Origin of the sequence: Humibacillus xanthopallidus, from assembly GCF_044793955.1 — a bacterium.
Lineage (GTDB): Bacteria > Actinomycetota > Actinomycetes > Actinomycetales > Dermatophilaceae > Humibacillus > Humibacillus xanthopallidus_C.
On record NZ_CP084995.1, the window covers coordinates 455,373 to 512,900 of the forward strand.

47 protein-coding genes (2 of these 47 running past the window's edge) are annotated in these 57,528 nt (G+C 73.1%); 19 read left to right on the forward strand and 28 right to left on the reverse strand.

The genetic code is table 11. The features are described 5' to 3' along the window. Positions 1-4,794: the 5' portion of a carboxyl transferase domain-containing protein gene (locus LG278_RS02130; protein WP_404390460.1), read on the reverse strand. Its footprint begins 744 nt before the window's first position; 4,794 of the gene's 5,538 nt are visible here — the first part of the coding sequence; the start codon lies at positions 4,792-4,794; its stop codon lies off the left edge, out of view. 198 nt (positions 4,795-4,992) lie between these two features. Here LG278_RS02130 and LG278_RS02135 point away from each other — a divergent pair, with 198 nt between their 5' ends. Beyond that, positions 4,993-5,610: a thymidine kinase gene (locus LG278_RS02135; RefSeq protein ID WP_404390462.1), complete on the forward strand. Its 618-nt coding sequence runs from the start codon at positions 4,993-4,995 to the stop codon at positions 5,608-5,610. 5 nt (positions 5,611-5,615) lie between these two features. On the opposite strand, the gene LG278_RS02140 is transcribed toward LG278_RS02135, so the two are convergent. Then, the gene (locus LG278_RS02140; RefSeq protein WP_404390464.1) at positions 5,616-6,275 is read right to left on the reverse strand and encodes a uridine kinase; all 660 of its coding nucleotides are present in this window, start codon (positions 6,273-6,275) and stop codon (positions 5,616-5,618) included. A gap of 74 nt (positions 6,276-6,349) precedes the next feature. Here LG278_RS02140 and LG278_RS02145 point away from each other — a divergent pair, with 74 nt between their 5' ends. The 3 genes from LG278_RS02145 to LG278_RS02155 all read left to right on the forward strand — a co-directional run bounded on the left by LG278_RS02145 (position 6,350) and on the right by LG278_RS02155 (position 9,061). Then, complete coding sequence (locus tag LG278_RS02145; protein WP_404390466.1) at positions 6,350-6,763, forward strand: RidA family protein; 414 nt, start codon at positions 6,350-6,352, stop codon at positions 6,761-6,763. A 161-nt stretch (positions 6,764-6,924) separates the two neighbouring features. Beyond that, a complete protein-coding gene (locus LG278_RS02150) occupies positions 6,925-8,247 on the forward strand; it encodes an LVIVD repeat-containing protein (protein ID WP_404390468.1) in 1,323 nt (440 codons plus the stop codon). A 103-nt stretch (positions 8,248-8,350) separates the two neighbouring features. Then, complete coding sequence (locus LG278_RS02155; protein WP_404390470.1) at positions 8,351-9,061, forward strand: SDR family NAD(P)-dependent oxidoreductase; 711 nt, start codon at positions 8,351-8,353, stop codon at positions 9,059-9,061. Here the strand turns inward: LG278_RS02155 and LG278_RS02160 are convergent. Then, complete coding sequence (locus LG278_RS02160) at positions 9,033-11,297, reverse strand: acyltransferase family protein (RefSeq protein WP_404390472.1); 2,265 nt, start codon at positions 11,295-11,297, stop codon at positions 9,033-9,035. The two genes, LG278_RS02155 and LG278_RS02160, sit on opposite strands and share 29 nt — an antisense overlap. A 206-nt stretch (positions 11,298-11,503) precedes the next feature. Between LG278_RS02160 and LG278_RS02165 the strand changes: the two genes are divergently transcribed. Continuing rightward, positions 11,504-12,184 (forward strand): B12-binding domain-containing protein, encoded by a 681-nt coding sequence (locus LG278_RS02165; protein ID WP_404390474.1) that lies wholly within the window; start codon positions 11,504-11,506, stop codon positions 12,182-12,184. Between the two features lie 25 nt (positions 12,185-12,209). Here LG278_RS02165 and LG278_RS02170 read toward each other — a convergent pair whose 3' ends face one another. From LG278_RS02170 to LG278_RS02185, 4 genes are all read right to left on the reverse strand, one after another. Next, the gene (locus LG278_RS02170; protein ID WP_404390476.1) at positions 12,210-13,214 is read right to left on the reverse strand and encodes a hypothetical protein; all 1,005 of its coding nucleotides are present in this window, start codon (positions 13,212-13,214) and stop codon (positions 12,210-12,212) included. 417 nt (positions 13,215-13,631) lie between these two features. Next, positions 13,632-16,634: an AAA family ATPase gene (locus LG278_RS02175; RefSeq protein WP_404390478.1), complete on the reverse strand. Its 3,003-nt coding sequence runs from the start codon at positions 16,632-16,634 to the stop codon at positions 13,632-13,634. Between the two features lie 68 nt (positions 16,635-16,702). After that, complete coding sequence (locus LG278_RS02180) at positions 16,703-16,861, reverse strand: hypothetical protein (RefSeq protein WP_404390480.1); 159 nt, start codon at positions 16,859-16,861, stop codon at positions 16,703-16,705. Between the two features lie 124 nt (positions 16,862-16,985). Further along, positions 16,986-17,582 carry a LysE/ArgO family amino acid transporter gene (locus LG278_RS02185; RefSeq protein ID WP_404390482.1) on the reverse strand — a complete coding sequence of 199 codons (597 nt, stop codon included), beginning with the start codon at positions 17,580-17,582 and terminating at the stop codon, positions 16,986-16,988. A gap of 70 nt (positions 17,583-17,652) precedes the next feature. Here LG278_RS02185 and LG278_RS02190 point away from each other — a divergent pair, with 70 nt between their 5' ends. The 4 genes from LG278_RS02190 to LG278_RS02205 all read left to right on the forward strand — a co-directional run bounded on the left by LG278_RS02190 (position 17,653) and on the right by LG278_RS02205 (position 22,151). Beyond that, on the forward strand, positions 17,653-18,558 hold the full coding sequence (locus tag LG278_RS02190; RefSeq protein WP_404390484.1) for a LysR family transcriptional regulator ArgP: 906 nt from the start codon (positions 17,653-17,655) through the stop codon (positions 18,556-18,558). Positions 18,559-18,693: 135 nt separating this feature from the next. Further along, positions 18,694-20,031, forward strand: a complete 1,338-nt coding sequence (locus LG278_RS02195) for a chloride channel protein (protein WP_404390486.1) — start codon at positions 18,694-18,696, stop codon at positions 20,029-20,031. 9 nt (positions 20,032-20,040) lie between these two features. After that, positions 20,041-20,742: a hypothetical protein gene (locus LG278_RS02200; protein ID WP_404390488.1), complete on the forward strand. Its 702-nt coding sequence runs from the start codon at positions 20,041-20,043 to the stop codon at positions 20,740-20,742. 32 nt (positions 20,743-20,774) lie between these two features. Next, entirely contained in the window at positions 20,775-22,151 is a 1,377-nt protein-coding gene (locus LG278_RS02205) for a glutamate decarboxylase (protein WP_404390490.1), read from the forward strand. A gap of 5 nt (positions 22,152-22,156) precedes the next feature. Here the strand turns inward: LG278_RS02205 and LG278_RS02210 are convergent, their stop codons facing one another. From LG278_RS02210 to LG278_RS02225, 4 genes are all read right to left on the reverse strand, one after another. Then, positions 22,157-22,891 (reverse strand): class I SAM-dependent DNA methyltransferase, encoded by a 735-nt coding sequence (locus LG278_RS02210; protein WP_404390492.1) that lies wholly within the window; start codon positions 22,889-22,891, stop codon positions 22,157-22,159. Between the two features lie 61 nt (positions 22,892-22,952). After that, complete coding sequence (locus LG278_RS02215) at positions 22,953-23,369, reverse strand: rhodanese-like domain-containing protein (protein ID WP_404390494.1); 417 nt, start codon at positions 23,367-23,369, stop codon at positions 22,953-22,955. Then, complete coding sequence (locus LG278_RS02220; protein WP_404390496.1) at positions 23,366-23,863, reverse strand: cysteine dioxygenase; 498 nt, start codon at positions 23,861-23,863, stop codon at positions 23,366-23,368. Before LG278_RS02220 ends, LG278_RS02215 begins: the two co-directional genes overlap by 4 nt. Positions 23,864-24,039: 176 nt before the next feature. Beyond that, positions 24,040-24,213 carry a hypothetical protein gene (locus tag LG278_RS02225; RefSeq protein ID WP_404390498.1) on the reverse strand — a complete coding sequence of 58 codons (174 nt, stop codon included), beginning with the start codon at positions 24,211-24,213 and terminating at the stop codon, positions 24,040-24,042. Between the two features lie 93 nt (positions 24,214-24,306). Here LG278_RS02225 and LG278_RS02230 point away from each other — a divergent pair, with 93 nt between their 5' ends. Continuing rightward, positions 24,307-25,269, forward strand: a complete 963-nt coding sequence (locus LG278_RS02230) for a GlxA family transcriptional regulator (RefSeq protein WP_404390500.1) — start codon at positions 24,307-24,309, stop codon at positions 25,267-25,269. Positions 25,270-25,577: 308 nt separating this feature from the next. Here the strand turns inward: LG278_RS02230 and LG278_RS02235 are convergent, their stop codons facing one another. The 6 genes from LG278_RS02235 to LG278_RS02260 are packed head-to-tail and all read right to left on the reverse strand — an operon-like array spanning position 25,578 to position 32,548. After that, complete coding sequence (locus LG278_RS02235; RefSeq protein WP_404390502.1) at positions 25,578-27,008, reverse strand: tryptophan-rich sensory protein; 1,431 nt, start codon at positions 27,006-27,008, stop codon at positions 25,578-25,580. 4 nt (positions 27,009-27,012) lie between these two features. Then, positions 27,013-27,735, reverse strand: a complete 723-nt coding sequence (locus tag LG278_RS02240; protein WP_404390504.1) for a CPBP family intramembrane glutamic endopeptidase — start codon at positions 27,733-27,735, stop codon at positions 27,013-27,015. A 58-nt stretch (positions 27,736-27,793) separates the two neighbouring features. Further along, on the reverse strand, positions 27,794-29,188 hold the full coding sequence (locus tag LG278_RS02245; protein ID WP_404390506.1) for a cryptochrome/photolyase family protein: 1,395 nt from the start codon (positions 29,186-29,188) through the stop codon (positions 27,794-27,796). Then, on the reverse strand, positions 29,188-30,468 hold the full coding sequence (locus tag LG278_RS02250) for a class I SAM-dependent methyltransferase (protein WP_404390508.1): 1,281 nt from the start codon (positions 30,466-30,468) through the stop codon (positions 29,188-29,190). The genes LG278_RS02245 and LG278_RS02250 overlap by 1 nt, the downstream gene beginning before the upstream one ends. After that, positions 30,465-31,220 carry a DUF1365 domain-containing protein gene (locus tag LG278_RS02255; protein ID WP_404390510.1) on the reverse strand — a complete coding sequence of 252 codons (756 nt, stop codon included), beginning with the start codon at positions 31,218-31,220 and terminating at the stop codon, positions 30,465-30,467. The genes LG278_RS02250 and LG278_RS02255 overlap by 4 nt, the downstream gene beginning before the upstream one ends. Beyond that, entirely contained in the window at positions 31,217-32,548 is a 1,332-nt protein-coding gene (locus LG278_RS02260; RefSeq protein WP_404390512.1) for an NAD(P)/FAD-dependent oxidoreductase, read from the reverse strand. Before LG278_RS02260 ends, LG278_RS02255 begins: the two co-directional genes overlap by 4 nt. A 209-nt stretch (positions 32,549-32,757) precedes the next feature. Here LG278_RS02260 and LG278_RS02265 point away from each other — a divergent pair, with 209 nt between their 5' ends. Both LG278_RS02265 and LG278_RS02270 read left to right on the forward strand, forming a co-directional pair. Continuing rightward, positions 32,758-33,216: an SRPBCC family protein gene (locus LG278_RS02265; protein WP_404390514.1), complete on the forward strand. Its 459-nt coding sequence runs from the start codon at positions 32,758-32,760 to the stop codon at positions 33,214-33,216. A gap of 7 nt (positions 33,217-33,223) precedes the next feature. Beyond that, positions 33,224-34,141, forward strand: coding sequence for a MerR family transcriptional regulator (locus LG278_RS02270; protein WP_404390516.1), 918 nt, complete (start codon positions 33,224-33,226; stop codon positions 34,139-34,141). A gap of 370 nt (positions 34,142-34,511) precedes the next feature. Here LG278_RS02270 and LG278_RS02275 read toward each other — a convergent pair whose 3' ends face one another. Further along, positions 34,512-34,913 (reverse strand): hypothetical protein, encoded by a 402-nt coding sequence (locus LG278_RS02275; RefSeq protein WP_404390518.1) that lies wholly within the window; start codon positions 34,911-34,913, stop codon positions 34,512-34,514. Positions 34,914-35,135: 222 nt separating this feature from the next. Between LG278_RS02275 and LG278_RS02280 the strand changes: the two genes are divergently transcribed. From LG278_RS02280 to LG278_RS02310, 7 genes are all read left to right on the forward strand, one after another. Next, positions 35,136-36,680 carry a phage tail sheath family protein gene (locus LG278_RS02280; RefSeq protein WP_404390520.1) on the forward strand — a complete coding sequence of 515 codons (1,545 nt, stop codon included), beginning with the start codon at positions 35,136-35,138 and terminating at the stop codon, positions 36,678-36,680. 11 nt (positions 36,681-36,691) lie between these two features. Further along, entirely contained in the window at positions 36,692-37,213 is a 522-nt protein-coding gene (locus tag LG278_RS02285) for a phage tail protein (RefSeq protein ID WP_404390522.1), read from the forward strand. Continuing rightward, complete coding sequence (locus tag LG278_RS02290) at positions 37,213-37,926, forward strand: hypothetical protein (RefSeq protein WP_404390524.1); 714 nt, start codon at positions 37,213-37,215, stop codon at positions 37,924-37,926. Before LG278_RS02285 ends, LG278_RS02290 begins: the two co-directional genes overlap by 1 nt. Before the next feature lie 659 nt (positions 37,927-38,585). Then, positions 38,586-38,930 carry a hypothetical protein gene (locus LG278_RS02295; protein WP_404390526.1) on the forward strand — a complete coding sequence of 115 codons (345 nt, stop codon included), beginning with the start codon at positions 38,586-38,588 and terminating at the stop codon, positions 38,928-38,930. Between the two features lie 3 nt (positions 38,931-38,933). After that, positions 38,934-40,184, forward strand: coding sequence for a DUF4255 domain-containing protein (locus LG278_RS02300; protein ID WP_404390528.1), 1,251 nt, complete (start codon positions 38,934-38,936; stop codon positions 40,182-40,184). 167 nt (positions 40,185-40,351) lie between these two features. Further along, positions 40,352-42,259, forward strand: a complete 1,908-nt coding sequence (locus LG278_RS02305; RefSeq protein ID WP_404390530.1) for an ATP-binding protein — start codon at positions 40,352-40,354, stop codon at positions 42,257-42,259. Further along, on the forward strand, positions 42,256-43,365 hold the full coding sequence (locus LG278_RS02310) for a DUF4157 domain-containing protein (protein WP_404390532.1): 1,110 nt from the start codon (positions 42,256-42,258) through the stop codon (positions 43,363-43,365). The genes LG278_RS02305 and LG278_RS02310 overlap by 4 nt, the downstream gene beginning before the upstream one ends. Here LG278_RS02310 and LG278_RS02315 read toward each other — a convergent pair. The 10 genes in view from LG278_RS02315 to LG278_RS02360 are tightly spaced (at most 42 nt apart) and all read right to left on the reverse strand, a layout consistent with a single transcriptional unit that may run on beyond the window. Then, a complete protein-coding gene (locus LG278_RS02315; protein ID WP_404390534.1) occupies positions 43,344-43,823 on the reverse strand; it encodes a hypothetical protein in 480 nt (159 codons plus the stop codon). The two genes, LG278_RS02310 and LG278_RS02315, sit on opposite strands and share 22 nt — an antisense overlap. Before the next feature lie 42 nt (positions 43,824-43,865). Further along, positions 43,866-45,062, reverse strand: a complete 1,197-nt coding sequence (locus LG278_RS02320) for a DUF4157 domain-containing protein (protein ID WP_404390536.1) — start codon at positions 45,060-45,062, stop codon at positions 43,866-43,868. Between the two features lie 19 nt (positions 45,063-45,081). Beyond that, positions 45,082-48,012 (reverse strand): DUF6519 domain-containing protein, encoded by a 2,931-nt coding sequence (locus tag LG278_RS02325; RefSeq protein ID WP_404390538.1) that lies wholly within the window; start codon positions 48,010-48,012, stop codon positions 45,082-45,084. A gap of 2 nt (positions 48,013-48,014) precedes the next feature. After that, positions 48,015-50,204 (reverse strand): phage tail protein, encoded by a 2,190-nt coding sequence (locus LG278_RS02330; RefSeq protein WP_404390540.1) that lies wholly within the window; start codon positions 50,202-50,204, stop codon positions 48,015-48,017. Next, on the reverse strand, positions 50,201-52,717 hold the full coding sequence (locus LG278_RS02335; RefSeq protein WP_404390542.1) for a hypothetical protein: 2,517 nt from the start codon (positions 52,715-52,717) through the stop codon (positions 50,201-50,203). Before LG278_RS02335 ends, LG278_RS02330 begins: the two co-directional genes overlap by 4 nt. Next, a complete protein-coding gene (locus LG278_RS02340; protein WP_404390544.1) occupies positions 52,714-55,254 on the reverse strand; it encodes a putative baseplate assembly protein in 2,541 nt (846 codons plus the stop codon). The genes LG278_RS02335 and LG278_RS02340 overlap by 4 nt, the downstream gene beginning before the upstream one ends. Further along, a complete protein-coding gene (locus tag LG278_RS02345; RefSeq protein WP_404390546.1) occupies positions 55,251-55,682 on the reverse strand; it encodes a GPW/gp25 family protein in 432 nt (143 codons plus the stop codon). The genes LG278_RS02340 and LG278_RS02345 overlap by 4 nt, the downstream gene beginning before the upstream one ends. Beyond that, positions 55,679-56,002, reverse strand: coding sequence for a hypothetical protein (locus tag LG278_RS02350; protein ID WP_404390548.1), 324 nt, complete (start codon positions 56,000-56,002; stop codon positions 55,679-55,681). Before LG278_RS02350 ends, LG278_RS02345 begins: the two co-directional genes overlap by 4 nt. Beyond that, entirely contained in the window at positions 56,002-56,535 is a 534-nt protein-coding gene (locus LG278_RS02355; RefSeq protein ID WP_404390550.1) for a phage baseplate assembly protein V, read from the reverse strand. Before LG278_RS02355 ends, LG278_RS02350 begins: the two co-directional genes overlap by 1 nt. A gap of 1 nt (position 56,536) precedes the next feature. Further along, positions 56,537-57,528, reverse strand: partial view of a hypothetical protein gene (locus LG278_RS02360; RefSeq protein ID WP_404390552.1) — the 3' portion only. 151 nt of this gene lie beyond the right edge of the window; only the last 992 of its 1,143 coding nucleotides appear in the window; its start codon lies off the right edge, out of view; it ends in the stop codon at positions 56,537-56,539.

A 57,528-nucleotide genomic window follows, 5' to 3' on the forward strand; every position in this document is an offset into this window, starting at 1 on the left:
GCCGGCCCACCGCTCGAGGGGCTCGTGGTCGGCGTCGCTGACAGCCCGCATCACCGTGCGGATGTCGAAGGGCTTCTTGCGGTCGGGGTTGGTCGCGCTCGAGAAGATCTCACCGACCGTCGTGAAGTCCGAGCCGGGGGCGGAGTGCGGCGACAGCGTGACGTCTCGGTCAGCCGGGTCGCTCGTGCTCACCCGACGCGGGCCTGACTCGCCGGGGGCCACGTAGGTGTGCTCGTAGTGCGCCATGAGGATGTCGCGGGCGCCGGCGAGGTCCTTGGCCCAGTACTGCGCCTGGCCGTTCGGCCCCATGACCCGGTCGTAGCCACCGATGCCGAAGTTGTCCTCGGCCGAGACGCCGCCGGAGAAGTCGAGCGACTGCTTGCCCGTGAGCACCATGGCGCTGTCGGGAGTCATGACGAGGATGCCCTTGGTGTGCATGAGCATCGTCGCCTCGGCGTTCCAGTAGGGCTGGGCGCCGACGTTGATCCCGGCCACGACGATGTTGATCTCGCCGCCCGCCTGGGTGAACTCGATGATGCGCTTGAGGGCACGGGCCACCCAGTCCATGTTCTCGGTGCCGGAGTCCATCGAGATGCGCGCGCCGGCGGAGAGGGAGTACCACTCCAGCGGCACCTGCATCCGCTCCGCGAGGTCGATCGCCGCGATGACCCGCGCGCACTCGGCCTCGGCGACAGAGCCGAGCGAGCGCAGGGGGTCACCGCTCAGGACGACCCGGGTGACGCCCTGCGGGTGGCGCACGGTCGGTGAGCTGACGACGGCCACGATGATGCCGGCCTTGTTGAGGCCGAAGGGACGGTCGACGGGCACGAGGGCACCGGTGTCGTCGAGGTCGTGCTCGACGACCGTGCCGCCGTCGCCGGCGATCATCGCCTGCAGCTCGTAGGGGTATACGAGGCCGCGCCGGCGAGCCCGCACGACCTTCGAGGCGTAGTCGTCGAGGGGCTTGAGCCGCTCGGTCGGCGGGGCGCCGACGGTGCCGACCACCCCGGAGCCGGGCTGGTAGTAGAAGCGGCCGGCGATCGGCAGCGGAGCCTGGTCGGCGGCGGTCGCCACGTTGGCCTGCACGAGCACCTCCTCGATGCCGGCGCCGGCGGTGAGCGGGGCGATGCGGGTCTGCAGCGCCGTGAGCTGCCCGAGGTCGGCCTCGATCGTGGGCCAGATCTGCACCCACACGTGGTTCATGTCGAGCTTGGACGCGCGGGCGCCGCGGCTGGACCGCACCCGGCGGACCGCCTCGAGGCAGTTGGCGATGGCCCGTTCGACGTGCGGCAGGCCGGTGACGTGCCCCTCGTCGTCGCGCACGACGACGACCTGGCGCACCTGGGCCAGGGCGACGAGGCGCCGGTCCTCGGGGTTGTCGCGGGCGACGCACTCGTAGAGCAGCACGTCCTCGGGCGCCTCGAGCCGGGTCACGTCGAACGCCGTCAGGCGCCAGAGGTTCAGCCGGCGGCCGACCATCGGGTGCACCCCGCGCACGAGGCGGTCCTCGACGAGGCTCCCCTCACTGGGACGGAAGGTGAAGTAGGAGATCGGACGACCCCCGCCGGGGCTCGTCGCGACCGCCACGCGGCGGGTCTCGTGGGTGAAGGGCAGGGCCTGCAGCAGTCCGGCGAGCTGCTCGCTCGCCTCGTCGGGCGACTCGGGCTCCTCGGGCCAGCTGAGATAGAGGTCGACGACGGAGTGGTGCCCCTCGGGCCGGGCCCAGACGTCGGCCGAGACGGCCGTGTCGAGGACGCTGCCGGGCGCGAGCTCCGAGGTCGCGCCTATCGTCGACGTGAGGTGGGTGGGCCGGTCATCGAGGGTGTAGTCGGCCGTGGCGAAGGGCCGGCCGCCCGCGATGAAGGTGTGCAGCCCGTGCAGCTCGTGCTCGCGGTAGTGCCGCCGGATGAGCACCTCGAGCATCGGCTCGTGCTCGGGGAGGCCGCCGTCGGGCTCCCCGTGCAGACGGTCGGCGAGGAAGCGCACGATCTGCTCGGGGATCGAGGCGAGCTCGTCGACCCGCTGGGCGTGGTCGGGTGCGTCGGGCTCGGCGGCCAGGGCGGCCAGGCGGTCGCTCACGCCGTCGAGGACGCTCGCGCGCTCCTGGTCGACGAGCGGCTGGTCGAACCAGCGGAAGCGCACGCCGCGGGCGAGGTCGCCCACGACGGGGAAGCGCAGCTGCGTGGCGACCACGAGACGGTCGAGCGCGTCGCGTGCGGCGGCCGCCTCCTCCTCGCCCGGCGCGGGCTCGCCGAGCCAGCGCTGCAGGATCGAGGTGGCGAGCTTGATCTCGGGGGCCGAGCGCTGCTGGGCGAGGAAGATCCGGAAGACGGCCTCCTCGAGCTGCGGCGTGCGCTCGAAGTCGGTCACGCCGTAGTGCCGCAGGACGCGGGCGAGCTTGTCGCGGAACTCGTCGGGGAGCCCGGCCCGCTCCGCGTCGAGGCTCTGGAGGTAGCTGTGGAAGTGCTCCTTGGGGCTGTGCACGAGCAGCTCGGTGTGCCGCTCCTGGTCGACCGGCCGGTTGCGGCTCAGCTCGGCGAAGTCGGCGACGAGCTCGAGGACGGAGATCTCCTCACCGATCGGCACCTGGTCCTGCGCGGCGAGCTCGTCGCGCGCGGAGAGGTAGGACGAGAGCAGGCGCCGCTCGTCGGCGGGATCGCCGTCGAAGCCGAGCACGGCCGCCGACAGGTCTCCGATGCCGCGGTCGGCCCGCTCACGGGGCGTCGCGGTGTGCGCCCCGGAGTCGGGCAGGTCGAGGTCGACCGTCTCCGAGGCAGCCGTCTCGGCGGCCTCGTCCTCGTCGCCCGTCGGCTCGAGCCGCACGAGGGGGGCGCCGGTCTCGACCTGGCTGCCGACCGCCACGAGCAGCTCGCGCACCCGCGCGGCGAAGGGAGACGGGAGCACCGTCTCCATCTTCATCGACTCGAGGACGAGCACGGGTGCGCCGGCCGCGACCTCCGCCCCGACCTGCGCCGGGGTCGCCACGACGAGGGCCGGGGCGGGCGAGCGCACGACGCCACCCTCGTCGCGCGAGACGCGGTGGGTGATGCCGTCGACCTCGACGAGGTGCACGGGGCCGTGGGTGGCGGTGATGAGGCGGTGGGTGCGGCCCTCCACGGTGATCCGCCCCGCGTGGTCGTCGATGCGGTCGAGGGAGGCGTCGACGACGTGGGCGTCGCCGCCGTTCTGGATCGACACGCGGTAGCGGTCGGACGCCGTGCGCAGCACCATGACCTTGTATGCCGTGCCGCGCAGCTTGAGGTCGATGGCGCGGCCCACGGCGTGCTGCACCTGGGGACGCCCGCCGCGGGCGGACTCGAAGAGGCGAGCGCGCTCGATGGCCTCGGCGTCCTCGTAGGCCTCGATGCCGGCGGCGACGAGGGCGATGCCGGAGTGCCGAGCCGAGACGAGCCGGCCCTCGGAGCGCACACGGTCGATCCAGCCGGTGTCGGCCGAGCCGTCGATGATCTCCGGCTGGTCGAGCAGGTCGAGGATGAAGCTCTTGTTGGTGGAGCCGCCGTCGATGACGACCGTCGTCTCGGAGAGCGCGCGGCGCAGCCGGGCCAGGGCCTCGTCGCGGTCGCGACCGTGGGCGATGATCTTGGCGATCATCGAGTCGAAGTCGGCGGGGATCGTGTCACCCTCTCCCACGCCGGTGTCGACCCGGATGCCGGGGCCGGAGGGGAAGTTCAGCAGCTCGATGCGGCCGGGTGACGGCGCGAAGTCGCGGTCGGGGTCCTCGGCGTTGAGCCGCGCCTCGACGGCGTGGCCGCGCTCGGTGGGCCGGCCGTCGGGGAGGTCGTCGAGGCGGCCACCGTCGGCGACGTGGATCTGGAGCTTGACGAGGTCGGTGTCGGTGACGACCTCGGTGATCGGGTGCTCGACCTGCAGGCGGGTGTTGACCTCGAGGAAGGCGAAGAACTTCTCGCCGGGGTGGTAGAGGAACTCGACGGTGCCGGCACCGGCGTAGCCGACGGCGATGGCGAGGCGCTCGGCGCTCGTGCGCACCTCCTGCTCCTGCTCCGGGCCGAGCACGGGCGAGGCGGACTCCTCGATGACCTTCTGGTTGCGGCGCTGCACGGAGCAGTCGCGCACCCCGACCGCCCAGGCGCTGCCCTGCCCGTCGGCGATGACCTGCACCTCGATGTGCCGCGCCCCGGTGACGAGCTTCTCGAGGAAGACGACGCCGGAGCCGAAGGCGCGCTGCGCCTCGTCTCGAGTGCGCTCGTAGGCATCGGTGAGGTCGGCGTCGGAGTCGACCCGGCGGATGCCGCGCCCGCCCCCGCCGGCGGTCGCCTTGAGCATGAGGGGGTAGCCGATGCGTGCGGCCGCGGCCTTCGCGTCCTCGAGGGTGTCGACGCCGCCGCGGCTCCACGGCGCGACCGGGACGCCGACCTCCTCGGCGATGAGCTTGCTGCCGATCTTGTCACCGAGCTGGCGCATCGCCTCTGGGCTCGGGCCGATGAAGGTGACGCCGATCCGCCCGCAGAGCTCGGCGAAGGCGGGGTCCTCGGCGACGAAGCCCCAGCCGACCCAGGCCGCGTCGGCACCGGACTCGCGCAGGGCGCGCTCGAGCACGGCGTGGTCGAGGTAGGGGCGGGCCGACGCGGGACCGAGGTCGTACGCGTGGTCGCTCTCGCGCACGAACATCGCCCGCCGCTCGCCCTCGGTGTGCAGGGCGATCGTCTCGATGCGCCGCCCGTCGGGGCCGGCGGCAGCGTTGAGGTCTCGTACGGCGTGGATGAGGCGCATGGCGGCCTCACCGCGGTTGACGATCGCGATCCGCGAGATCATCGGCAGGTCTCCTTCGTCGTGCCACCGCCCGTGGGCGAGTGGCGCTCGTCACGCCACACCCGCAGCCTTCCACCCCGAGGCGCTGACCCGCGAGTAGACATGGGGGCGGATTCTGCGGGAGCGCTCCGACGGCGTCCTCGGCAGGTCAGGAAGGGGTCGCCGCGTGGGGCTGTCGGCGCAGGTCGATACGGTCGTGTGGTGACCACGATCGACGAGCTCAGCCACGGCGCCCGCACCTCGACCGGGGTGTCAGGGGTGTCGCTCGACGTCGTCCTCGGGCCGATGAAGTCGGGCAAGAGCCTCGCGCTCATCTCGATGCTGTCGCCCCTGCAGTTCACCCGCGTGCGTCACCGGGTCTACCAGTCGGAGCGTCACGTGCGTGACTCCGGCGTCACCTCCCGCAGCGGAGGGGTGCTCGCGACGACCAAGGTCGCCTCCCTGCACGCCGCCCTCGAGGAGCAGCTCGACGTCGTGGCGGTCGACGAGGTGCACATGTTCGACCTCGACGACATCGCCGTCGTGGGCCGGCTCCTGCGGCGCGGCACCCGCGTCGTCGTGGCCGGCATCGACCTCGACCACCGCGGCGAGCTCTTCGCCCCGGTGCGGGCCCTGCTCGAGCTCGGCCCCGACACCGTGAGCTACCGCCGCGCCGTGTGCGACCAGTGCCGCGACTTCAGCGCCACCCACACCCAGGTGCTGCGCTCGGGTGAGCCGTTCCTCGACAACCTCGGGGGCTCCGAGGCGCTCCCCGACGACGGCACCTTCACCTACGAGGCCCGCTGCCGCTCCTGCTTCGTCGGGCCCGCCCGAGCCTGAGACGCTCAGCGGGGCAGGTCGCTCGACCGCGGCCCCGGCGCCAGCGTCGTGCGGTCCGCCGCCCACTCGGCCGCGCTTGCGTTGACGAGGAGGACGGCGCGGTCCCACGGTCGGTCGTGGGCGAGAAAGGGTTCCTCGGCCGACATCCACTCGTCCCAGAAGCGCTCGGCCTCCTCGCGGGTGCGACCCAGCTCGACGTCTCGGCGCAGGCCTCGCTCGCGGGCCTCGTCACGGTCTGACTGCACCCAGACCACCGCGTCCGCGTGGGCCGCGAGCGACGCGCGACCCGCACCGACTCCTTCGAGGACGATCACGCCGACGTCGGCCGGCACCGTCACCGAGCCGTCGCGGCCACGCGCGACCCAGCCGGGCGGACGGTAGTCGACCTCCTTCCCACGGCGCCACGGCTCGATGACGTGGTCCACCGCGAGACCGTCCCAGGCCACGGGGTCGTGGTGCCAGGCGAGGTCGTCGCTGTGCACGACCACGCCCGAGAGGAGCGCAGCCGCGCGCTCGGCGAAGGTGGACTTGCCGCCGCCCGACCTGCCGTCGACGAGCAGCACCCCGCGCCCCGGTGTGAGCAGTCGCGTGAGGAGCGCCCTGAGCTCGTGGTCGTCGACACGGCGCCACGGGCCAGCCTCGGTCTCCTCAGGGTGCAGTCGCATGTCGCGAGTATGCCGCCGGGCGGGTCGGGCCGGTCCGGCTTGCTCCGGCCTGGCGGCGCACTACCGTCCTGACCATGAGCCGACCCACCAGCGCCGTCCGTCTCATCCGGTCCGCAGCGCTCACCGACACCGCGCCCTATGCCTACGCAGCGACCGTGGACGCCGCCGCCCAGCTCGTCTTCGCGGCCGGAGCCTGCCCCCTCGACGAGGCCGGCGAGACCGTCGCCCCGGGTGACGTCACGGCGCAGGCGCGGCAGTGCGTCGCCAACCTCGTGACCGCGCTCGCGGCAGCCGGTGCGACCCTCGAGGACGTCGCCTACACCCGCGTCCTCGTGGCGACGACCGCTCGCGAGGACCTCGTGGCGGCGTGGACCGTCGTGCACGAGGGCTTCGGGGCGCACGAGGTGCCCAGCACCCTGCACGGCGTCACCGTGCTCGGCTACCCCGATCAGCTCGTCGAGATCGAGGCCGTGGCCGCCTTGGCCTAGTCTCCTCACCTCGAGGGTCGAGGCGATGTCGCCGGTCGACATCTCAGCGCGCCGGTATGTCCGATTCTTGCCAGCATGACGAGGCCGGAGCCGACTGGCGCCGGGGCATCGTCGATCGCTCCCGACTCGGGGGAGAGCGGTCCTTCACAGGAGGCTCACCCATGCGTCAACTCCGTGCACTCGTCGCGGTCGCCGCCGCGTCCGTCGCCATGGCCACGGCTCTGCCCGCCGCAGCCCACGAACCCTGGGACGACGGTAGCATCCCGCCCCCGCCGCCCGCGAGCGCGGCGGACGGCTACAGCAAGGACATGCACCTGCTCAGCACGTCCGCCCACACGGGCGGGGTCAACTCCGACCTGGCCTTCAAGGGCTCCCTCGTGTTCGCCGGCCACTACGGCGGCTTCCGCGTCATCGACCTCGCCGAGCCCGGATCGCCGGTCGAGCTCGCCGACGTGCACTGCAACGGACCCCAGGGCGACGTCACGATCCACGGCGACCTCCTCTTCCTCTCGGTGGACACGCCGCAGAGCACCGAGGCCTGCGAGGGGTCGCGCAACGTCACGGCATCCACCCCCGGCGCCTTCGAAGGCATCCGGGTCTTCGACATCAGCGACCCTGCCGACCCGACGTTCGTCAAGGCCGTGCGCACCGACTGCGGTTCGCACACGAACACGCTTGTGCCGGGTGAAGGCGACACGGCCTACGTCTACGTCGCCTCCTACCCGCTGTCGGCCAGCAACATCGGGCCGGACTGCCAAGCTCCCTTCGAGCGCATCTCCGTGATCCAGGTGGACGGTGACGATGCCGCGGCCGGGGCAGGAGCCCGAGTGGTGGCCGAGCCCACGATCAAGGGTGTCGACTACTTCGGGGCCGCCTACGGCGTCACGCCGTTCTACGCCTGCCACGACATCACGGTGTTGTCCCCGAAGAAGATCGCGGCTGCCGCCTGCCTCTCGCAGGGACAGCTGTGGGACATCTCCAACCCGCTCCAGCCCGTCGTCACCGCCGACATCGACACCACCGGCGTCGACATCTGGCACTCGGCCGCCTTCACTCCGGACGGGAAGTACGTCACCTTCGGCGACGAGTACTTCGGGCCCGCCAAGGAGCCCTTCGGTGCGCTGTGGACCTACGCGGTCGCCGATCCGTCGACGGCGATCAGCCACTACCGGATCCCTCGATCCGAGCCGAACACGTACCACAACTTCAACTACGTGCCGTTGGCCGATCGCTACGTCCTCGTCTCCTCGGCCTACGGCTCGGGCACCTCGGTCGTCGATCTGACCGATCCGGCCGCGCCGAAGGAGATCGCCTTCTACGACATGCGGTCCAACCAGTGGTCGACCTACTTCTACAACGGCTTGATCGTCGCCAACGACATCTCGCGTGGGGTCGACACGCTCCGCCTCAGCAACAAGGCGGTGGCAGGTGCCAAGAAGCTGCCGATGCTCAACCCGCAGACGCAGGAGTACCTGATCGGCTGAGCGGGTCCGGGGAGCCTCCTGCCGCTCTGCGCTGAGTCGTGTCGTGGCTCAGCGCAGAGCGGCTGCCCTGTCGCCCTGGCGCGCCGCGGGTGAGGATGGTGGCGTGACCGACCTCGGCTCTGCCCACGTCCTCGTCCTCGGCGCCACGGGCGGCCTCGGTGGCCCGATCGCGCGGGAGCTCGCCGCCGTCGGAGCGAAGGTCACCCTCTCGGGCCGGGACCCGGGCCGCCTCGAGGCGCTCGCGGCAGAGCTCGGCACCTCCGTCGTCACGACGGTGACAGCCGACCTGACGCGCCCCGACGGCCCCGCCTCGGTCGTGCGCGCCGCCGCAGACGCCGCGCCCCTGACCGGCGTCGTCAACGCGGCAGGCGTCGTCGCCTTCGGGTCGGTCGAGCAGCTCGACGACGACACCCTCGATGAGGTGCTCCTGCTCGACCTCGTCGCACCGATCCGCCTCGCGCGTGCGGTGCTCGAGGTGCTCCCGGAGGGCGGGTTCCTCGTGCAGGTCAGCGCGGTCGTGGCCGAGAAGCCGATGCCCGGCATGGCGGCCTACAGCGCAGCCAAGGCGGGGCTCACGGCCTTCGACGCGGCCCTCGCGACAGAGCTGCGGCGGCGCCGCATCCGCGTGCTCGACGTGCGGCCGCCCCACACCGAGACCGGGCTCGCGACCCGGCCCGTGGCCGGCGAGGCGCCCAAGCTGCCCCAAGGGCTGGCACCGGACGCCGTGGCCGACCGACTCGTGCGGGCCCTCACGGACGACGAGCGGGACCTGCCGTCGTCGGCCTTCACGGGAGCACGCCCGACGCCTTCATGAGGTAGGTGAAGTCGGGCGCCAGCTGCCGCGCGTACTGCACCGAGGTGTGCAGGTAGTCGCCCTTGAGCACCGTGTCGGTGGTGCGCGTGTAGATCGGGCAGCGGCCGTCGACGCAGTACCAGTGCGTCGTGTCGATGAAGGTCGCGCCCACGACCTTCTTCTCCGCATCGCGGGTGCGAGCCCACCAGCTCGGTATGCCGGTGACGCACCGTCGCGGGGATCCGCCCGGTCGGTAGCAGTCGAGGAACGCCACCCCGGGCATCGACGGCGCGACGATGACGACCGAGCCGACGCTCGCCCGCACCGCGTCGACGAACGCCTGGTCGGCGGCGAGCCACTCCCGGGCGGATGCCGCGCCCTTGGCACCCGACTTCAGACGGACCGCCCACGAGTAGCTCTCGGTCATGATCAGCACCTCGGGCTTCACCCGCCGCACGTAGTCGAGCACCATCTGCCGGTGGTTGACGCACGGCACCGCCCACTCGTCCTTGCCGTAGTCGGCGTCGACGCCGTTGACCGCGCAGGCGATCTTGGTCATGCCGCGCACCTTGAACTCCGAGCCGTAGGCCTTCTCGACGGTGGCGAGCAGCGGGAAGCCGATCGAGTCGCCGAAGACGATGATCTCGGGGCCCTTGCGGTTGCCGAAGGTGCACGAGTCGGGGTCGTCGGCATCGGTGGCGGTGCAGGCACTCATCGCCTTGCGCTGGTCGGCGGTGGTCTGCCACTCGTCGGGTGACGGGTTGAGCCCCGCCGGCCACGAGGTCGAGGCGAGCGCACGACGCAGGCCGTCCTGCACCCGGGTGCCGGTGGCGCCCAAAGGGGTCGGCGTCCATCCGGGCGGAGCGGCGGTGGTCGTCACCGAGGGTCCAGGCGTGCTCGTCGTGACCGAGGGCGCAGGTGTGGTCGGTGACGCAGCGGGCCTGGTCTCGGCCGGGCTGGTCGGGGCCGGCTCGGGCGTCACCCCGTCACCATCCGCAGGCGGCACCGCACCCTCGACCCCCGGCGCTGATGCGGTGACCGTGGACCCGGCGAAGAGGTCGGGCCGGGCCGACGCCGCGGCACCGACCCCGACGACGAGCATCACGAGCGCCAGACCCGAGGCGAGCATGGCCCGGGGTTGCACCCGTGGGGCATCGAGCGCCGGCCTCTCGATCAGGTGGTGCGAGATGACGGCCAGCAGCAGCGTGCCGGCGAGCACGACGGCGACGGTGGCCCATCCGGTCAGCGACAGGAAGACAGGCGCCAGCACGACGAGCGGGAAGTGCCAGAGGTAGAGGCCGAAGGAGATGTCACCGAGGTAACCGCTCACCCGGTTGGTGAGCAGGACCGAACCACCGACCGAGCCGCCCACCGGACCGTCGACCGGGCCGCCCACTGGCGCTCCGATGCCGGAGACCAGCACGAGAGCGGTGCCGACCGTCGCCGCGAGGGCGGCGGGATAGGGCACACCGGTCTCGGGCGACAACAGCACGAAGCTGGCAACGAGGATGGCGAGACCCGCCCAGGCGAGTGCCGCACGCGCAGCGGGAGCCAGCCGGACGGCATACCGGCTCTGGGTGGTGCCTGCGGGGATGGTGGCGAGGGCGGCGCCGAGCGCGAGCTCCCAGCCTCGGGTGAAGGTGGAGTAGTAGGCCGTCGTGGGATCGGCGGCGCCCTGCGCGATCGCCCAGACGAGCGACGGGATGCCGACCGCGGCGGCGAGCAGGGCCAGCGCGGGGCGGTGCCGGTGGGACGCCCCGGCGAGGGCGAGCGCGAGCACGACGAGGACGGGCCAGACGAGGTAGAACTGCTCCTCGACGCCGAGCGACCAGTAGTGCAGCAGCGGCGACGGCTCGGCGCCGAGGTCGAAGTAGTCGTCCGCCTCGGCGGCATAGTGCCAGTTGGCGGCGAAGAAGGTCGCGTAGATCGCGTCGGTGCGCACGGCAGCCGCCTTGGCACCCGCCCAGGCGTACGGGGCGACGGCCACCACCGCGGCGATGACGACGAGGGCCAGCGGCAGGATGCGGCGCGCCCGCCTGGCCCAGAACGCGCGCAGCGACGTGCGGCCGGTGCGGTCACGCTCGCGCAGCAGCACGCCCGTGATGACGAAGCCCGACACGACGAAGAAGGCGTCGACGCCGAGGTAGCCAGCACGCGGCCAACCGGCCACGTGGAAGCCGATGACGGCAAGCACGGCCACGGCTCGCAGGCCCTGGATGTCGGCGCGCCGTGCTGACGCTCCGGGCCTGACGCTCATGCCGCACAGCATGACCCGCGCGCGACGTGGATGGGGCCTTATGCCCGTGCTCGCGCTTGCGCCGAACGGTCTCGCGCCCACCCGGCAACGGTTGGGTCACGGTCGGCGTGCAGGAGCTGCGCCCTCGATGAGCGATGATTGAGTGGGAAACGTCCAGACGTCGAGAATCCGGCGGTCCGCGGCGCGCACCACATGATCGGAGCACCATGACCGAGCGCGACACCTCACCGCCGGAGTGGGTCGACCAGCTGGAAGCCACCCTCGAGTCGTTCGACGAGGCCGGCGGCCACCGCATTCTCGGCAAGGTCTTCGAGCAGCTCGACGTCGAGGACGGGCTGGCCCAGGTGGTGCTGCCCTACCTCCACCAGGTCGGCCAGCGCTGGGAGCAGGGCAAGATCGGCGTCGCCCAGGAGCACTTCGCGAGCAACGTGCTGCGGGTGCGCCTGTCGATGATGCTGCACGCCGAGCGCGGGGGCGACGGGCCGGTCGCGGTGCTCGCCTGCATGCCGGGTGAGCAGCACGAGTTCGGTCTGATGGGCCTGGCCCTCGTGCTCGCGCGCCTCGACTGGCAGATCTGCTACCTCGGCGCCAACACGCCAACGGCCGAGATCGCCTACACCGCGCGCACCCTCCGGCCCCGGGCCGTCGTGCTCTCGGCCCACCGCCGCACGGCCTTCGCCGCTCACGGTCCGGCCCTTCGCCGGCTCGGTCGGGTCACGGAGGTGCACATCGCCGGGCCCGGGGCCAACGACGAGCTCGCCTCCCTCTGCGAGGCGCAGCTCGTCATCGGCAACCCCGTTGACGGCGCGCGCTCCCTGCACGCGTCCTCCCTGCGGGACGCGCGACGCGAGGAGAGCCTGTCAGGCGACCGCGTGGACGTGGGCTGACAGGCTCTCCCGGGGTGGCCGTGCCTCAGGCTGCCGGCAGGCGGGTGATCCAGAAGGACGCCGTGCCGGGCGAGGGCACGCCGAAGCGGGCGTTGACGGCCCACAGCCAACCGCCCGCGAGCGTCGCCGTCGACGGGATGTCGAGCGTCTCGTCGGTGCGCCGGCCGACCCACTTGGCGGCCCAACCCGTCGCCGTCGGCGACAGCCGCAGCACCGAGACCTCGTACTGACCGCTGCCGCGCACGTTGTAGAGCACGGAGCCGTCGGTCTCGAGGCCGTCACCGCCGGTGATCCCGGGGCCGCCGCTGACGGGGACCGACTGCGTGACTCCCGTCGCGGGGTCGACCTGCCAGAGGCCGCCGACCCGGCTGTTGTTGAGCACGATGTCACCATCGGGCAGCAGGCGGATCCCGTTGGCGTTGTTGGCGTTTCCGGTGGGGTTGCCGGGCCAGGCGCCGCTCAGGGGTACGAAGGTCGGTCCGCTCGCCGTCATGGTCGCGTGGTCGTGCGTGATGACCGTGAGGCGGTCGACGCGCGAGTCGGTGACCCACACGGCGTCGTGCGTGACGACGAGGTCGTTGAGGAACACCGCGCCGGGCACGACGATGTCGTGCATCACGGCACCCGTCGTGGCATCGATGCACCAGACGTGACCCTCGGCGACGCCGCTCGCGGTGACGCCACCGACGGCCCAGACCATGCCGCAGTGGTCGTCGTAGAAGAGGCCGCGCAGGGCCCGCCCGGTGGCCCCGGGTAGGAGGGTCGCGACGGAGCCGGTCAGCAGGTCACCCGTGACGATGCGGCCGTCGGCGAGCGACCCCACGTAGTAGGTCGTGCCCGGACCGGACGTGATGCCCTCGGGCCGGATGCCGTCGGGGAGGGCGACCGTCTCGGGCGCGGGAGAACGCCGGGCGGCGGAGGACGGGGGTGCCGTCAGGGCGACGACGGTGGAGGCGGCTGCGGTGGCCAGCAGCGCCCGGCGGGAGAGGCGGGGTGAGGAGGGGGCGGGGGACGGCGTGTGAGTGTCCATGATCCATCTTGTGCAGATTTTGACGAGAAATCGAGGGCAGGCCGTCTCAACCGCGGACGGGAGCTGCCCGTCCCGACGTCGACGCCGTCTCGAATGGGACCTGACGTCCTGAACGTCGAGTGCCCACTTCCCGACGTCCTGAACGTCGAGTGCCCACTTCCCGACGTGATAACCCGGTCGAGTGTGCAGTTGCCACGCTGGCCGAGCCCAAGCCCGGGCGTCGGGAAGTGGGCACTCGACGTGATGTGCCGTCCGCGTGGCGCCGATGGGGTGTGCGCCTGGCACCTGTCGGGCCGCGGAGGTGTCGAACGCGCGACCTGACGCGCGGCTGGCACCCGTGGGGCGAAGGAGGTGTCGAACGCGCGACCTGCTGTGCGTCTGGCACCCGTGCGAGTCGGGAGGTGCCAGACGCGCGGGTCAGGGCACGAGCCCACGCCGGCGAGCGATGGCGGCAGCCTCGGTGCGCCCGGCTGCTCCGAGCTTGGCGAGCAGGTGGGAGACGTGCACGCTCACCGTCTTGGTGCTGATGAAGAGCTGGCGCCCGATCTGGCCGTTGCTGAGGCCCTGCGCCACCAGCGCCAGCACCTCGACTTCCCGCGGGGTCAGCGCTGCCTCGGTGTCGCTCGACCCGGCCGCCTCCGGGTGCACCGCGTCGAGCTCGGCGAGGAGCGGCGTCGAGCCGAGCCTGATCGCGACCTCGCGAGCCGCAGCGACCGTCTCGCGCACGGCCGCCTCGTCGCCGGATGCGTGCTGCGCAGCCGCGAGGCGGGCCCGCGAGCGCGCGGCCTCGAAGACGTGCCCGTAGCGGTCGAAGGCCGCCACGCTGGTGCGCCAGGCCTCGACGAGGTCGGCAGCAGTCGGGGCAGGCTCGCTGCCGGCCACCCAGTCGAGCCGAACGAGCTCGGCCTCGAGCCGGGTCAACCAGGCCCACGCCTCACGCCCGGTCTCCTCGAGCTCGGCGCGAGCCGACCGCTCGAAGACCGGCCGGTGCTGCAGCTCGATGTCGTGGTCGGTCTGGGCGAAGGCCACCGCGCGAGCACCCAGCCGTCGCGCGACCTCGAGGGCCCGACGTCGCAGCGGAGGGTCGAGCCGCGCCCAGGCGCTCGCGACCTGACCGGTGACGAGAGCGGCGATGCGCACGATCGCGTAGTAGTCGCCCCAGGCCCGGTCGAGGCTGCGCTCGGCGGCCTCGGCGAGGTCGAGGAACCCTTCGACGTCACCGGCCTGCCCGAGCAGGTCGACACCCGGCATGACGGTCAGCACGACGCACAGGCCGTCGACCGGCCACCACTCGCGCAGCTCGGCCAGCAGCGCGGGGTCGACGGGCTCGCCCCGGCCGGCGCTGACCGAGAGCAGGGCTCCGGTGAAGATCGCACGACCCGGCTGCGGCGCCGAGGCCCCGCCGAGGTCGAGGCGTCGCGTCGCGCCGTCCCAGTCGCCCAGCTCGTACGCGGTCAGGCCACCGAGGAGTCGGCACTCCTGGCCCCACGGCGCCCACTCGCGGTGCATCCTCCGGGCCGCTCGAGCCCCGGCGTCGTACTGCGCCAGCGCCCCGGGCAGGTCACCTCGCCGGTGCGCGATCGCGGCGAGCTGGTGGAGCACCCGCAGGCGCAGCGGGTCGTCGTCCGCCAGCTCGGCGGCGAGCGCGCGCAGGTGCTGCTCGACTGCGTCGAGGTCGGCCTGCGCCTCGAGCACGCGGGCCAGGATCGTGCGCACCTCGGCCTGGGCGCGCTGGAGGCCGAGCCGCTCGGCCAGCATCGACACCTCGGTGCCGACGACGGCGGCGTCCTGGTAGCGGCCGATGTCGACGAGGGCCTGCAACCGTGCGACGAGCACCCGCACCCGGCGCTCGTCGGCCACCTCGCCGATGAGCGCCACCGCCTCGTCGGTGAGGGCGAGGGCGTCGATCGGCAGGTCGAGGATGCGGGCCCGGATGACGAGCGTGGCGAGCAGGTCGGCGCGCACCTCGGCGGCCTGCGTCGTGCCCGGGTGGTCGAGGCGGTCACGGAGCAGGTCGATGGCCCGCACCGGTTCACCCGCCACCATCGCCGCGGCCGAGGCCCGCAGGGTCAGGGCATCACGGTCGGAGTCGTCCTCGCCGAGCCAGTCGAGGGCCCGCTCGAAATGCTGCAGCGCGTCCTGCGGGCCGCCGACGGCCATCGCGGCCTCGCCGGCGGCACGGCTGGCGGCGACCGCCGTCGGCAGGTCGCCGACCGCAGCGGCGTGGCGGGCGAGCTCGGAGGCAGGGCCGAGGTCGGGGCGCTCGGCCAGCACGGCGGCATACGCCCGGTGGAGGCGCAGCCGCTCGCCCGGCAGGAGCGTGTCGGCGACCGCCTCCCCGAGGAGGGCGTGGCGGAAGGTGTAGGCCGGTGGCCACGACGCCTCGAGGACGTGGCGCTCCACCGCCTCGGCGACGGCGGTCTCGAGCACTTCGTCGGGCAGGCCGGAGACGCGCGAGAGGAGGTCGTGCCCGAGGTGCTGGCCGCCCTTGAGGGCGATGACCCGGAGCACCCGCTGGGTCGTCTCGTCGAGCTGGTCGACGCGGGCGCGCAGCACGCGGCTGAGCCCACCGGTGAGGGACTGGCCGGCCGCGGCGCTCGCGACGAGCTCCTCGGCGAAGAAGGGGTTGCCCTCGGCGCGACGCGTGATCTCCTCGAGCGTGACGATGTCGTCGGGTGCGCCCTCGAGGCCGGCCACGAGCTCGTGCACGGCGGCGGTCGGCAGCGGCGCGAGGTCGACGTGCTGGAGGCCGGCGATGCGCGCCCACACGGCGAGGGTGTCGTGGAGCGGGTGCCGGCGGTGCAGGTCGTCGGAGCGATAGCTGACGACGAGGCCGACCGCTGTGCCGAAGCCGCGCGTCAGCAGCAGCGTGAGCAGGTCGCGGGAGGAGTGGTCGGCCCAGTGCACGTCCTCGACGACGACGAGGGTGGGCTGCGCGCCTCCGCATGCGGTGAGCAGGGCGTGGACCGCCTCGGCCACCTGGCCCGGGTCGGTGGGGCCCCCCGGACCGGCACCGCGACCCGGCGCGGCGGGCGGCGCGGCAGGCGGCGCGGGAGTGTCCGCCAGCCCTTCGGAGCGGCGGCCGGGCAGCAGGTGGCGCAGGCTCGGATGGGACTCCATCACCCGGTCGACGACCTCGGGATGGGCGGCGTCGAGGACGCCGACGAGCTCGACGAAGGGGAGGTAGGCGAGCGAGCTGCCGGCCTGGCCGACGCAGTGCCCCACGGCCGTCGACCAGCCCGCTGCAGCAGCGTCGGCGAGCAGCTGGCCGAGCAGCCGTGACTTGCCGATGCCGGCATCGCCGGACAGCACGACGACGCCACCGGGCTCGGCACCCTCTGCGGGGTGGAGCCCGACGGCGTCGGTGAGGTGGGCGAGATCGGCGTCGCGGCCGATCAGCGAGCCGGTGCGCAGCGGCATACGCGAAATCATCGCGTAACCCGGCGACAGCGGCACCGGCATTGCCGACGGGACCGCTGCTGCGACGCTCACCGTCGGTGACCGGGGTCCAGCTCCTCGCGGCTGCTGCGCGCCAGCGTGCGTCGCATGATCTCGAGCGACGAGTCGCGGCGGATCCGGCGGCGGGCCGGGTAGCGGGTGGCGATCTCGGTCTTGACGACGCGGTAGTCGGTCCAGGTGGTGATCATGGTGGTTCCTCTGCTCGTGCCTTCTGCTGACCACTCCAGAGTCGGCGGCTGAGGTAGGGGGCCACATCGGGAGAACGACGTATTCCTGCCGTGTCCTCCCCATGAGGTAGCCGGCTGAGGCACCTCAGCCGAGCAGGAGGACCGCGGCGATCGCGAACATGACGAGCCCGATGACGACGTCGAGCACGCGCCAGGTGACCGGTCGCGCGAAGACCGGCGCGAGCACGCGCGCGCCGTAGCCGAGCCCGGTGAACCACGCGACGCTCGCGAGGGCCGCCCCGGCCGTGAACCACCAGCGGCCGGTCGGCCCGTGCTGGTTGGCGAGCGACCCGACGAGCAGCACGGTGTCGAGGTAGACGTGCGGGTTGAGCCACGTGAGGGCGAGCACCGTCGCCAGCACGCTGCCCCGGTTGGCCACCGCGGCGCCGGGTGTCAGGGTGCTCGGTCGGCGTGCGCGCCACAGGCAGGAGATGCCGAAGCCGATGAGGTATGCCGCCCCGACCCACCGCACCCACGTGAGCACCGCGGGGTTCGCCGTCACGAGCCGGCCCACGCCGAGCACGCCGGCGACGACGAGCAGCGCGTCGGAGACGGCGCACACCGCGACGACGAGTCCGACGTGCTGTCGCGCCAGTCCGGTGCGTAGCACGTAGGCGTTCTGCGCCCCGATGGCCACGATGAGGGAGGCCATCGTGAGGAAGCCGGGCAGGAAGGAGGTCACGCCACGACGGTAGGCGTCGGCGTGTGCTTCAGGGAAGCGAAGGTTGCTGATGGTTGATTAGCATTACTTCATGCGCCTGCAGCCCGACCAGCTCGCCGCTTTGCTCGCCATCATCGACACGGGCACCTTCGAGGCCGCAGCCCGGCGCCTGCACATCACGCCGTCTGCCGTCAGCCAGCGGGTCAAGGCCCTCGAGGCGGAGGTCGGTCACGTCGTCGTCGTGCGCACCTCACCGTGCCGGGCGACGGCGACCGGGGAGTCGCTCGTGCGACTGGCGCGCCAGCAGGCGCTCCTTGCGACCGAGACGATGGCCGAGCTCGCACCGCGCGGAGGGCCCCGGGGAGGGTCGCGCATCGACCTGCCCATCGCCGTCAACGCCGACTCGATGTCGACGTGGTTCGGTGGCGTGATCGCCGCGTGCGCGGGGTGGGACGACATCGTGCTGCGACTGCACGTCGAGGACCAGGACCACTCGGCGCAGCTGCTCCGCTCGGGGGAGGTGCTGGGGGCCGTGACGTCGGATCCCTCTCCCGTGCAAGGCTGTTCGACCGAGCCACTCGTCACGATGCGCTACCTGCCAGCCGCGACACCGACGCTCGTGGAGCGGCACCGGGCGGGCCGGGGAGTGGACTGGGCGGCCATGCCGGTCGTGCGCTTCAACGACAAGGACGACCTCCAGCAGCGCATCCTCGACCGCCACGGCGTCACGACGCCACCGCCGACCCACGAGGTGCCCGACGGTGCGGGGTTCGTCACCGCGGTGGCTGCGGGCCTGGGCTGGGGAGCGCTGCTCACCACCCAGCTGGCGCCCCTCGTCGCCAGCGGCGACCTCGTGCGCCTCGGGACGCGTGACCGCGTCGACGTGCCGCTCTACTGGCAGCGCTGGCGGCTGCCGTCAGCGGCCCTCGATCGGTTGAGCGAGCTCGTGCGCCGCGAGTCGGCGCTGGCCGGCCTGCGTCCACGACGCGGGGGGTGAGCCGCACGGCTACCGCGGCCGACCTGGGTCTTTGCCGATCCTCCCCGCGGGACACCGGTGTGGCGCTAGGTTGACCCTGCATACACGTCCCCACCGCGAGCGCTGAACTCGCTCGTGTGAGGAGGTACCACGGGGGTGACAGACGCGACCTCGCCGACCGACCCACCGACCACGCTCGACCCAGCGAGCATCGTCCGGTCCAAGGCCTACCTGTCCGCGCTGGTGCTTGCCGCACTGATCGGCATCCCGATCTCCGTGGTCGCCTACGGCTTCCTCGCGCTCGCCGGCTGGCTCCAGACCTACCTCTTCGGCGACCTCCCGTCCGGGCTCTTCGACGGCACCACCCCGGCCTGGTGGCCCGTGCCCTGGCTGGCACTGAGCGGGCTGCTCGTGGCGCTGACGATCAGTCGGCTGCCAGGCACGGCGGGCCACCCGCCCTCACTGGGCTTCCAGACCGGCACCGGACCGGCCGCGGGCCGCGACCTGCCGGGGATCCTCGTCGCCGCCCTGGCGACCCTGGGACTCGGGGCGGTCCTCGGCCCGGAGGCTCCGCTGATCGCCATCGGCGGCGGCCTGGCGGCGCTCACGGTGCGCCTCGTGAAGCGGGACGCGCCGCCGATGGCAGTGACGATCATGGCCTCCGCCGGCAGCTTTGCCGCCGTCAGCACGTTGCTGGGCTCCCCGCTGCTGGGCGCCTTCCTCATCATGGAGGCGGCCGGCATCGCGGGAGCGACCCTGAGCCTCGTCGCCCTTCCCGGGCTGCTCGCCTCCGGTATCGGGGCGCTCGTCTTCGTGGGGATGGATGCCTGGACCGGCCTCGGGACGTTCTCGCTGGCGCTGCCCATCGTGCCGCCGGGGGCCACGCCCACGATCTCGTCGCTGCTGTGGGCGATACCGGTCGGCATTCTCGGCGCGGTGCTCGGCTGGGCCATCCGGTGGGTCGGGCTGTCCGTGCGTCCCTACGTGCACCGCAACCGCGTGCCCGTGACGGTGGCACTCGGTGTGCTGATCGGCCTGTGCGCCACGATGTTCCAGGTCACGACGGGTCACTCGTTCACCCAGGTGCTCTTCTCGGGGCAGGATGCGCTGCCGGAGCTCGTCGCTGACGCCGCCGGCTACTCGCTCGGCGTGCTGCTCCTCCTCGGCCTCTTCAAGGGCATCGCCTACGGGCTGTCGCTCAGCGCCTTCCGCGGTGGCCCGGTGTTCCCGGCGATGTTCATCGGGGCCGTGCTCGGCATCACGGTCAGCGGTCTGACCGGCATGGAGCTGGCGGCCGCCATCGGCACGGGCATCGGCGCCACGTGCTGCGCGATGCTCCGGCTGCCCCTGACGTCCGTCCTGCTCGCGACGCTGCTGATGGGCACCGACGGGCTGCTGATCACCCCGCAGGTCGTCGTCGCTGTCGTCGTGTCGTTCGTCGTCACGGCCGTGCTCCCGACCCCAGGGCCGTCCCTTTCGGCCGAGGCTGACTGAGGTCGTCGAATGACCGCGCGACCTGAACGCCTCAACGCGAACATCGCGTGGCTGTTCATGGTCGGCTCCGCGTGCTTCGTGCTCGGTTCCGTGCCCGCCTACCTCAATGCCGTCGGCGGCTGGGTCGACGGCACCACCTACGTGATCGGGTCGATCTTCTTCACGAGCGCCTCCTATGCCCAGCTCGTCCAGGCGCAGAGCCCGGAGATGACCCACGTCGACGAGGTGACGCAGCACGCGCCCGCCCCCGTGCGCCTCCTGGGTTGGCTGCCGCACGACCGAAACTGGCTGGCTGCGGCCACCCAGTTCCCCGGCACGCTGTTCTTCAACATCAGCACCATCGCTGCGCTGACCCACAACGCAACGGCCGCCGAGTCCGATCGTTACGTGTGGCGGCCGGACCTGTTCGGGTCGGTTCTCTTCCTCGTGGCGAGCGCCTTCGCCGTGCTCGCCGTCTCACCCCGGTTCCTCAGCCTGCGGCCGCGGTCGTTCCCGTGGCGGATCGCGTGGCTCAACATGCTCGGCTCGGTGCTCTTCATGGCCTCGGCGATCGCCAGCTACGTCGTGCCGAGCACCGACGAGCTCTTGGGGGCGCACCTCGCCGTCGCCGGCACCTTCTGGGGTGCCGTGTGCTTCCTCGCCGGCGCCGCCCTCATGCTGCCGGCGTGGCGCCATGCACTCCCAGCCCAAGCGGCCGCGGCATCCCCCTGACCCGAACACCGTTGTCCATCGAGGAGAAGCGCATGTCCACACCGTCCGAGATCAACGCCGCCGCAGCGCTCTACGGCAACCGCTTCGTGACCCAGGAGGTGCCCAGCCGGGAGTTCCCGGCCGCCGGGATGAGCGCGGTCGACGCCATGCGTCTCGTGGCCGAGGACCTCGCCATCGAGGGGGACCCCGGCCGCAACCTCGCGACCTTCGTGACGACGTGGATGGAGCCCGAGGCGCAGCGGATCATCGCCGACAACCTGCACCGCAACTTCATCGACCATGCGGAGTACCCGCGCACGGCTGAGATCGAGCAGCGCTGCATTCGTATGCTCGCCGACCTGTTCCATGCACCCGGCGAGACCACGGGGGCGCGCACCCAGGGCTCGTCCGAGGCGATCATGCTGGGCGCCCTGTCACTCAAGTGGAACTGGCGCACCCGTCGCCGGGCCGAGGGCGGGTCGACCGAGCAGCCGAACCTCATCTTCGGCGGCGACGTGCACGTCGTGTGGGAGAAGTTCTGCCGCTACTTCGACGTCGAGCCGCGGATCGTTCCGCTCCAGCCCGGGAAGTACACGATCGGTCCCGACGACGTCGCGCCGCACGTCGACGAGAACACCATCGGCGTCGCAGCCGTGCTCGGCACGACCTTCACCGGGCACAAGGACGACATCGTCGGCATCAACGACCTCCTCGTGCAGATCAAGCAGGAGCGTGGCCTCGACGTGCCCCTGCACATCGACGGGGCGAGCGGCGGCTTCGTGTGGCCGTTCCTCTACCCGGACTCACCGTGGGACTTCCGACTCGAGCAGGTGCGCTCGATCAACGTGTCGGGACACAAGTTCGGTCTGGTCTACCCGGGTATCGGCTGGCTGATCTTCCGTGAGGTCTCCGACCTGGCACCGGACCTCGTCTTCACGGAGAACTACCTCGGCAAGACCGACTCGACCTTCACGCTCAACTTCTCGACGGGCTCGGCCATGGTCCTGGCGCAGTACTACAACCTCGTCCGCTACGGCCGCGAGGGTTACACGTACATCATGCGCAACATGCAGGAGAACGCCCGCCTGCTCGGCGACAAGCTCGAGGCGATGGGCCGTTTCGAGCTGATCGGCCGTGGCGAGGAGCAGCTCCCGCTCGTCGCCTTCCGATTGGCCGGCGACCATGCCTACAACGAGTTCGACATCGCCTGGCAGCTGTCCGCCGAGCGCGGCTGGATGGTCCCGGCCTACACCCTGCCTCCCGACGCCCAGGACGTCACCATCATGCGGGCTCTCGTCAAGGAGACGATGAGCCGCGAGCACGTCGACACGCTGGCCCGCGACATCGAGGACGCGTGCACGACCCTTGCGGCCAAGGGTGGGGCTCACGAGTCCGAGCGGGCCAAGATGGTCGTCGGCCCCGGGCACTGAAGCCCCTACGGCTTGCACCAGACCGAGATGTGGCTCTCGCTGTCGGACGTGAACGGGCTGCGGTCCCAGCCGGCCACGCGCTCCTCGAGCTCCAGCCCCGCGAGCTGGGCCATGAGGTCGCACTCGGCCGGCCAGATGTAGCGGAAGTTGCTGGCGCCGTAGCGGATCAGGCCGTCGTCCCCCGTCGTGTAGTGGTGCGAGGTGCCCTGCTGCGTCGCCAGGTCGTAGGTGTCGAAGCCGAGGTGGCGCGCGGTGATGTCGAAGGGCACGCCGGCCTGCCCCGGGGGGAAGCGCCGCAACGGCGGCACCCAGAGCTCGATGACGAAGCGGCCCCCCGAGCGCAGGTGTCGCGCGGCGTTGCGGAAGCACTCCACCTGCTCCTGCTGGGTGCGCAGGTTGCCGATGGTGTTGAAGACCAGGTAGACGAGGGTGAAGTAGCCGGGCACCGTCGTCGTCGCCATGTCGCCCACGGTGACGGGCAGGGTGGCCTCGTCGACCTTCTGCCGCAGCCGGGCCACCATCGGCGCCGACAGCTCGATGCCCGTCACGGGGATGCCTCGCTCAGCGAGCGGCACGCCCACCCGGCCGGTGCCGATGGCGAGCTCGAGCGCCGGACCCGCACCCGCGAGCCGGGCGAGGAAGTCGACCGTCGGACCCAGCACCTGCGGCCCGAACATGTCGGCGGCGTCGTCGTCGTAGCGCTGGGCGGTGGCCTCGTCCCACAGGTCGCTGCTCGTCATCCCGTGATCCTGACGAGCACCCGCGCCGGCTGTCGACTGCTTATCGGGCGTGCTCGAGCGCCTAGCGGGCGTGCTCGACCGCCCGAGCCAGGGTGCGCTGCCACGCGCGCCACGCGGCATACCCCCCGATGACGTCGGTGGCGCGGTGGATGCCGAGCTCCTGCAGGGCAGCAGCCGCGAGGCTGGAGGTGTAGCCCTCCTGGCAGAGGACGATCACCTCGAGGTCGTGGGACGCGCACGGCAGCGCGGCGTCGGCCGTCGGGTCGAAGCGCCACTCGAGGACGTTGCGCTCGACGACGACCGCGGTCGGCAGCTCACCCTCGGCGGCACGTTGGGCGGCCGGACGGATGTCGACCACCACGGCGCCGGCGTGCTGGGCGGCGTCGGCTTCCGCCGGGGTGAGGCGCCGCAGGTGCGAGCGGGCGCCGGCCAGCACCTCGTCGATGGTGCGAGTGCGGCCCGGTGCGTCGGCGGTCACCAGTCGACCCCGACGTGCGACTCCTCGACGGGCTGGAGCACGGTGTCGACCTCGCGGTAGTTCGTCATCGCGGTCAGCTTGGGGGCGTAGACGTGCAGGCTGACGGCGGGGTCCGGGCCGATGTTGGTGACACGGTGGAGGTGGCGCGTGCCGAAGGTGCGCTGGTCGCCGGGCGTGAGGCGCACTCCGGGCCCGGAGACCCGGCGGGTGCCGTCGAGGTCGGCGGCCTGGCGGTAGCCGGCCACCTCCTCGGTGAGCACTCCTTGGAGCACGACGAACGAGCCGGCGCTGCCGCCGTGGTCGTGCCACGGCGTGCCCTGGCCGGGGAGCCAGGTCAGCAACCATGCCTCGTGGTCGGCGTCGGCGTGCAGCCGGGCGTAGTAGCGCGAGATCGGGTCGAAGTCGACGAGGCCCTGCCAGAGCGGGCGCTGGCGGGCCAGGCGGCGGGCGGTGTCGGCGAGGTGGACGGTGGTGCGCTGGGCGCCGCGGGACATGGGGTGCCTTTCGGTCAGGTGAGGAAGCGGGGCTGGGGAGGGCGAGGTCGTCGGGCCGGTCAGGCGGCCGGGCGACATCGCCTCCCGCGGCGAGCTGTCACATAACCAAGGCTTTGCATGATCACAACGCTAACTTATGTGGATGCGATGGCGCAACGGGCTTGGACGGTGCGACGTCAGGGCGCGTCGACGCGTCGAGCGAGCGTGTCGTGCAGCACGCGGTCGACGTCGTGGTCGACGTCGAGGTCGGCTCCCAGGGGAGCGCGGGGGAGGCCGGAGGTGCGGCGGTGGTGCGGCCCGAGGGCGGCAACGAGGGCGATCAGTGCGACGAAGGCGAGGATGATGTCCATGGCAGAAAGTCTGCGCTCACATGATTTTCGCCACCAGTGGCAGATCTGTCGTCCTCCATCGATTTCCTGCCAGAGTCGTGGCACGATGGCTCCATGTTGCGCACCATCGCCGTCGTCGTGCAGGAGCCAGTCGCCGCCTTCGAACTCGGGGTGCTGTGCGAGGTCTTCGGCATCGACCGCACCGACGACGGGGTGCCGGCCTTCGACTTCCGGGTGTGCGCCGCCCGTCCCGGCGAGGTGATCGCCTCGACGAGCGGCATCGGGGTCGTCGCCACCCACGGGCTCGACGCGGCCCGCGACGCGGACCTCGTCGCCGTGCCCGCGGGCAGCGTCGAGGGTCCGTTCGAGCCGGAGATCCTCCAGGTGCTGCGCGAGACGGTCGACCGCGGTGGGCGCATCCTCTCGGTGTGCTCCGGCGCCTTCACTCTCGCCGCCGCCGGCCTGCTCGACGGTCGCGCCTGCACCACCCACTGGCGGTATGCCGCTCGGCTGGCCGAGGTGTGCCCCGGCGCCGACGTCGACCTCGACGTGCTCTACGTCGAGGACGGGCCGATCGTCACGAGCGCGGGCACGGCGGCGGGCATCGACGCCTGCCTCCACCTCGTGCGCACCGAGCTGGGCTCCGAGGTGGCCACGCGCATCGCGCGGCGCATGGTCGTGCCCCCGCATCGTGCTGGTGGGCAGCGACAGTACGTCGAGACCCCCGTTCCGGAGCAGCCCTGCGACAGCCTGCAGGACGTGCTCGATGCTGTGCTCGAGCACCTCGACGGCGACCACACCGTGGCCTCGCTCGCACGGCGGGCGGCGATGTCGGAGCGGACCTTTGCGCGACGGTTCAGCGCCGAGGTCGGCACGACGCCGCACCAGTGGCTGACCGCGCAGCGGGTGCTCCGCGCGCGGCACCTGCTCGAGACGACCGACCTCGACGTCGAGCGCATCGCCCGCGAGAGCGGCTTCGCGACGGCGGCCGTGCTGCGTCACCACTTCCAGCGCCAGGTCGGCGTCGCGCCGCTGACCTACCGCCGCACCTTCACCCGCCACCCGGCCACCGCCTGACCCCACGATGGCCTCGTATCGCGCTCTCTAGGCAAGGCCCTAGAGACCCCTAGCCCCACCAATCGAAAGAGCACTTCCGCGCACCCAGGCCCCCTCCTGCCTTAATCGAAAGAGCAGTCCCGCGCGCCCAACCGATCGAGAGAGCAATCCGCGCGCCGGGGTCCGCGCGCGCCACTCGGAGCGCGCGTATTGCTCTCTCGATTGAGATTGGGTGCGCGGGATCGCTCTTTCGATTAGAGACGGTGCGCCGAAGTGCTCTCTCGATGGGGGAGGGTGCGCGGGATTGCTCTTTCGATTATTGGAGGGGGTCAGGCGCGGGGGTTGCGGCGGGCGATCGCGGCGGAGAGGACGGTCGCGAAACCGCACCACACGGCATACGGGGACAGGGCGATGCCGGCGCCCTTGCTCGACTGCCCGGCCCGGCGGGCGAGGTCGGCCGAGCTCGCCGTGAGCAGCGCGGCGTGCGCGGCCGCGACCCACGGGCGGCGGGAGCGCCAGAAGATCGCGCTCCACGCGGCGTTGAGCGCGAGGTTGGTGCCGAAGGCCTTGAGGTAGGCCGAGCGACCGTCGGCGTCACCCGCCTTGTCGTAGGCGTTGAGCGCCGCAGCCGAGCTGGCGGCGATGTCGGCGTAGAGCGCCGTCCACACGACGGGAAACGCGGCGGGCGGCGGCTGCCAGGCGGGCAGGTCGAGAGAGCGATACCAGGTGGAGTTCGGCTTCGTCGCCAGCGAACCCGCGACCGCGGTCGCGACCGTCGCGGCAGAGGTCAGCGCGAGGTTGCGCAGCGCCGTGTCGGGCTTGGCCGTGCGCATCGCCGACTGCACGGCGGTGTCGAAGTCGATGTAGCCGCCCGGCACCTCGACGTAGTCGTCGATGTCGCGCTCCTTGGCCACGACCTCGTGCACGAGGCTGCCGACGAGCGGCTTGGCCAGCCCCGCCGAGATCGGCGTGACGAGACCGACCCAGTGGCTCGCGAGGCGCGGCGTCAGCACGGGCACGGTGACGACCACCGGTCGACGGCGCCCCGTCGCGTCGGAGAAGCGGGCGATCATCTCGCGGTAGGTGAGCACCTCGTCGCCGCCGATGTCGAAGGTGCGGTTGAGCTCGGGCGGCAGCTCGCCCGCCCCGGCGAGCAGGGTGAGGACGTCGTCGACGGCGATCGGCTGGATCTTGTTCTCGAGCCACTTCGGCGCGACCATCGCCGGCAGCCGGGTGGTCAGGTAGCGCAGCATGTCGAAGGACGCCGAGCCGTCACCGAGCACGACGGCGGCCTGCAGCACGGCGGCGGGCACGGGCGCGTCGAGGAAGATCTGGCCCACCTCGACCCGGGACGCCAGGTGCGGGGAGAGCTCCTCGTCGTCGGGGTGCAGCCCGCCGAGGTAGACGATGCGCGAGACACCCTCCTGGTCGGCGGCCTGCGCGAAGGTGGTCGCCGCGTCGCGGTCGCGCTGCTCGAAGTCGGGGCGGTCGTCCATGGAGTGGACGAGGTACCACGCCGCGTCGACGCCCGAGAGGGCCGCGCGCATGTCGCTCCCGCTCGACACGTCGCCCTCGGCCACCTCGACCCGGTCGATCCACGGGCGGTCGTCGAGCGAGGACCGGTGGCGGGTCAGCACCCGCACGGTCCAGCCGTTGTCGAGCAGTCGCGGCACGAGCTGCCCGCCGACGTAGCCGGAGGCGCCGGTCACGAGGGCCGTGCGCCCGGTGTTGTCGGTGGGAGTTGTCGGGGAGGACGTCATGCGATCACCTGGTGAGCTCGAGGGCGGGTGGGAGGAGCAGGAGCATCCCGGTCGACCACGTCACGTGCGTGATGATCGGTCCGAGGATGCCGCCGGTGACCCGGCGTTGCAGGGCGGTGACGAGGCCGAGGATGGCGGCCGCGAGCACGAGCAGCGGGATGCCGCTGCCGATCGTCGTCAGGGCATAGAGCACCGTCGTCACGGTGACCGCGTGCGACGGGAGGGCGGCATACAGGGCGCCGCGGAAGTAGAGCTCCTCGACGACGCCGTTGATCATCGTGATGGCGAGCACGACGGGCAGCGAGCCGAAGCGGGCGTGGTCGAGCAGGTCGTCGACCGGCTCGCGCAGCACGGGGATGCGGGCCACGACGAGCGACCCGACGAGGAAGATCGCGAGCAGCAGGGTGCCGAGGGCGAGCGACTGGACGATCGGGCGTGCCTTGCGCTCGCCGCCGCGCGTGTGGCCCCGGCCGAAGTGGAGCGGGCCTGACGCCAGGGCTCCCACGCCCCAGACGGCGGCCAGGGTGATCGAGGCCGGGTAGAAGAGCGGGTCACCCGCGGGGATCCGTAGCGTCCACGCGAGCACGATCGAGCCGACGACGAAGGTGAGCGCGACGACCACCCGGCGCCGCGTGCGCGCCTCGGGCGGGTCCTCACGCTGGCCCTCGACGGGGTCGAGCAGGGCTGCGTCGATGAAGGCGCGCAGCTCGCCGATCGGGCCTCTCACCGCAACTCCTCGTGATCGTCGGTATGCCGCAGGGCGGGGTCGCGATGTCGTGTGGCCTTCACCGTCGCGCCGACTCGTAGCGCGCCAGAGTCTCCTTGCGCTCCTCGTCGTGGTCGATGACGGGACGGGCATAGTCGTTGTCGTACCCGTTCGCGTGCTTCCACGGCTCGTGCACCCCCGCTCCGGTGAGATGGCGAAGCTCTGGCACCCACCGTCGCACGTAGTCGCCGTCGGGATCGAACTTCTTGCCCTGGGTCACAGGGTTGAAGACGCGGAAGTAGGGCGAGGCGTCGGTGCCGGTGCCGGCGACCCACTGCCAGCCGTGGTTGTTGGAGGCGATGTCGCCGTCGATCAGGTGGTCGAGGAAGTGGCGCGCGCCGACGGGCCACCAGACGTGGAGGTCCTTCGTGAGGAAGCTCGCCGTGATCATCCGCAGCCGGTTGTGCATGAAGCCCTCCTCGAGGAGCTGGCGCATGCCGGCGTCAACGATGGGGTAGCCGGTGCGGCCCTCACGCCACGCGTCGACGAGCCGGTCGGTCTCGGGGCCCTCGTCGTAGGGCAGCTTCGCGAGCTCGGGGCGCAGGTCGTGCCACGCGGACTCGGGGTGGTGCCACAGCACGTCGGCGTAGAACTCGCGCCAGATGAGTTCGGTCACGTAGGTGGCGGCCCCGGCCGAGCGGCCACCTGGCCGGGCGGCGATGTCGGCGAGCATCGTGCGCGGGTGGATCTCGCCGTATTTCAATGCCGCCGACATGCGGCTCGTCGAGTCGAGGTCGGGTCGGTCACGCTCCTTGCCGTATGCCGTGAGGCCGCTCTCGAGGAAGGTGGCCCACCGCTCGAGGGCCGCCTTCTCACCCACCTTCTCGTCCGCCTTCTTGCCCCGAGGCGTACCGGGCGCGGTGTCCGGTCCCTCGGGCAGGTCGTCGCTGCGCACCTCGCCCCGGAACCACGGCAGGCGCGCGGGTCGCTCCGCCGGAGCGGGCGCGCCGTGCTGGTGCCACGCCCTGGAGAAGGGGGTGAAGACCTTGTAGGGCGTGCCGGACTGGTTGACGATGCGACCCGGCCCGACGGCATACGGCGTGCCGGTGGTGACCAGCTCGACACCGTCGGCGCCCAGCGCACCTGCGACCCGCTCGTCGCGGCGCCGGCCGTAGGGGGTCGTCTCGCGCGAGATGTGCACCTGCTGCGCGCCGACCTCCGCGGCGAGGCGGGGGATGACCTCGACGGGGTCGCCCCGCCGCACGACGAGCGCGCCCCTCGTGTCCGTGGACAGCGCGGCGACGGAGGCGAGCAGGCGGCGGGTGCGTGGCGTGTCGGTCTCGAGCAGGCGCGGGTCGAGCACGAAGACCGGCAGCACGGTCGACGCGGCCTCGCACGCGGCGAGCAGCGCCGGGTGGTCGCTCAGCCGCAGGTCACGGCGGAACCACAGGATCGAGGGTGGGGAGTCGGTCATCACGCCGCCGCTGCCGCGGCACCACCGCGCTCGAGGCGGACCTGGGCGACGTCGAGGTAGCCGGTCGCGAAGCCGGCCTCGCAGTAGGCGAGGTAGAACTCCCACTTGCGGCGGAAGGTCTCGTCGAAGCCGAGCGCGTTGACCTCGGGCCAGCGGGCGAGGAACGTTGCGCGCCAACGGCGCAGCGTCTCGGCGTAGTCGGCACCGAAGGCGTCGACGCCGGTCATCGTCAGGCTCGTCTCGGCCTCGGCCGTCTCGTTGATCGCCTGGAGGCTGGGGATGAGGCCGCCAGGGAAGATGTGCTTCTGGATCCAGCCGTAGGAGTGCTTGGTCGCGAGAAGCCGCTCGTGCGACATGAGGATCGCCTGGACGGCGGCGACGCCGCCCGGGGCGAGACGCTCGTCGATGGTGCGGAAGTAGGTCGACCAGTACTCCTCGCCGACCGCCTCGATCATCTCGACGCTGACGACGGCGTCGTAGTCGCCCTCGACCTCGCGGTAGTCCTGGATGCGGATGTCGACCCGGTCGGCGTAGCCGGCGTCGGCGACCCGCCGGCGGGCGAGCACCGCCTGCTCGCGCGAGAGCGTCACGCTCGTCACGAGCGCCCCGCGCCGGGCCGCCTCGAGCGCGAGCGTGCCCCAACCGGTGCCGATCTCGAGCAGGCGGGTGTCCTGGCCGACCTTGGCCATGTCGAGGATCGCGTGCACCTTGCGCAGCTGCGCCTCCTCGAGGGGTTGGGTCTCGAGCGGGTGGGCCGCATCGAAGAGGGCCGAGCTGTAGCTCATCGTCTCGTCGAGGAAGGTGGCGAAGAGGTCGTTGGACAGGTCGTAGTGCGCCTCGATGTTGCGGCGCGAGCCGAGCAGCGAGTTGCGCTGGCCGGCCGGGATGCGCCGGTCGACGAAACCGCGCAGGGACAGCAGCCACGGCGGCACGGCGGTCGTCATGCGCTCGGCGAAGGGCATGAGCACGTCGACGAGGTCGGTGCCCTCGGCCGCGCGCCAGTCGCCGGCCATGTAGGCCTCGCCGATGCCGATCTTGGGGTGGTGGGCGAGGCGCTCGAAGAGGGCTGTGGGGCGCACGATCTCGATGGCGGGCCGTCCGGCGGCCGTCGACGTCGCGCCGCCGAGCAGGCTGCCGTCGGGCATGACGACGTCGACCGGCACCCGCTTGGCGACCTGCGCGAGGACGCTGCGCGCCAGCCGGGCGCGCACGCAGAAATGGCGCAGCGCCGGGCGCCGCAGGCACAGCGGCTGGGTCATGGTGGTCGGCAGGGTAGTCATCGGACAGCCTCCTCGGGGTGTCGGGGCCGGGGCACGACGGGCAGCCGGCGCAGCCACAGCGAGATGCCGTGGGCTCTGATCAGGGTCGTGACGCGCTGGGTCATCAGGCCGTGGCGGCGCACGAGACGGCGCAGGGCCCGGGGGGTCGCCGGCTCCGGGGTGCCGCGGGTGACGGCGGTCATCACGGTCTCGCCGTCGCGGTCGAGACGCACCGTGACGGAGACCGCCTGTGGCGTCAGGACGAGCCGGACGGCATACGTGCCCGAGACGTCGTTGAACGGCGAGACGTAGAAGGCCTTGTCGACGGTCGTCGAGCCGGAGTCGTCGAGGTCGAGCAGGTAGGCGTGGCGCTCGCCGTAGGTGTTGTGCACCTCGAAGACGACCGCCACGAGGCTGTCGTCAGGGCGCAGGCACCAGAAGACCGAGAGCGGGTCGAAGGTGTGACCGAGCACCCTCGCGTTGGCGAGCATGAGCACGCGGTCCGCGGCCGCGAGCGCGACGCCACGGTGGGCGAGGAAGCGCTCGACGTCACCCCGCAGCCCCCCGCCGAGCCGGCCGCCGCCGAGATGGTCGCGGGCGTCGAACTGTGCGAGCAGCCTTGTCGGCCAAGGCAACCGGGGCAGGTCGTCGATGTCGACGAGCCACTGGTAGTGGCCGTGCGTGAAGGTGTTGGCCATCGGCGTGCGCCGCGAGTGGGCCACGGTGCCGTCGACGAGGGCCGGCACCGGGGGTGGCGCGAGGACTGCGGTCACCAGCGCACCCCGAAGGACTCGGCGGCCTGGACGCCGGAGCGGCAGCCGTCCTCGTGGAAGCCCCAGCCGAGGTGCGCCCCGGCGAAGGCGAGGCGGTCGCCGCCGGCGTCACGCAGGCGCCCGGCCGCCTCGACGGCCTCGGCGGTGAAGATCGGGTGGTCGTAGCTCATCCGCGCGGTCACGGTGGCGGGGTCGACGTGGCCTGCGGGGTTGAGCGTGACCACGTGGTCGTCGCCGTCGTCGATGCCGTGCAGCCGGTTCATCCAGTAGCTGACCGTCACGTCGGGGGCGGGGGCGTCGCAGGCCTCCATGCGGTAGTTCCACGAGGCCTTGGCCTGGCGCGGACGGGGCAGCACGGAGGAGTCGCGGTGCAGCCAGGTCTCGTTGCGGGAGTAGCGGATCGCGCCGAGGTCGCGCTTCTCGTCGGGCGTCGCGTCGGCGAGCAGCTCCAGGGCCTGGTCGGCGTGGGTGGCGATGACGACACGGTCGTAGGTCGTCACCTGGCTGGTGCCGCCGGAGTGGTTGCCGCCCCCGGTCGTGGCGCCGCCGGCGACGCGCACGTCGACACCGTCGTCGTGCCGCGTCACGGCGGTCACGGGGCTCTGGCGGCGCACGTCGGGCAGGCGCTGGACGAGCCGGTCGACGTAGGTCGCCGACCCGCCGGTGACGGTGCGCCACTGCGGGGTGCCGGTGACCGTGAGCATGCCGTGGTGGTCGAGGAACTGGAAGAGGTGCCTGGCCGGGTAGGACGACGCGTCGAGGTCGCCGCACGACCACACGCACGACACGAGCGGGATGGCGAAGTGCCGCACGAAGTAGGGGGAGTAGCCGCCATCGGCGAGGAACTCGCCCCACGTCGGCTGCCGCGTGTCGTCGGCGAGCAGCGCCCTGGCCTCGCGGTGGAAGCGCGGCACCTCGGTCAGCAGGCGCACGAAGCGCGGCTGGGCGGCCCGCCACGGCTGGGCGAACATGCCCTTGGGGCCGCGCCCACCGGCATACGTGAGCCCGCAGCCCCGGCAGTCGATGCTCATGCTCATCTCGGTCGGCTGGGTGGGCACGTCGAGGTCGCGGAAGAGGCGGAGCAGGTGGGGGTAGGTGCGCTCGTTGTGCACGATGAAGCCGCTGTCGATGCGCAGCGCGCCGTCACGGCCCGCCACGTCGTGCGTGTGGGCGTGACCGCCGACGCGGTCGTCGGCCTCGAGGAGGGTCACGTCGTGTGTCGCCGAGAGCACGTGGGCCGCCGTCAGCCCGGACACGCCGGCGCCGATCACGGCCACGGTGGGTCGGGTCGATCCGTGGGCGGGGTTCGAGCGGATGGGGCGGGTCACCGAGTCTCCTCGTCGAAGGGGGCCGGGTCGCCGCAGGTGCTGTCGAGGGCTGTCGAGACAGGCGTCTGGAGGGCACCGGGACGGTCCGGGAGGGGTCAGATGGAGTTCGGCGCGGGTGCCTCGGCGGATGGGACGTGCCGCGGACGTTGTCCAACCTGCGCGCTCACCGTAAGGTGGCTGTCGAAGGTCTGTCAAAGGTTGGGAGAAGCATGGACATCGTTCGCAGCGTCACGGTCGATCGGCCGCTCGACGAGGTCTTCGCCTACCTCAGCGACTTCACGAAGACCAACGAGTGGGACCCCGGCACGGTGCGCACCGAGCGGGTCTCGGGCGACGGTGGCCTCGGTACGCGCTACCACAACGTCTCGACGTTCCTCGGCCGCGAGACCGAGCTCGACTACCTCGTCATCGAGCACGTTCCCGGCGAGCGGTTCGCCCTGCGGGGCGAGAACTCGACGGTGGTCGCCAACGACACGATGACGTTCATGCGCAGCCACTCCGTCGACGGTCAGGGCGAGGGCACCACCGTGACCTACCACGCCGCCTTCGAGTTCAAGGGCGTGGCCAAGTTCGTTGCACCCCTGCTCGCCCCCGCGCTGAAGAAGCTTGGCGACGAGGCGGAGGCGGGGATGCGGGATGCCCTCGGCCGGCTGGGCCGGGGGGACTAGGAGCGCCATGTACACCATCAAACGAGCCGCCGAGCTGACCGGCATCAGCGTCGCGACCCTGCGCGCCTGGGAGCGCCGCTACGGCGTCGTCCACCCGCAACGATCGGACGGCGGCTACCGGCTCTACGGGCCCGACGACGTGCGGGCCCTCGCCATCATGAACTCCCTTGTCAATGAAGGCTGGTCGGCCCGCGAGGCCGCTGCCGAGACGCTCAACCGCCTTGCCTCGCGCGACCCCGGCGAGCGCGCGCGCAACGGCAACGGCAACGGCAACGTCTCGACGCTGCGCCCACCCAGTGCCGGCATCCAGTCGGAGGACGCAGAGGCGCTCATCCGCGCCGCCGAGCGCCTCGACAGCGCCTCGGCGTCCGCGGTGCTGGACGCCCGCTTCGCGCTCGGCACCTTCGAGCACGTCATCGACGACTGGCTCATGCCGACGCTCAAGCGGGTCGGTGAGGAGTGGGCGCACGGGCGCCTCACCGTCGCCGGCGAGCACCTCGTGGCGTATGCCGTGCAGCGCCGTCTCGCAGCCGCCTACGAGGCAGCGTCCACCCGGGCCGACGGACCCTCGCTCATCATCGGTCTGCCCCCCGGCGCCCGGCACGAGCTGGGGCTGCTCGCCTTTGCGGTCGCCGCGCGGCGGGTCGGCTTCTCGACGGTCTACGTCGGAGCCGACCTGCCGGTTCCCGACTGGGTCACGGCGGTCGAGGCCCGCAACGCCGTCGGCATCGTGCTCGCCGTGCCGCGCCCCGAGGACATCACCCCGGCGCAGAAGATCGTCGACACTCTGCGCCGTGAGCGCCCGCAGCTCGTCATCGGGCTCGGCGGCAGTCAGCAGGACGCCGTCGAGGGTGGCATCCACCTCGGGCACTCCATCACCGTGGCCGTCGGAGAGATGGTGAGGCGCCTGCGCGTCCCCGCCTGAGCGCTGACTCGATGGAACTTAAGGTCGAGTGGGCAGTTTCGCACGGGGTGAGCGGCTGGAAAGTGCCCACTCGACGGGACTCAAGGTCGAGTGGGCAGTTTCGGACGGGGTGAGCGGGTGGAAAGTGCCCACTCGACGGGACTCAAGGTCGAGTGCCCAGTTTCGGACGCGCTGAGCGGGTGGAAAGTGCCCACTCGACGGGACTCAAGGTCGAGTGCCCAGTTTCGGACGCGCTGAGCGGGTGGAAAGTGCCCACTCGACGGGACTCAAGGTCGAGTGCCCAGTTTCGGACGCGCTGAGCGGGTGGAAAGTGCCCACTCGACGGGTGAGATGGGTGGAAAGTGCCCACTCGACTGGGGGAGGGGGTGGGTCAGGAGTCCAGGCAGGCGACGACCTCGACGTGGGTGGGGGTCGTCTCCGTGTTCGTCACCGTCAGGGTGCGAGGGCCGCCGGCGACGAGCCCGGCGAGCACACTCGCGTTGGCGACGAGCAGGCTGCCCTCGACGGTGAGGTCATCACCGTCCGTCGCGCCGTTGGACGGCGTCACCGTCACGGTGGCCGCCCCGCCGTCGGCGCCGGTGGCCGAGAGCGCCAGCAGCGCGACGGCGCCGGTCGTCGGCAGCAGCGCGATCTCGGCCGAGTCGTCGGTGCCTCCGGCCGCGTCGAGGTCGGCCCCCGAGACGACGTACGAGTCGGGCTCCAGCTCCGCGCCGACCGGCAGCATCGGCCCGTCGTGGACGCTGACGGTGGCACTCACGGATACCTGCACCATGACGATCCCCTTCTCCAGGTTGAGGCTCGGCCGCATCGGGCCGTCGACCTCGAGAGTGCCGCCCCCGCGTCACCGCCGGGTCACCGCAGCGTCAAACGCCCGCGCCCTCAAGACGCCACCGGTGGGTGCGGGTGTCGTGACGGCGGGGTGACGGGTGGGTGACGCAGGCCGGAGATGCTCGGCACGACAGGTCACCGCACCGCGGGCGTCGAAGGAGCTCTCATGACCATCACCCCCACCTATCCGGGCGTCTACATCACCGAGGTGCCGAGCGGCAGTCGCACCGTCACCGGGGTGGCGACCGCGATCGCCGCCTTCGTCGGGGTGGCGCCGCGCGGGCCCGTCGACGAGCCGGTGCCGATCAGCAGCTTCTCGGAGTTCGAGCGACGCTTCGGCGGGCTGTGGCGCGGCAGCGGCATGGGGTATGCCGTCCGCGACTTCTATCTCAACGGCGGGGGCCCAGCCCTCGTCGTCCGCGTCGCCCACTCCGACGCCGCCACCGCGCGGCTCGCCGTGGGCGGTCTCCAGCTCGAGGCGACCGGGCCCGGCTCGTGGGCCGACGTGCTGCAGGTCGAGGTGTCGCACCCCGAGCCCGCCGACGCGGCCGACATCGCCGAGGGCCAGGGCGCCGGTGTCGAGGCGGACGACCTCTTCACCCTCACGGTGCGCGAGGGATCGGGTCCGGGGGCGCCTGCCGAGGTCTATCGCAACGTCACGATGGTCGACGGGCCGCAGCGCGTCGACCGCATGCTCGAGTCGTCACTCCTCGTGCGTGCCGCAGCCGCCCCCAGCGGCGCGCGGCCCCCGGAGGGCACGGTCACCGTGGCCGCCGCCGACGTCGGTGACGACGGTGGCGCCGTCGATGCCGACGACTACGCCGGAGCCGGCTTCGACAGCGGCAAGCGGGGCCTCTTCGCCCTGGAGAAGACCGACCTCGTCAACCTCATCTGCCTGCCACCGCCGACACCGGGCGGGGAGCTGCCCCCGGACCTGTGGGCCACCGCCGCGGCCTATGCCGTCACGCGCCGGGCCTTCCTCGTCGTCGATCCGCCGGCCGTGCTCACCGTCGGCGACGCGGCGACCTGGGCCGCCGCCAACGGGCTCACCGGCATCGCGACCCGCAACGCCGCCCTCTACTACCCGCGCATCCGGCGGGCCGACCCGCTGCGGGGCGGCTCGATCGACACCTTTGCCCCCTGCGGCGCGGTCGCAGGCGTGATGGCCCGCACCGACGGCTCGCGCGGCGTCTGGAAGGCACCCGCCGGGCTCGAGGCCGGCCTGACGGGAGTCGTCGACCTCTCGGTCAACCTCACGAACGACGAGAACGGCTCGCTCAACCGGGTCGGCGTCAACTGTCTGCGCACCTTCCGCGAGGTCGGCGCCGTCGTCTGGGGCGCCCGCACGCTGCGCGGCTCCGACACCCTCTCCGACGACTACAAGTACGTGCCGGTGCGGCGCCTGGCCCTCTTCCTCGAGGAGAGCCTCTACCGCGGCACCCAGTGGGTGGTCTTCGAGCCCAACGACGAGCCGCTGTGGTCGCAGATCCGGCTCTCGGTCGGCGCGTTCATGCAGGACCTCTTCCGCAAGGGCGCCTTCCAGGGCACGACGCCCCGCGACGCCTTCTTCGTGCGGTGCGACGCGGAGACGACGACGCAGTACGACATCGATCGCGGCATCGTCAACATCCAGGTGGGCTTCGCCCCGCTCAAGCCGGCCGAGTTCGTCATCATCTCGATCCAGCAGAAGACCGCTGCGGCGACCGTCTAGGAGGCATTCCCATGGCTGAGTTCTCGGTCAACGCAACACGATTCGACCCCTACAAGAACTTCAAGTTCCGCGTGAAGTGGGACGGCCGCTACGTCGCCGGCATCAGCAAGGTCGGTGCGCTGAAGAAGACGACCGAGGTGGTCAAGCACCGAAACGGCGGCGACCCGTCGAGCAGCCGCAAGTCCCCGGGCCGCACGGAGTACGAGTCGATCACCCTCGAGCGCGGCGTCACGCACGACGTCGACTTCGAGCAGTGGGCCAACAAGGTGTGGAACTTCGGCAGCGGCCTCGGCGCCGAGACCTCCCTCAAGGACTTCCGCAAGGACATCATCATCGAGGTCTACAACGAGGCCGGGCAGCTCGCGATCGCCTACAAGGTCTTCCGCTGCTGGGTCTCGGAGTACCAGCCGATGCCCGAGCTCGACGCCAACGCCAACGGTGTCGCGATCCAGACGATCAAGCTCGAGAACGAGGGCTGGGAGCGCGACTACGCCGTCGCGGAGCCGACCGAGCCGTCCTTCACCGAGCCGTGATGCCCGCGCGGCCCGGCGAGACGCTGGCGCTGTGGGAGGCCCTGGCGTCGACGTCACCCGTGGCCCGCGGGGCAGCCGTGCTCGTCGCGCTGGGGGCCGCCGGCGCGCTCACCGATGCCGTCCGTATGCCGCTCGCCACCGCCGCGCGGGCGGCGCTGGGTGAGCTGCGGGAGCGGGCGGGCCCCGAGGTGCAGACCGTGCTCCCGTGCCCGGAGTGCGCCGCCGTGCTCGACGTGCCACTCGCCCTCGACGACCTGCTCACGGCGACGGCCGACCCGTCCGGAGTCGACCGCGTCACGGTCGAGGGGGCCGTCGTGCGGTGCCCCACGACGGAGGACCTGCTCGTCGCCCTCGCGAGCGGACAGCCCTCGGTCGCCCTGCGCGAGCGGTGCGTGACCTGGCCGGTCGGGGTCGACGCGGCCACCCTCGACCCGGCCGTCCGGGATCGGGTGGGCGAGGCCGCCGAGCACCTCGCCGGCGCATCGGCCCTGGCCGTGCGGCTCTCCTGCCCGGACTGCGGCAACGAGGTCGCGGCCGAGGTCGACCCCGTCGCCCTGCTGGCCGACCGGGTCTCCGACGAGGTGCGCGACCTCCTCGGTGACGTCGCCGAGCTCGCCGCGGCCTTCGGCTGGTCGGAGACTGAGGTGCTGCAGCTCTCGGACGCCCGGCGCCGTGCCTACCTCGACCTCGCCCGGCAGGGCGGTGCGCGATGAGCGACGTCTTCGACCGGCTCGTCGCCCGCGCGACCCATCGTGCCCCGGTGCTCGTGTCACGTCGCCCGAGCCGCTTCGAGGCGGCCACGGTGACACGTCCCGAGCCTGGCTGGCTGCCCGGGAGCGAGACGGAGGGCGCGGGCGAGCCCCGGACGACGGGTGGGCGGCCGCGCGGATCGCTCTCTCGATCGGAGGGGTTGGTGTCGGAGGCGAGCGACGGAGGGCTCGAGGGTGCGCCCTCCACGCATCCGCCTGCTGGGCCGCAGCGAGCCCGGACCGCCGGCCCGCTCCCCGAGCCCGGCGGGTCAGCGCGAGCCCGGACCGCCGCCCCGCCTGCCGAGCACGGCGTGGAGGTCGGCCGCCCAGTGCTTGCGCCGGAGCCTCGGCACGCCCCGGCCGCGCACCTCGTCCCGCCCGCCGCCACCGCAGCCGGGCACCCCACTCCAACCGAGCGTCCCGGGCCGCCCGCAGCCCCTGCCGTGACCTCCCTCCCGCCCGCGACGGCGGCGGCACGCCCGCCGGCCTCCGCGCCCACGCCGGCGCCCCCAGCAGCAGGGTCGCCGCCCCCGGTGTCGGACCCGGAACCGTTTGCGTCTGAACGGTACTCACGAGACACGGGCCGAGAGTCGTTCGCGCGCAACGACTCTCGCGCCCCGGCGATGCGCACCATCACGCCAGCAACCGTGCTCACCGAGCACCTCGGCCCCGCCCTGGTCGAGGCCGGCGCGCTCACCGACACGGAGGTGGCCCGCCTCGTCGCCGTCGCCCCCGCCGACCGCGACCGACCCCGGCGCGACGGCCGCACCCCCGTCGCGATCGAGCCCGTCGAGGTGCCGGCCACCGCCGAGGTGCACCTGCACATCGACCACCTCGAGGTGCGCCGCCCGCCCGCCCCGCAGGCCTCATCACCGTCGGCCCGAGCCACCCGCGAGCCCGCGGGGTCGCGCCCCGTCGACCACACGGCATACCTGGACCGCCAGCGGCGGCGGGGGAGGGCGGGCTGACGCATGAGCAACACGCTCGCCATCGCTGCGGTGACCTCGACGATGCGCCACGTCCTGCACGAGGCGCTCGGCGGCGCGCAGCCCGGACCTGTCGGCGGGGCCGACGTCACGACCTATCGGCCCGGCCAGCTCAGCGACGCCGACACGGTCGGCAACGACGCCTCGGGGCTCAACGTCTACCTCTACCAGGTGACGCCCAACCACGCCTGGAACCTCAGCGACCTGCCGACCCGCCACGGCGACGGCTCGCTCGCCCGCCGGCCGGTGGCGGCGCTCGACCTGCACTACCTCGTCACCGCCTACGGCGACGAGGAGGCGCTCGAGCCACAACGGCTGCTCGCCCGCGGGGCGCTCGCGCTCGCCTCGACCCCCGTCTTCACCAAGGCGGTCATCCAGGCGGCGATCGACAAGTACGACGCCGACCCCACGGGGTTCCTCGCCGACGCCGACCTCGCCGACCAGGCCGAGGTCGTCAAGGTGAGCCCCACGCCGCTCTCGCTCGAGGAGATGTCGAAGCTGTGGGGCGTGCTCGGCACGCCCTACCTGCTCTCGCTCGCCTACACGGCGACGGTCGTGCTCATCGAGGCCGACGCCGTGCCCCGGCGTGCGCTGCCCGTGCGTCAGCGGGTCGTGGACGTGCGGCCGCTCACCCGCATCCGCCTCGAGGGCCTCGAGGTCGAGGGCGCTGGCCCCGCCGTCACTGGCTCGACACTCGTGCTCACCGGCGGCGGGCTGCTCGCGGCGCACACCGTCGTCTCCGTCGGGGGCGAGCGGCTCGTGCCGGAGGCCGACTCGACGACGACCCGCCTCACGGTGGTGCTGACCCCTGAGGTGGCGGCCGGCGCCCATGCCGTGCAGGTGCTCCGCCTCCAGCCTGCCGACCCGGTCGCCGGCACCCCGGAGCGGGTCACCGACCGGTCCTCGGGACTGCCCCTCATGGTGGTGCCGACCGCCGGCCCGGTGACGACGACCGCCACGCTCGTGCGGGTGCCGGTGACCCCGCCCCTGCAGGAGGGGCAGCGCGCGACGGTCTCCTTCGGGCGGCTCTCCGGGGGGCAGCCGGAGGACCCGACCCTCGTCGGGGCGAGCTTCGGCCCGGTGCCGGCGGCGGATGCACCCGTCACGCGGCTCGACGTCGCCCGCACCGAGCTGACGGCGGGCACGTGGCTCGTGCGGGTGATCGTCGACGGCGCCGAGAGCGTGCCGACGTCGAGCGGTGACACCTACGACGGCCCCTCGGTGACCCTGCCGTGAGTGATGGTGCGAGCGATGCCGTGAGTGGTGCGGCGCCCGACTCGTCAGGCGACGCACCGGGCCCCGCGTCGGGCGACGCACCGGGCCCCGAGTCAGGCGACGCAACCGTCCCCGCACCCGTCCCCGCTTCGGGCCACGCCTCGGGCGACGTCGGAGGCGCGGGCGGGGTGGCCTCCTCCGCCGAGGCGCAGCGCGACCTCGTCGTCGCTGAGCTCGACGTCGTGCGGGCCCTCGTGACCGGTGGCGACGCGGAGGCTGCGCGCACCCGCCTCGCCGAGCGGCGCCGGGCCATCCCCGGCCCGAGCGCCCTCGACGAGATCGAGGCCGGCTTCGGGCTGTCCGCCTTCGAGCGCCAGACCCTCCTGCTGGCCTGCGGCCCCGAGCTCGTCGGCGACGTCGCACGCGAGCTGCTCGAGCACACGGGGCAGCCCCGGATCTGCTTCGGCACCGCCCTGTCGACCCTGCCCGACGCCCACTGGGACGCCCTGACGCACCAGGCGCCGCTGCGCCACTGGGGCATGCTGCGCCTCACCGATCCCGACGCCCTGCTGTCGAGTCCGCTCGTGCCCGACGAGCGCATCGTGCACCACCTCGTCGGCGTCGCCGCGCTCGACGAGCGGTTGTCGGCCCTCAGCCAGCCCGTCGCGGCGCCCGGCTGGCTGCCCCCGACGCTCGGCGCGGTCGCGGGTGAGGTCGTGTCGCGGTGGGCCGCCTCGGGGCCGGTCGTGCTGCACGGTCCGCAGCCCGCGACCACCCGGGCCGTCGCGGCGGCAGCGTGCGCAGCCGTCGGCCTCACCCCGCGGCTCCTCGGCGCCGCCGACCTCGCCGCGACCACAGACGACCTCGTCGTGCTGTTGCGCCGCCTCGTGCGCGAGACCGTGCTCGCCCGCGTCGCATGGCTCGTCGACCTCGACGACCTGCACGACGCCCGGGTGTCGGTCACCGGGCTCGGCCGGGCGCTGACGACCTGCGACGCCCCCCTCGTCCTGCTCGCCTCGACCGGACCGGGGGGCGCCTCGCTCGACGGGATGGGTCTGCCCGTGCTCGAGGTGCCGCGCCTCGGGGTGGGCGACCGGCACCGGGCGCTCTCCACCGCGCTCGACCGCGTGGGGGCGGAGGTGCCACAGCAGGAGGTGGCCTCGGCGGCCGGCGCCTTCGACCTCTCGGTCGCCGACGTCGAGGTCGTCGCGGCCGAGGTGGCCCAGGGCCGCCGCCTCTGGTCGGCCTGCCGCCGCCGGCCACGCGCCGACGTCGGCAACCTCGCCCGCGTGCGCATCCCGCGCGCCGGCTGGGACGACCTCGTGCTGCCGGAGCCGCAGCTCGACCAGCTGAGGGCGCTCGTAGCCGCGGTGCGCCACCGTTCGACGGTGCTCGAGGACTGGGGCTTCGCGGCTCGCACGAGCCGGGGGCTCGGCACGGCGGCCCTCTTCGCCGGTGCGAGCGGCACGGGCAAGACCTTCGCCGCTGAGGTCATCGCCCACGAGCTCGAGCTCGACCTCGTGCACGTCGACCTCAGCCAGGTCGTCGACAAATACCTCGGTGAGACGGAGAAGCGCCTCTCGCGCCTCTTCGACGCCGCCGAGAACGGCGGCATGGTGCTGCTCTTCGACGAGGCCGACGCGCTCTTCGGCAAGCGGTCCGAGGTCAAGGACAGCCACGACCGCTACGCCAACGTCGAGGTGGGCTATCTCCTGCAGCGGCTCGAGTCCTTCGCCGGCCTCGCCGTGCTCACGACCAACGCGCGCAGCGCCCTCGACCAGGCCTTCACGCGCCGTCTCTCGGCCATCGTCACCTTCCCCTACCCCGACCGCGCCGCGCGGCTGCGCATGTGGTCGCAGGCGCTGCCCGCCGCCCTGCCGCACGCCGACCTCGACCTCGTGCGCCTCTCGGAGGCCGACCTCTCCGGGGGCGGCATCGCCTCGGCCGCCCTCCAGGCCGCCTACCTCGCCGCCGACGACGGCGGCGAGCTGACGATGGAGCAGCTCACCCGCGCGGTGCGCTGGGAGCTCGCCAAGACCGGCCGCGCCGCCGTGAGCGCACCGCGCTCGACGACCCGAGGAGGCAGGAGCGCATGAGCGGATCCGACCGCGCCCGACGACCCGACCCCGGGCGTATGCCGCCGCCCACCGTGGAGCAGGTCGCCGCGGCGTCGCTGTCGTCGGCCACCAGGCCCCTACCGCACCACGAGCGGCTGCAGCCCCTCTTCGGGCACCACGACCTGCGCACGATCCGGGTCAGTGACTCGGCTGACTCGGCTGACTCGGCTGGCTCGGCCGGCGACGCGGAGGCCCGGCGCCGGGTGCAGAGCAGCGCCTTCACCCTCGGCGAGCGGGTCTCGCTGCCTGCCGACGCCCCCGTCGCCCTCGCGGCGCACGAGGCCGTGCATGTCGTGCAGCACCGCCTCGGCGGCGGGCAGTCCGAGCCGGTCGCCGAGGCGCAGGCGGACCGGCTCGCGCACGTCGCGGCCTCCGGGCGATCGGTCGCCGACGAGCTGTCGGGAGCCGGCCGGACGGCATACCCCGGCGGTGCGGTGGGCCCCGCGCGGCTGCTGCGCGCACCCAACCAGGCCGGCACGACCGACCCGGAGGAGGCCGTCAGCTGGGTGGCGAGCCACGAGGAGGGCCTGAGCGCGTCGGAGGTGCTGACGGCCCTGAGCGACGACCGCGGTGAGAACATCCGGCGCTACGTCTACACCGACACCTACGGCTGGGTCGACCTGCGGCACTTCGGCGCGGCCGCGAGCTGGGCCTGCTCGCTCGGCAGCGTGGCGACCGAGGGGCTGGGCCTCGCGAACGAGGGGATGCAGTGGATCACGGAGTGGGGCGACGACTACCGCAGCGGCTTCTCGCCCGAGGACACCCCGAGCAACGCGGCGGGCGCGTCGTTCGGTGACGACTACGTCGGCAGCCGCGAGGGGGAGTCGACCTCCGCGGCCCTGCGGCGCTGGATGGCCGACCACGGGGCCCGCTCGGCCTCCGACCCGGCCGCCGGGCGTGCGGCCCTGCCGGCCACCGACCCGGCGGAGCGCGGTGGCGCGGCCCGGGGCTCGTCCAATGCCTCACGCACGCAGAGCACGGCCTCGGGCGCCGCATCCGCGTCGCGTGACAGTGCCGAGCGGGGGGCGATGTCGCTTTTCGACTGGCGCAACTGGGCCGCGCTCTACGGGATGCCGCTCCCCTGATCGGGAGACAGCTCGGCGGGCAGTTCGGCGGGGTGCGGATCGGTGTCGAGCCACGCCCGCCACCGTCGCGACAGGCCCGCGCGCTGCGCCGGGTCGACCCACGAGGTGCCGTCGACGGCGAGCTCGACCGCGAGCCCGTTCCAGCCGGGGAAGGTCTCGTGGCTGACCCGTGAGAGCCGGGTGAGCAGGACGTGCGCGACGACGAAGCGGTCGGGGTCATCGAGGGCCTCGATGAGTGTGGGCGCGACCGCGGCGACCTCGTCAACCTCGTCGGTGCCGGCCGTCTCGAGGCCGTGCTGGTCGAGGACGGGCTGGTCGAGGTAGGGCTTGAGGCCGTAGCGCTGGCCGGTCCACTCGATGGCGTCGTTGGTGGGCAGCGGGGCGGGCAGCTGCACGCGGGTGGGGGAGCCCGAGCCCCTCGCCGTGGATCTGTCTGCGCCGTCGCCCCGTGAGCTCATGGGTCCAGTGAACCGCGGCGAGGTCGCGCTGCGCGAGCCGGGCTAGAAGTTGCCGATCAGCCCGCGCAGGCCGGGGATGACGCCCGACCGGCCGAGCTGCAGCAGGTCGACCGACAGGATCACCCGCACGTCGGGCGTCGGCGTGTGTGGCGCGGCCGGCAGCGACTGGCGCGACTCGACCGTGCCGCCGCCCGACGTCGGGAAGACCTGCCGTGGCGCGAGCAGGTCGGGATAGGTGCCACCCGAGAGGGTGACGCCCGGCAGGATGCCGAGCGTGGCTCGGGCCTCGCGGATGCGCAGCTGGTCGTCGACGGGGTCGAAGGCCCAGGTCATCTCGGCGCCCAGGGTCAGGCCCTGCCAGCCGAGCCGACGGCGCACCGGCTCGAGCAGGGCGTCGAAGCTGAAGCTGGTGCGGAAGCCGTAGGTGCGCTGCGTCGCCCCCTCGCCCGTCGGCAGCGTGTAGCTGAAGTGGGTCAGCGGCATTCCGGGGATGAGGGTGAGTGGTGTGGCGAGGTTGACGCCGGAGAGGACCCAGCGACCGTTGGGGTCGGCGAGCAGCGCGCCCCCGGAGAGCGCGAGCGTGCCCGCCCCGAAGCCGATGAGCCCGGCGCGCTCGCCGACGGGCAGCCGCCCCCACTCGCGCTCCGCCCGCAGGGTGAGTGGCTGGATGAGGAGGCGCTTGACCTCGGGGTTGTTGTCCTTGGCCTGCCCCGCCACCGTCGACAGGCCCCCGGCGATGACCTGTCCGGGGTCGGTCGCGGGCGCCGCCGGCGCGGCCCCCTCGCCCTCGCACTGGGCGGCCACGGGCTGCCGCTCGCGCACGTGCGCCCGTCCGCCCGCCAGCACGCGCCGTGCGGCGTCATCGGCCTCGCGCTCGGCGGCGCGGTGCGCGCTCGGGCCCGGCCCGCCCGGCGCGCCTCCCGACTGCTGCACGACGTGCGCGAGCTCGTGCGCCAGGGTGTGCCGCCCACGTGCCGTGGCCGGTGCGACCGCCGGTCCGAGGGCAACGTCGCTGCCGATCGTTAGGGCACGGGCGCGCGCAGCCCGCGTCACGGCATACGCCCCCTCGTCGGCGTGGAGGCGCACCGCGCCGAAGTCGTGCCCGAAGCCGCGCTCCATCGCAGCCCGCAGCGACGGGTCGAGCGCCACCCCCTCGCCGCGTCGCGCGGCCATGTCGACCCCGCGACCGACGGCGGGCTCGGTCGTGCGCTCGGGGGACGACCACGAGAAGACCGGCATGGCTGGCACCGGGCGGCGGTCAGCCGCCCACCCCTCTCGAGACCCGGATCGTGAGGGGCTGGCCCGGCAGCAGCTGAGTGCCGCTCGGGGGGATCGTGCCGAGCACGGTGTTCTTCCGTATGCCGGGTGCGTCCACCTCGATGACCGTGACCGGCACGCCCGCGTCCGTCGCCAGGCGGGTGATCTTGGTCAAGGTCGACCCGGTGAAGTCCTCGATGCGGAAGCGGGTGAAGTTGGGGCCCGGCTTGTCGCCGCCGAACCAGAACCACATCTCGAAGCGCCCACCGGCGACCTCGTCGGTCGTCGGCAGCCGCAGCACGGTCTGGCCCTGCACCGACTGCGTCACGGCGTGACCGTTGAGGTGTCGCTCGGGGTCGTCCGCGTCGATGATCGCCCAGCCGTCGAGCTGGAAGCGCATGCGCACCGGCATCGCCGGGGAGCCCAGCCGCTGGTCGTTCTCGAAGCCGATGAGGCGCTCGCGCATCCGCAGCAGCACGCTGTCGAGGGGCAACCGGCTGCGCCAGAGGATGACGTTCTTGCGCGCCTCGAGCTCGCCGAGCAGCTCGACGGTGTGCAGGCCGAAGGACTGGTCGTTCCACAGGTCCAGCTCGGGTGGGGTCGGCCACGGCAGGTCCATGAGCACCCGGCCCACCGGCTTGCCGTTGACGCTCTCGGTCAGCACGAGCGCGTCGAGGGTGATGACAATGCCCGAGACGAGGTCGGCGACGTCGACGACGGCGTCGTTCTCGAAGGTGGACCCGTTGCGGAAGGCCGTCTCGACGACGTGCATGCCGAGCGTGCCCCCGACCGAGACGTCGAGCTGCGCCGACACCCGCACGGGGGCGAGGGCGAGGCCGTCGACGGTGAGCGTCAGCACGTCGCTCCTGCCACCCTTGAAGGCGGGCTGCCACACGAAGGCCGCGACGCCCGCGGCGTCGGTCTCCACGGCGTCGGTCGGCCCGGCACCGGTGCCGGTGAGCGACGGCGGCACCGATGAGCCGTCCTGCGCAGCGAGCACCAGGGCCTGCTCGCTGGCCTGGGCGACGACCTTGACCCGCGCCGGTCCGCACGGGCTGTCGACGGCGACCCGGACGAGCTGCGGCACCGTCACCCCCTCGGACGACACCTCCTGGCCGTCGCCCCCGAGCAGTCGCAGCGTGGGAGTCGTTGCGAGCTGCGCGAGTGCGTCCTGCACCGTGCGCGTGCGCGCGAAGGCGTCACAGGCTGGGTCCCACTGCACCTGCGACGCGATGCTCAGCCGGCCGCTCACCACGACGGCGACGTCGACCGGGGTGCTCGTGTCGTCGAGGCGCTGGGCGGTGAGCGTCTGGGTCGGGGAACCGGTGGCGTCGAGTGTCCACCGCACGGCCGCGACGCCGTCGGCCCCGGTCGCGACGACTCCTCCTGCGGGCGGAGAACCTGAGACCTCCTCGCGCAGCGTGCCCCCGGCCGCGGTGAAGCGGACCGTCGCACCCTCCACCGGCAGGCCGCCGTTGCGCACGACCACCCGCACGGGGGCGTCGAGCTCGTCGCCGGGCATCGCCTCCTGCCCGTCTCCGCCGACGAGGTCGATGGTGACGAGCCCGGTCAGCGGCGGGAAGAGGTGGCGGCAGTCGGACTCGAGGGTCCAGGCGGAGCCGGCACGGGTGAGGATGCCGAGCGGGGCGTGGTGGTGCACGGGGCCGACGGGCGGGCGGGGCGTCGGCGTCGCCGCGTCCCAGGGCCAGTCGAGGGTGCCTTGCCGGGCGCTCGTGCCGTAGGCGAGGCGGGCCGTCCGTGCCGGCACGAGCCAGTAGTCGCCCACGCTCGGGGTGCCGCCCGCGGGGAAGGCCACGGTGATGCCGCCCTCGAGGTCGGTCGGGCCGGTCGACACCGTGCTCGGTCCGCCGTCCCAGCGGCGCACGACCGGCGCGCGCCCGAGGGACGGGACGTTCGAGGGGGCGCCGGCGAGCCAGTCGACGTGGACGACGAGGTCGATGACCGGCCCGACCCGGGCCAGGAAGCCGGGCAGTCCGCGCAGCTGGCGGTCGCTGCTCGTCACCTCGACGAGGTCGCCCTGCCGGATGCTCAGCTCCTCGTCGCGACCGACGCGGTCGAGCGTCAGGGCCGCCTCCATGCCGGGCTCGGTCGTCACCCCGATCTGCACGAGTCCGGCTGCGACAGAGCCGTTCTCACGCGACCACACGAAGCGCGGCTGGGGCGAGACCGAGCAGATCTCGACACGATAGAGCTGGTTCTCGAGCCGCTGGTAGCCCCCGCCCGACGTGATCTGGCAAGGGTCGGCATCGGCCGCCGCCTCGCGCAGTCCGGCGACCATGGTGCGCGGGCTGCGCTCCGCCACGTCGTCCAGCTGCGAGCACACCTCGCCCCCGTCGAGGCGCGCGAGCCGCACCTGCCAGGCGGTCTGCTGACGCATCGCGGTGTCGGGCCCGCCGAGCGCCGACTCGAGCAGCTCGGGACGCTCGTCGGGGCTGACGGTCCGCTCGAAGACGTCGAGGTAGGCGGCATACCGTCCGTCCCCCTCGCCCGCCGGCGGCTCCTCGAGGCCCGGGCTCGCCCCGCCACCCGTGCCGATCGTCGGCCGGTGCGGCTGGTCGGCGAGCGCCCACGCGCCCGCCGCGGCGGCGGCATCGGGGTCGGCAGCCGACTCGGCGAGCACGCCGTCGACGTAGTAGTGCCCGGGCGTCACGCCGAGGCGCGCCCACGGCACGCCCGCCGGCTCCGAGCCGTCTGCGAGGTCGACGATCGCGAAGGGCCCGGGCCCGCCGTCCAGCGACGCCGGGCCACCGTCGGCGCCGACGATGTCGGCCGTGCGGGCCGTGTCGTGGTGGGCCGTGATGGCGGCCTGCTCGTTCCAGTCCGCGTCGAGCAGCACCCGCCCCTGCTGCAGGAGCACCGACCGGTAGGCGTTGGCGGGATCGTGGGTCCAGCGGGTGAGGTCTGCGTGCATGGTCAGCTCCCGAACATTCCGATCTGCATGCCCGCGGGGACGTAGGGCGCGACGAGGCGTCGCGCGGCGTCCATCCGTTGCGGACGGCGGAGGTGGTGGTGGACGCCCATCTCGGACCCGAACTCGCCGCCGTGCCGGATCGACACGGGGGCGCTCGGGGCCAGGCTGGGATAGAACGGTGAGCCCGGCTGCGTGGAGAGGTAGCTGGGTGAGATCGCGGTCGCGGCGTCGGAAGCAGGCACGCACCGGAAGCGCCGTGGCACCCGGGAGCCGGGCGCGAGGTAGCTGAAGCGCGCGCACCCGATCTGGCGGTCGACGACGGTCACCGTGCCGTCGCAGATGCTCGAGGTGACCTCGAGCCAGCGGCAACCGACGTCACCGAAGAGGGTCGACCCGCTGACGTCGAGGTGTGCCCCGGGGGCCTCGACGGCAACGGTCGCCGCCGCCAGAGCAGGGTCGACGACGCTGTCGACCACGACGACCTCGGGCACGGTTTCGGCGAGGTCGAGCGACCCGACCAGGCTGCGGCGGATCGCCACGGTGAGCTCGCGGTTCGCCCCGCCCGCCCCCGAGAGCACCCGCACGCTGCCGGCCACGGTGCACTGGCTCACGGTGAGCGATCCGAGGGCGCCGGGCTCGACGACGACGTCGCCCTCGACGACGAGGCCGTCGAGCACCACGCTGGCTCCGCGCTCGCCGGTGACGTGCACGTCGCCCAGCACGTGGGGCCGCAGCCCCTCGGGGGCGTAGACGCCCGGCACCGGAGCCTCGACGTCACCGTTGACGAGCTGCCGCCCCCGCCAGTGCGCCGCCACGAGCACGACGCGGCTCTCGGCCGGGACCGCGACGGCGAGGTCGGCGGCATACGTCTCGCTGTCGGCCACCGACACGACCTGCGTGACGCCGACGAGCCGCCGGGCGGCGTCGGCCCACCCGGCCGCGACCTCGCCGAGCGCGTCGCTGATGCTCACCTCGACGCCGGGGGCTGCGGGACCGGTGCGCACGAGCAGCTGCGCGCCGACGCGGTCGCGCACCGCGCCCGCGCCCTCGTCGATGCGGTCGAGGTCGCCGGTGAAGGGGTCGGCGGCCAGGGCGGTGTCGTGGCCGAGCGTGCGGTCGAAGGTACCGGCGCCGACGTCGGCGACGGCCCCGTAGGCGTGGTCGAGGTGCAGGGCGGCCGGGTCGGTGGGCACCCCGTCGTGGTGCGGGTGGAGCAGGCCCCGCACGGCGTCGACCATGACCTGCCAGCCCGAGAGCGGGGAGCCGCCACTCGTGGCGAGGTCCTCGAGGCCGCACACCCGGATCCGCTCGGGCGCGAGCGGGCCGTCGCCCTCGACGCTCACCGCGAGCGGCAGCGTCTCGCCGGCAAGCCCTGCCCGAGCAGCCACGAGCGCGGCGAGCAGGCGGCGGGGGCGCAGCGGCACCGGCAGGTCCGACTCGGCCGCGAGGTGCTCGATGGCCTCCTCGGTCGTCGGCACGGCGAAGAGCGGCGCCTCGGCGCCGAGCGGGTGCACGCTCCACGCGTCGGCGAGCCGGCGCGCGGGCACCTTGGTCGCGTCGTGGACCTGAGCCGGGAAGACGACGACGGCGATGCCACGGATGCCGAAGCGCCCGCGACCGCCGGTCGCGCCCGGGTCGATGGAGCGCACCTCGCCGGTGTGCGCGAAGCGGGTCAGCGAGCCCCCTGCGAGCCGCGGTGACTCGAGCTCGGCCGACGCGGCGTCGCGCACCGAGCCGAGCGCAGGTCGCTCGAGATGCACGTGGTTGACGTGGGTCGTCGCGGCGAGCAGGCGATACTCCTCGACCGCCCGCGTGGGCCAGCCGGTGACGTCGCGCACGACCTGCTCGATGACTGCGACCGTGCCCTTGCGCTTGCGGTAGGCGACGGTGTTGGCCACGACCGCCCGCCGGCTGACGCCACCCCCCGTGCCCGCACCGAGGTCACCCGGCAGGCCGACGAGCCCGACGAGGTCGGCGAGGTAGGGCACGACCCACTCGGGGCAGGTCTCGACGAACCACGAGTCGTAGAGCCGCTGCACGTCGTCCTCGACAACGGCAAGCTCTCCCGCCACCGCCTCGAGCAGGGCGCGCAGCAGCCCGCCGGTCTCGGCGTCGCGCTCGATGACGTGGGGTGGCAGCAACCCCTCGAGGTATGCCGTGCGGTCGGCCCGGCGGGCAGGTGAGGTCGTCATGTCGCCACCGTCACGTCGAGCAGGTCCGCCGTCAGCCGCAGTGCCTGGGCGGGCAGGAGTCGGGCGGGGGACGACGGGCTGCCGGGGGGCGGCCCCCAGCGACCGGCCTCGGCCACGAGCAGGTCGTCGTCGGCGCCGCCGGTGAGGACCGGCATCGTCACCGAGACGACGCCGGGGACCGCCGCCGCGACGACGAGGACGGCCGAGGCGGCGAGGGGAGACGCGAGCTCCATCGACCCGAAGGCCGCGAGGAGGGCGGCCTCGACGGCGGGTCGCACGAGCGACGCCTCGTGCTGCGGGTCGACCTCGATGCGCAGGCTGGCTCCGACGTCGACGACCTCGGCCGGCAGCACCACCCGGGGAGCCCTCGTCTCGCGCGCGTCGTCGAGGGTCGTACGCAGGTCGCTGACGAGCGAGTCGCTCGGCGTCTCACCGGTCGAGGCGAGCACCGAGACGACGACGGTGTCGACGCGGCCGTCCCACACGAGGTCGGCGCGGGCCCGTCCGATGCCGGAATAGCCGCGGGCGAAGTCCTCGTGGTCGGTCACCGACACGGCGCGGTCGAGGGTGCGCACGCGTTGTGGCGCGGTCAGCCGCGCCTCCTCCAGCGTCTCGGGCGGAGCCCAGTCGTGGGCCGGGCCGAGGTTGGTCACGGCGGCGATGCCCCGCGGCTTGCGGACGGGCAGGCGCACCTGGTCGGGCTCTGCGGCGCCGTCCTCGCCGATGCCGACGCGGTAGGACGCGCGCACGTTCTCGGCCCCGGTCGGCAGTCGCGACCCGTGCACGCCGTCGCCGAAGGTGACGGTGGTCTGCCCCGACTCCGCCTGGCGCACGACGTAGACCCGGTCCCGGGGCCCGGCGTCGAAGAGGGAGTCGACGCGCGTCCACTCGACGTCCTCGACGCGCACCTCGAGTGCCGGCACCGCACCCGTGGCGGTCGTCGTCGAGCGCACAAAGGTCAGCGGTGGACGGCGCAGCTCGAAGGAGGCGAAGGCGCGCCGGCCGTCGCCGCTCCCGAGCACCTGCTCGACGGTCTCGCCGTGGGTCGCCACGGCGACGTTGGCCCGCACCCGCACGGTGCCCGCGTGGTAGGCGTGACGCAGGGGTGGCTCAAGGGTCACCGTCATGACCCCTGCCCCGGCGTCGACCGCGGCGGCCGCGGTGAGTCTCGTGGCCTCGACGGCCGGAGCACCGGAATCGGTCACGCCGGTGACGACGACGTCACGCCCCTTGGGCAGCGCCGGCTCCGTCGCCACGAGCTCGAGCAGGTGTCCGTCGCCTGCCGCCGGCAGGCCGACGAGGTCGGGGCGCGGCATCCAGGCGGCCGGCAGCTCGTGCGAGACGGCGTGCACGAGGGCCTGGTTGCGGTCGAAGTCGTCGAGGTGCTCAGCGATGTCGAGCGTGACCCGCGTCAGCTTGCCCGAGAGCGCATACTTCGTCGCGCCGTCGGGAGTCACCGACTCGACCTGGAAGGCCTCGGTGTGCCCCGGCTGCTCGAGCACCATCCACGAGCCCGGCAGGATGGCGGGCACGTCGCCGTCGATCTCGAGGGTGCGCGACCCCGGCTTGAGGTCGAAGTCCTTCCACGAGGTGGTCTTGGCGCTGTCGAGCAGGGCGGGGTCGGGAGCGTTCCAGCCGAAGAGGTTGAGTCGCTGGGCGATCCGGTGCACCCGCACGTCCTTCTCGGCCACGAGGTGGCGGGAGCGGCGGTAGCCCAGGGGGCGGTCGAGGGTGAGGCGGGTCCAGCCCGGGGAGTGGGCCGGATCGACGTCGACCGCGGTGACGCGCCGCAGGTCCCACTTCTCGTGGTCGTCGCCGTGCGCCTCCGACGGTGTGACGTTCGCCCGCTCGCTGCCGACGACGAGGACGCGGTCATCCACCCTGACACCGGCGGTCGTCGTGTCGAGCCACACGGTGTCGACGCCGTAGCCGAAGGGCTGCGCCACCCGGTCGTGCGCCGGCACCGAGTTCCACACCCCGCGCGCCTCGAGCTCAGCAGTGGTCTCGAAGGTCTGCGGCAGCTTGCCGGGCGCCGGCACGGTCTGGACGGGCGTGCCCTCGGGCACGACGACGACCTCCGGTGAGCCCGCTGCCGTCTCCACGTCGAAGGCGAGCTCGGCCTGGGCGGCGACGCCGGGTCGCAGCTCGTAGCCGAGGCTGCGGGCCTGCTGGCGCACCGAGTCGCGCTCGGTGGCCGTGCGCAGGAAGCCCTCCTGGGCGATCCGCTCCGTGTAGAACGACACGACGTCGGCGACGACGGCCCACGTGTCGAGCAGGGCGATGGCGGGGTCGTCGGTGCCCTGGTGGGCGAGCGACCGGATGGCCAGTGGCTGCGAGTCGCCGGCGAGCCAGGACCGCATCCGGGCGAGGGAGTCGCCGTGCGGCGTGGTGCGCCAGTGCAGCTCGGACTGTCCGGGCAGGTTGGCGGCGGCCAGGGCGTCGCTGTGGTCCGCGCAGCCGGAGTCGCTCGCGCCACCCGAGCCCGACGCGCAGCTGCTGCAGTCGGTCGTCATGAGCCACCTCCCAGAGTGATCTCGATGCGACCCGCCTCGGGGTTGTTGACGTCGCTGTCGCAGCGCAGCAGCTCGCGGGGCGCCATCGGCAGCTCGCCGGCCTCGAGCGACGCGGCGGCGTCGAAGGCCGAGGCGCCGGCCCGCGCGAAGCGGGTGAGCTCGACCCAGGCCAGCCCGTCGACCGCCATCGCGGCGGCGACGACGTCGGACAGTCGGAGCGGCTGGCCGAAGGTGAAGCGGTCGGGGTGGAAGAAGCCGCGGCGGCCGTCGCGGCGCAGCCCCGACGTGAACGCCTCATGCAGCCGTTGCTCGACGTCGGCCCGCAGGTGACCGGGGAGCACGCAGCCGCCGAGACCGAGCTCGAGCGCGACGTAGACGGGCCGCTCGAGCTCGACGTCGATGCCGGCCATCCGGCGCACCTCGAGCGCGGCGATGATGCGGGGCAGCAGCGCCGGGTCGTCGGCGTGGGCCGCCACCGGGTCGACCGTGACCTCCTGCGCATACCAGGAGCCGGACCACCGGCGCCGCGCCACGGCCCGCTGCACCCCCGCGTCCTGCTCGGCGACCGCGGCGTAGTCGGCCGAGGTGACCGCGCGCAGCTGCTGGCGGAAGGCTGCCGGGGCGAGCTGGCGCACCTGCTCGAGCCGCTCGGGGTCGGTGCCTCCGGTGCCGGGCAGTGGATTCCACACGGACACGACGGCGCCCGCGCCGACGGGGTCGCGGCCGTCGGCGAGGCCCAGCAGCCGCACCAGGCGATCGGGTGCGACGTTGCCCGCGACGCCACCCCCGACGCGGTAGGTGGCGAGGGCGGTCGTGCCGGACACGGGCGCGCGGCCGCTCACCCCGTCGCCGAAGCGCAATCGACTGACCCCCCCCGGCTCCGGCTCGACGACGAGGTGGGTCGCGAGGCGGCCGCTGCCGAGCAGGTCCGGTCGCGGGGTCCACGTGCGCTGCCCGTCGTAGAGATCGAGCCACGGACCGGCCGATCGCGCCTCGGGGAGCGCGAGCTCGGCGGCCGACGCCGTCGGGGGCAGCGAGCGGTCGACCCGGCTGAGGCCCGGCCGCTGGAGCCGGGGCCGGTAGTCGTCCGCCTCGAGCACCGTCGGAGGCACGAGCGCCTCATCCACGACGCCGGCGCCGTGGTCGGCCACGACGACGTTGGCGAGGGCGACGGCGGTCGACTCGTCGGTGCCCGGGGTGGTGACCGTCAGCGGCGCGGGCAGCGCGTCGGCGGCCCCCCAGCGCAGCTCCCACACCGCGAGCGACGGCGCGAGCGGATCGGTGTGGGCGCGGGCGTCCTCGACGAGGCGCACGCCGAAGCGGCGCGAGGGGTCACCCTCGCGGGGGGTGCCCCCGATCGGGCGGTCGACGAGGATCACGAGATCGCCGGCGAGCAGGCCGGGGTCGGTGCCCGACGGGGTGCTGACGAAGGCTGCCGTGGCTCCGGCCCGGAGGCAGTGCGACGGGTCGCCCCAGGCGTGCAGGGGCAGGGCGTTGCGCTCGGGGCTGACGGCCAGGTCGGCTGCCGTCTCGAAGACCGTGCCGCCGACCTCGACCGCATCGAGGGGCGAGCGCACCTCGACCCCCGGCTGCACGGGCAGGTCGGTGACGGGCGTGCCACGCGGCAACGTGAGGTCGGAGTCGGTCGTGAAGGCGAGGAGCGTGCGCGCCGAGCAGCCCTCGTGCACGGTGTAGTCGAGCAGCCGGGCGTGTCTCCGCACGGAGGTGCGCCGACGCGCCGTGCCGAGGTAGGCCTCGACCGCCACGGCGTCCTGCCAGTAGGCGAGCCGGTCGCCCAGCGCCGCGAAGAGCTCGACGAGCATGACGGCAGGGTCGGCCGCGTTGCGGTCGGTCCAGTCGGGCAGGAGGGTCGCGAGCCGGTCGAGGAGCCGGCTGCGCAGGGCCTCGTAGTCGCGGGCGAGGTAGTCACCCGGCAGCAGGTCGGCCACGCTCGGCGGGTGCTCGGTCGCCGGTGCGCAGTCGAGGTCGGAGGGGCAGTCGACGGTGAAGGTGAAGGGCGCCGCCGACAGCGGCAGGTCGATGCCGGCAGGCGCCCCGGACCCTCCGGGACCGACGAGCCGCAGGGTGTAGGTCGACCAGTCACCGCTCGAGCTCGTGCGCACGACGAGGGCTTGCCGCCGCTGGTCGTCACCGGGCAGGGCCTGCTGCACGAGCTGACGGTCGGCCGCCCCGACCCCGTCGAGCGGGTCGGTGGCCGGCGTGCCCGACACCCCGACGACGGCAACGGCGGGGTGGGCCCAGTCGACCCGCACGGGATTGAGGTCCGCGTCCTCGCGCACCCCGCCGACGACACGCACGACGTCGGCGGTCCAGCCGGCGGGGACGGGCCCGCTCAGCAGGTGGACGAGCAGGGTGCGCTGGGCCGGCGCGTCGGCGACCTCGCCGGGGCTGCCCTCGTGGTTGGAGAGCACCTCCACGACGTCGATGCCGTCGAGGCCGGCGACGTCGCGCACGAGGGCCCGGCGGGTCTCGAGGTCGATGTCCGCGACGAAGGGGAGAGCGTCGGGGGGCGTCACGGCATACCCCCTGCGCCTGTCGGGCCACCGGTGCCGGTCACGCTGAGCCGGCGCCGCTGGTCGGGGCTCGTCGCGTGCAACGGCAGGTAGTCGACGACCACCTCGAGCCGCGCGTCGACCGCGGTCACGCGAACGCTCTCGACGCGGATGAGCTCGCCGAGCCACTGCTGCAGCGCGCCGTGCACGAGGGCCTGCGTGGACTCGGCCAGGGAGTCGCCGCTGGGCGCGAAGACGAGGCGCGCGACCCCGCTGCCGAAGTCGGGCCGGTTGACCCGCTCGCCGGGGCCGGTGAAGAGGACCTGCTCGATGAGGCCCTTGAGGTAGTCCTCGTCGTCGGCGAGGGTCGTGCGGCCCCGCAGGTCGAGTCGCAGCGGGAAGCCGACGTGGTGCGGGGCGTAGGCCCGCTGCGGGGACAGCTCGCTGCTCATGAGGCACGCACCCGGGTCTGGGTCTGCATCACGAGGAGTGGCACCCCCGTGGGCACGCAGGTGCCCGGCGCCGCCTGGATGGCGAGCGGCTGCTTGCTCGCTGTCACCCGCACCGTGCCGGACGTGAAGGTGCCGGTGACGCACGGGCCGTTGCTCGTGGGCGGCGGCGGGAAGGGGCAGCCGGCGATCGACCACGGACCGCTGAGCAGGATGACCGCCTGGCCGCCGACGGTGACCCGCGGGAACGCTGCGGTGGGCGTCGCGCTGCCCTGGTGCGCGCAGCTCACCCGCGAGCCCTGGCTGAGGAGGAAGCCCGGCATCACATCACCTCCAGCGCGCCGTCGTTGATCGACACCGACACGGGCGAGAGGGTGATCTTCGAGGCGCCCACCGAGACCTCGACGCCCGAGCTCGTCGCCGAGATCGAGATGCTCGCCGCGACGGCTGGAGACGACACGGAGACCGTGATGCCGCCGGCACCCGGGAGGTCGCTCAGCTCGATCGTCATCGAGTCGGTCTTGAGCACCTTCATCTCCGCGAGCGCCGGCGCCGCGGGCACCTCGCCCGTGCCCCAGAAGCACCCACCGAGGATCGGGACGTTGGGGTTGCCGGCCTCGAACTCGACCCACACGTTGGCTCCTACGGGAGGCACGAGGAAGAGCCCGACGCCGTTGCCGGCATACGGCGTGCACGGCAGGGCCCAGCTCAGCTGCCCGCTGCCGAGCACGGCAGGGCAGGAGACCTGCACGCGACCCAGCATGAGCGGGTCGACGTTGTTTGCCACCGTGCCGCGGTACTTGCCATAGAACCGGGGGGCGGTCGACGTGGTGAGCTCGTCGATCTCGATCGGCATGTCAGACCCTCACGATCGGGACGGTGGCGCCGTAGCCCTCACGGGCGAGGGTGAAGTCGGCCGTGTAGCTGCCGGGCCGCACGTGGTGAACGACCTGCTGGACGTACCAGAGCCCGTCGTTGGACCAGCCGGCCCCGCGCAGGCCGACGAGGCCGCGCGGACGCAGGACCGCGCCGTAGGAGCCGCCGTCGAGACTGCCGTTGGCGGTGACGCAGTTGACGCTGCGGTCGGTCATCGACTGCGCGCGGGCCAGGGCCGTCGTCGCCGGGAGCCCGGTGTCGCGGAACTGCCGGGTGCGCACGTCGGCCTGGTGCACCGCCCACACCGGCAGGGCGGCGAGCGGCGGCCGCAGCGAGCCCACGGTGCGCAGGGGCACGACGCTGCCGAGGCGCGAGTCCTGCACCTGGCCCTCGACGAGCTCCGGCCCGAGCACGTCCTCGCGGAAGGTGGGCGAGCCCGTCACGTTGGTGTCGGGTCCGAGGTCGACCGAGAGCGCCTTCTGCGGCAGGCCGACCCGCACCGGGGGGCCCCAGTAGAGCGTCGACAGGCCCGGCACCGGTCCGGGGCTGATGTAGCAGACGTAGCCGTGGTAGGCCGCGAGGGCCTGCAGGTGCGCGTAGTCGGTCGCCTGCTGGGTGGGGGTGCGCTCGATCGGCAGCGGGGGGTCGAGCACGGGCGGGGGGATGACCTGCGCGACGATGCCTCGCGCGAGGTAGGGCAGGGCGATGGCCTGCACCTGGAGGGCGTCGTCGAGGCCGATGTGCTCGGTCGTGACCTCGTGCCGGTCGAGCAGCAGCGACACGTCGTGGCCGGTGACCCGCAGCTCGGCGTGCCGCGAGGCGCTGCCCGGCGTCAGCTCGGTCTCAGTCACGATGCCGTCGAGCAGCACCTGCGGCACCGCTCCCATCGTGAGCAGCAGCACGACCCGGGCATTGGCGCGCAGCGGCGACGTCGTGAGCAGCGGGGTGTCGAAGGCGGCCGTCGGCCCCGACC

Excerpts from the sequence above, each read along its gene's own strand:
- LG278_RS02140 (WP_404390464.1), bottom strand. The coding sequence starts at position 6,275 with ATGCGACTGCACCCTGAGGAGACCGAGGCTGGCCCGTGGCGCCGTGTC.
- LG278_RS02145 (WP_404390466.1), top strand. The coding sequence starts at position 6,350 with ATGAGCCGACCCACCAGCGCCGTCCGTCTCATCCGGTCCGCAGCGCTC.
- LG278_RS02150 (WP_404390468.1), top strand. The coding sequence starts at position 6,925 with ATGCGTCAACTCCGTGCACTCGTCGCGGTCGCCGCCGCGTCCGTCGCC.
- LG278_RS02160 (WP_404390472.1), bottom strand. The coding sequence starts at position 11,297 with ATGAGCGTCAGGCCCGGAGCGTCAGCACGGCGCGCCGACATCCAGGGC.
- LG278_RS02165 (WP_404390474.1), top strand. The coding sequence starts at position 11,504 with ATGACCGAGCGCGACACCTCACCGCCGGAGTGGGTCGACCAGCTGGAA.
- LG278_RS02170 (WP_404390476.1), bottom strand. The coding sequence starts at position 13,214 with ATGGACACTCACACGCCGTCCCCCGCCCCCTCCTCACCCCGCCTCTCC.
- LG278_RS02175 (WP_404390478.1), bottom strand. The coding sequence starts at position 16,634 with ATGCCGCTGCGCACCGGCTCGCTGATCGGCCGCGACGCCGATCTCGCC.
- LG278_RS02180 (WP_404390480.1), bottom strand. The coding sequence starts at position 16,861 with ATGATCACCACCTGGACCGACTACCGCGTCGTCAAGACCGAGATCGCC.
- LG278_RS02190 (WP_404390484.1), top strand. The coding sequence starts at position 17,653 with ATGCGCCTGCAGCCCGACCAGCTCGCCGCTTTGCTCGCCATCATCGAC.
- LG278_RS02200 (WP_404390488.1), top strand. The coding sequence starts at position 20,041 with ATGACCGCGCGACCTGAACGCCTCAACGCGAACATCGCGTGGCTGTTC.
- LG278_RS02205 (WP_404390490.1), top strand. The coding sequence starts at position 20,775 with ATGTCCACACCGTCCGAGATCAACGCCGCCGCAGCGCTCTACGGCAAC.
- LG278_RS02210 (WP_404390492.1), bottom strand. The coding sequence starts at position 22,891 with ATGACGAGCAGCGACCTGTGGGACGAGGCCACCGCCCAGCGCTACGAC.
- LG278_RS02220 (WP_404390496.1), bottom strand. The coding sequence starts at position 23,863 with ATGTCCCGCGGCGCCCAGCGCACCACCGTCCACCTCGCCGACACCGCC.
- LG278_RS02225 (WP_404390498.1), bottom strand. The coding sequence starts at position 24,213 with ATGGACATCATCCTCGCCTTCGTCGCACTGATCGCCCTCGTTGCCGCC.
- LG278_RS02230 (WP_404390500.1), top strand. The coding sequence starts at position 24,307 with ATGTTGCGCACCATCGCCGTCGTCGTGCAGGAGCCAGTCGCCGCCTTC.
- LG278_RS02235 (WP_404390502.1), bottom strand. The coding sequence starts at position 27,008 with ATGACGTCCTCCCCGACAACTCCCACCGACAACACCGGGCGCACGGCC.
- LG278_RS02245 (WP_404390506.1), bottom strand. The coding sequence starts at position 29,188 with ATGACCGACTCCCCACCCTCGATCCTGTGGTTCCGCCGTGACCTGCGG.
- LG278_RS02250 (WP_404390508.1), bottom strand. The coding sequence starts at position 30,468 with ATGACTACCCTGCCGACCACCATGACCCAGCCGCTGTGCCTGCGGCGC.
- LG278_RS02265 (WP_404390514.1), top strand. The coding sequence starts at position 32,758 with ATGGACATCGTTCGCAGCGTCACGGTCGATCGGCCGCTCGACGAGGTC.
- LG278_RS02270 (WP_404390516.1), top strand. The coding sequence starts at position 33,224 with ATGTACACCATCAAACGAGCCGCCGAGCTGACCGGCATCAGCGTCGCG.
- LG278_RS02275 (WP_404390518.1), bottom strand. The coding sequence starts at position 34,913 with ATGGTGCAGGTATCCGTGAGTGCCACCGTCAGCGTCCACGACGGGCCG.
- LG278_RS02280 (WP_404390520.1), top strand. The coding sequence starts at position 35,136 with ATGACCATCACCCCCACCTATCCGGGCGTCTACATCACCGAGGTGCCG.
- LG278_RS02285 (WP_404390522.1), top strand. The coding sequence starts at position 36,692 with ATGGCTGAGTTCTCGGTCAACGCAACACGATTCGACCCCTACAAGAAC.
- LG278_RS02290 (WP_404390524.1), top strand. The coding sequence starts at position 37,213 with ATGCCCGCGCGGCCCGGCGAGACGCTGGCGCTGTGGGAGGCCCTGGCG.
- LG278_RS02295 (WP_404390526.1), top strand. The coding sequence starts at position 38,586 with ATGCGCACCATCACGCCAGCAACCGTGCTCACCGAGCACCTCGGCCCC.
- LG278_RS02300 (WP_404390528.1), top strand. The coding sequence starts at position 38,934 with ATGAGCAACACGCTCGCCATCGCTGCGGTGACCTCGACGATGCGCCAC.
- LG278_RS02310 (WP_404390532.1), top strand. The coding sequence starts at position 42,256 with ATGAGCGGATCCGACCGCGCCCGACGACCCGACCCCGGGCGTATGCCG.
- LG278_RS02315 (WP_404390534.1), bottom strand. The coding sequence starts at position 43,823 with ATGAGCTCACGGGGCGACGGCGCAGACAGATCCACGGCGAGGGGCTCG.
- LG278_RS02320 (WP_404390536.1), bottom strand. The coding sequence starts at position 45,062 with ATGCCGGTCTTCTCGTGGTCGTCCCCCGAGCGCACGACCGAGCCCGCC.
- LG278_RS02325 (WP_404390538.1), bottom strand. The coding sequence starts at position 48,012 with ATGCACGCAGACCTCACCCGCTGGACCCACGATCCCGCCAACGCCTAC.
- LG278_RS02330 (WP_404390540.1), bottom strand. The coding sequence starts at position 50,204 with ATGACGACCTCACCTGCCCGCCGGGCCGACCGCACGGCATACCTCGAG.
- LG278_RS02335 (WP_404390542.1), bottom strand. The coding sequence starts at position 52,717 with ATGACGACCGACTGCAGCAGCTGCGCGTCGGGCTCGGGTGGCGCGAGC.
- LG278_RS02345 (WP_404390546.1), bottom strand. The coding sequence starts at position 55,682 with ATGAGCAGCGAGCTGTCCCCGCAGCGGGCCTACGCCCCGCACCACGTC.
- LG278_RS02350 (WP_404390548.1), bottom strand. The coding sequence starts at position 56,002 with ATGCCGGGCTTCCTCCTCAGCCAGGGCTCGCGGGTGAGCTGCGCGCAC.
- LG278_RS02355 (WP_404390550.1), bottom strand. The coding sequence starts at position 56,535 with ATGCCGATCGAGATCGACGAGCTCACCACGTCGACCGCCCCCCGGTTC.